Origin of the sequence: Paenibacillus sp. JJ-223 (assembly GCF_927798175.1) — a bacterium.
Classification (GTDB): Bacteria; Bacillota; Bacilli; order Paenibacillales; family Paenibacillaceae; genus Paenibacillus; species Paenibacillus hubeiensis.
In genome coordinates this window covers 1-57,671 of sequence record NZ_CAKMMP010000007.1, presented here as the reverse complement: position 1 = coordinate 57,671, position 57,671 = coordinate 1, and the positions used below count along the sequence as shown (strand labels likewise).

Below are 57,671 nucleotides of genomic sequence, written 5' to 3'. Positions count from 1 at the left end.
CCGATTTTCAGCAATGGCTGCCCAAAATCAGCGAAGTGCTGGCATTCGGCTTGGCGGATTTCATTATGGAAACCCAGGAACGATCCATCGCGGAACGCCTGATCTCCAAAGCCTGCTCGGTGATGGAACAAGACGAGATCGAAAAGGTTAAACGGATTTTCATGCCGCTCCTTGATCAACATGTGATGGGGCAGCAGGGAATGAGGGAACGGAGACGAAATACATTGGCCGGCGGTTTGCGAAAGGATCTGGAGGAGGTCCATTTTTTTTCGCTGGAAGGCATCATCCGTTTCCGTATAAAGCAGTATAGACAGGAGCTTCAGGAGCTGGTGGAATACGCCATTGATGAGTTCTGGATGGATCGCCAGTACGAGGAGTTTATGGGGCTGCTTAAATACTTTGTATTTTTCCAGGAAGCGAAGGTGCCGCTGGTACATCTTGTGCACAAAGGCTCGCATGAGTTCCGCGTGTTCGATGCCTCGTTCAATCCGCTGCCTGTTCAAAAAGACGAGCAGGTTGTCGTCGAAATGCCGGGACTGGAGCTGGAAATGGACATTGAGGACATGATTGTCAGCACCTTGATCTCCATCTCTCCCGAAAAAGTGCTGCTGCACACACGCACTCCGGATCTCCCTATTATTTCAACGATCCGCAACATTTTTGAGGACAAGGTTCAGATCTGCCACCAGTGCCCCGAGTGCGAGGTGCTCCGGACGGGGCTGATGACAGGTCTTGACGCAAGTGATCTTGGCAATTATAATAACTGTTGATTCATGAAGTCTTCACTTCATGGCCATACGATTCAATCTACAATAAAAGCGTTGACAAAGACATGGGCCATGCGCAAGGTTGGTGCAGAGAGGGGAAACAAGGCTGAAATTTCCTCCGAAAGCCACGTTTGGTTTACCCCTTTGTAGCTGCAGTTTTGAAAACGGCTAAGCCTGTGCATCTGACGACAGGCATTCGTCGTGAGTAAGGACTTGCCGGGTCATGCCCGTTATCGACATGCCAATGAGGGCTGCATGCCATAAGTTTTGTGAAAGGCAGCCGAATTAGGGTGGAACCACGAGTATGATCACACTCGTCCCTTGACCGGGACGGGTGTTTTTTGCGTTTTTGCCGAAATGGCGGGAACCGCATAGATTTCAGTCCGTCTCCGTGAGGACACAGCTCTAACATTCATAGGAGGAATGAGACCAATGACAGTAAACATTAAACTTCCGGACGGCTCCGTCCGCGAATATGCCGAAGGAAGCAACATTGAGGACGTAGCAGCTTCGATTAGCAGCGGATTGCGCAAAAATGCGGTAGCCGGCAAATTGGATGGCATCGTGGTAGACTTGTCCACACCGCTTCATGAAGGAGCTTTGGTCGAAATCGTGACCCAGGATACTCCCGAAGGACTTGAAGTGATGCGCCATAGTACCGCACACTTGCTCGCTCAAGCCGTTAAACGCTTGTACGGAAGCAAAGAGGTTCATCTCGGCGTGGGACCTGTTATCGAAGACGGATTTTATTACGACATGGATTTGGAACATCCGCTTAACCCGGAAGATTTGCAAAAGATCGAGAAGGAAATGGAACGCATTGTTGGCGAAAACCTGCCGATCGTTCGTAAAGAAGTTAGCCGCGAAGAAGCGATCCGCACCTTTGAAGAGGTGGGCGATCCGTACAAGCTGGAACTGATCCGTGACCTGCCCGAAGACAGCGTAATTACGATTTATGAGCAAGGCGAGTTCTTTGACCTTTGCCGTGGTCCGCACGTGCCTTCCACAGGCAAAATCAAAGTGTTTAAACTGATGAACGTTGCCGGGGCTTACTGGCGCGGAGACAGCAAAAACAAAATGCTGCAGCGTATCTACGGCACGGCTTTTGTGAAAAAGGCACAACTGGACGAGCACCTGCGCCTGCTGGAAGAAGCCCGCAAGCGGGATCACCGCAAGCTGGGCAAGGAACTGGAAATCTTCACCTTCTCCCAACTCGTGGGTCAAGGCTTGCCGATCTGGCTGCCGAACGGGGCGAAGCTTCGCCGTACACTGGAGCGTTACATCGTGGACCTGGAGGAAAGCCTGGGATACCAGCATGTCTACACACCGGTTCTGGGTAACGTGGAATTGTACAAAACGTCCGGTCACTGGGAGCATTATCAAGAGGACATGTTCCCGAAAATGGAAATGGATAACGAAGAGCTCGTGCTCCGCCCAATGAACTGTCCTCACCATATGATGGTGTACAAGTCCAGCATGCACAGCTATCGCGACCTTCCGATCCGCATTGCCGAACTGGGCATGATGCATCGTTACGAAATGTCCGGTGCACTGACAGGACTGCATCGCGTGCGTGCAATGACGCTGAACGATTCCCATATTTTCTGCCGTCCGGACCAGATCAAAGAAGAATTTGCACGCGTGATCGAACTGATTCAGACGGTTTATAAAGATTTCGGCATTGACGAGTACCGTTTCCGTCTCTCGTACCGCGATCCGCAGGATACGGAAAAGTATTTCCAAAACGACGAAATGTGGGAAATGTCCCAGCGTATGCTGCGTGAAGTCGTAGAAGAGCTTAACCTGCCGTTCTATGAAGCCGAAGGCGAAGCGGCATTCTACGGTCCGAAGCTGGACGTTCAGATCAAAACCGCTCTGGGCAAGGAAGAAACGCTGTCCACTGTACAGCTCGATTTCCTTCTCCCTGAACGCTTCGAACTGGAATATGTCGGAGATGATGGACAGAAACACCGCCCAGTCGTTATCCATCGCGGCGTAATCAGTACGATGGAGCGTTTCACGGCATTCCTGCTGGAGAACTTTGCGGGCGCACTGCCGCTCTGGCTCTCTCCGGTACAGGCTAAAGTTATTCCGGTATCCACCTATTTCGACGACTATGCCCGCGAAGTGGAGGCCAAGCTGAAACGTGCAGGCATTTCCGCCGAAGCCGATCTTCGCAACGAAAAGCTGGGTTATAAAATTCGCGAAGCCCAATTGGAGAAACTTCCATATATGTTCGTTGTCGGAGAGAACGAGCGCAATGCCGAAGGTGTATCCGTGCGTAAACGGGGCGAAGGCGATTTAGGCATGAAGCCTTTGGATGAAATCGTGGCTCAATTGAAAGAAGAGATTGCTTCAAAACGGGTGTGACGTGCTACACGTTCTACACTGAAATCTAAACTAACATCTAAACTAACTCGGGAAAGGCGATCGATGATAAGCAGCCCGTGATTGGAAGATCCGTCATTCAGTATGCGGTTATGGCCGCGTGCTGGGTGCGGGTCTTTTTTGATGGATATCGATTTTAGAGTTATTGGGATTGGTATAACAACAGGGCATTTTGGAAAACCTTTGCAGTAAGGGGGAGGTTATATCCATGTCCATGTTCAAAACAAGTTCAATCCGAACCGTACCATTTCTGTTTATGTGCAGTGTCATCTTTGTTGTACTGATGTTTATAGAGGGAAGACAGGCGTTAGCTTACACGTTCGAAGAGGATAATGGCGAACGATTTGTCGAGCATATGAACCCTCCGCATCTCGTTTCTGCAGGCATAAGCAGCCATTATGCACAACGACTCATCACCAATGACCATGTTCGGGTGACGACGATGGGAGTATTATCCTTGCTGTGGTCCTCGAATGTGAACGATTCCAATGCAGGGAAACTGGCCAAGAACGGCGATGAATCATCCATACCTGTGTTGGCTCCGCGATCCGAACAAATACTGGATACACATAAAGTAACGGCAACCGGTTATACGGCAGGCGTAGAATCCACGGGCAAAGGACCCAAACATCCGCAGTACGGGATAACGTATTCGGGAGTAAAGGTGCGGCGGGACAAGGAAACCGTATCCACGATCGCTGCAGATCCGAAATTGTTCCCCATGGGCTCCATTCTATACATTCCTGGGTATGGATACGGAATCGTTGCCGATACGGGTTCAGCCATCAAGGGCAACAAAATCGATCTTTATTTCCCGACCATCAAACAGGTATATAAGGAATGGGGCAAAAAAGACGTTGAAGTGCAGGTCATCAAACAAGGAAACGGAAAGTGTACCGAAAAAATGCTGGATGAGCTGACAAAAACAATTAATGTGTATCGAAGCATTCCGGATTCTTGGTTAGACAAGGCCATCTAGGGTGATTTGGACGATGAATAACGGCAAAGGACTCTACACATAATACTTCTGGGGACAAGAGCGTTTGTGCATATCGTGCTTGAATCCCAAATACTAAAAGTGAGGTGCATTCATCGTGCCAAAAAATTTCCAAACAGGTCAAACTCCTAACCAGAAGTTCAATGCAGAATTTGGTCAAGAAAACGTAAAAGGAAAAGTGCAAAAGGCTGCGCAAAACAAAGTGCAGGAAAACTACAAAACTCCGGATGAAAAATTTAACTCCGAGTTTGCCGTAGAAGACCAAGGCCTTAACGAAAAGTAATCAAGTAACGATCAACACCCTGGAGCTGATGTGCTCCAGGGTGTTGTTTTATTTATTTTTTTACATAAATACCCATTCGCATCGGTCTCGAGACGGAGTTGGGTTCCATCTGCCGCCGCTGTTCATGACTCCTTGTCTGCGTTAAACTGGTTACAGAATCAATGAAGAAGGAGAAATGAGCGATGAAACATTCTATGCGGGACCGTTGGTGGATTGGCATACCGTTGATCGCGGTCGGTCTGGTCATTCTGCTCAAACAAATGGGTTACGATATTGACATCGGATACGTGTTTAGAACATACTGGCCGGTATTTTTGATTTGGTGGGGATTCAAGGGCCTAACCGAAATCCGGCGAAACGGAGGTTACGCGGCGATCGGACCGGTCATCGTGCTTGCCATAGGCGGGTACTTCCTTGCGCGTAATCTGGATTGGATCGACTATTCCATGGGTGAGTTTATCCGGTACCTCATTCCCGTCATGCTGATTGGCGGAGGATTGTTTGTTTTGATCGGGCCACGCCGAAGAGACCGCAAGCATAAAGACCAAATGCAGTCCCCTCCGCCTGAGGCATCCGAAACCTACAAGCCGCTTACTCCGGAAGAATTGGAGATGCCTTCCACGTTTGACGAGCAATTCGAAAAAACGTTCGGCAAACCGAATGGCGGAGAAACAAGCGGAGTGCAGGGTAACGCCTCAACGCCACATGGTTCACACCATTCCGGGGAACAGCAATCCTGGAAACAATTCTCCCACGATTCCAAAGGTTACGAAGATGGCCAACATGGGAAACATGGGCAGCACGGCTACGGCTATGAAGATTACGGCGACGGCAGAAACATCAATAAATCCACGTTCATCGGGGACCTTCATCTCGGACAGGACGTCTTCCAATTGAAGCCGATGAATATCTCGACATTCATTGGAGACACGGTCATTGATCTTACCAAAGCCCAAATCCCTTACGGTGAAACCAAAATTAACATCTCTTCCTTTATTGGAGACGTCAAGGTGTTTGTGCCGGCCGACATGGACCTGGGGATCACGGTAACCACCAACTCGTTTATTGGCGACATGAGTTTGCTGAATCAGAAGCGGGGCGGATTTTTGAGCAGCGCACAGACAGAAACTCCGCATTACCGCGAAGCCGGCAAAAAAGTTCGCATCGTAGTCAGCGTATTTATTGGCGACGTCAAAGTAAACAAGGTGGGGTAAGATAAAATGCTTCGAACAATTCTAAAGGCGAATAAATGGGAGCTTATGATGTACTTTGTCCTGACCGGGCTGATTACGCTGGGGGGCTTCTATCTAATGTACGGCGATGTGCTGGCCGAGGCCGGCCGTCACCGTGCATGGACGTATGCCGCAATCGTCGTACTGGCTACGATGATTACCGGATACATCGCGGCACTGCGGCTGCAGCGCAAGATCGATCTGCTGGATCTCAACATGCTCAAAGTGTCCAAGGGGAATCTGGCCGTTCGCATGCCGGAGACGGAAGATTCTTCTTTTGGCCGCGTATATGAAGAATTCAACGTTATGATGGAGTCCATCGAGAAAAAGATGAGGCTGCTTCAACGTCTTGGAGAACACGAGGTGATCGAGAAGGAAAAGGCGTCCGAACACGCGGTTCTGGAAGAGCGCAGGCGGATGGCGAGAGATCTGCACGATACGGTCAGCCAGCAGTTGTTCGCGATCCACATGTCGGCTTCTTCCCTGCCTAAACTGCTGGAAATCAATCCGGAGCATGGCCGCAATGTGCTTGCCCAGCTTATCCAAATGTCGCATGTCGCCCAGCGTCAGATGCGGGGATTGATCGCCCAGCTCCGTCCGGTTGAACTGGAAGGACGTAATCTTGCCGAAGCGCTGGATAGCTGGTTTCCCGATTATTGCAGGCAAAATGGCCTTAGGGGCGTCAAAGAGCTGGAACTGGATGGCGGAGTGTCCGAGGCCATTGAGCACCAGCTATTTCTCATTATTCAGGAAGCTGTGGCCAACGTGGTAAAGCATGCCGAAGCTTGCATGGTCAGTCTTTCGATCAGGGAAAGCGAGCATCAGATCAGCGTCAGCGTCAGCGATGATGGGCAGGGTTTTTTGCAGCAAACCGACCGCCCTGGTTCTTATGGGCTGTCGACGATGCGGGAACGGGCCGAGAAACTGGGGGGACAGGTTCAGATTATTTCCAAACCGGGAGCGGGAACGACGGTGCGCGTGTTCATCCCGAGATTCCAGGACAAGTTTGAGGGGGAAACGGTATGAGCGGTAAAGTCAACATTATGATTGTGGACGATCATGACATGGTTCGCATGGGGCTCAAGACGTATTTGATGCTGGAGCCTGCCTTTCATGTCGTGGCTGAAGCGGGAAATGGCCAGGATGCGCTGGATCAGCTGCGTCGATTGGGCAAAGAGGAACTGCCTGATCTGATCCTGATGGATCTTATGATGCCGATTATGAATGGAGCAGAAGCTACGCAGGCGGTTATGTCCGAATTTCCGGGTATGAAAATCGTCATGTTAACGAGCTTTCTCGAAGATGATTTGGTCGTGCAGGCGATTGAGGCAGGCGCGGTAAGTTACGTACTCAAGACCGTATCGGCGGAGGAGCTGATTTATGCGCTTCAAGGCGCCCATCGCGGCATGCCTGTCATGACGGGAGATGTGTCCCAGGCGTTGACAAGGGGCATTCGGCAGCGCACGGCAAGGGAGAACGAATCCGGACTTACGGAACGGGAGAAAGAGGTCCTTTTGCTTATTGCCGAGGGAAAAAGCAACAAGGATATCGGTGAGGAACTACATATCAGCATCAAAACGGTCAAAACCCATGTGAGCAATCTGCTGATGAAATGCGAGATGGATGACCGCACCCAATTGGCCATTTATGCCTATCGACAAGGATGGGTAAAGCCGCCTCAATGACATAAACCGCGAAAAATGCAGTCGTGATGCGGTTTTATCTCCTTTTTAATTGTTTTTAAGGTACAGTTAAGGTTTAAAGTACAAAATAAGGACAGTTAAAGAATATCTCTTGCATACAGGAGATTGGGAGGTAGAATGGCATGGATGAACGTACTTACAGACCTAACCGCCAAGATGGACAAAACGAACCTAATCAGGCGGACAATCGCAATACATCCGGAACGGAAGACTCCTCATATTATTACTCTTATGGACCTTTCCAGTCCGTGAACCAAAATGATACATCGTCTTCGAATCATCGTGAAGAAGGAACGGTTGAGATTACAAGACCCGAGCCGGTGAAGGCTGTACCCGCATTCTACAGTGCAGGGCCATCCGAACCTCCTCGCAGCCAAGGGAACGGAGGCAACGACGGGAATGGCGGCAACGGCAATGGGAATTGGAATTTCAACAATAACGGAGGCAGCGGCAAACCTCGTCGTTCTTCGATCCGTTCGCTCTTGTTTTCCTTTATTGCCGGCATGCTCGTTATTACGGTGTTGATGTACACCGCAGATCGTACAAATATGTTTACGCCGCAAGAGGCGCTGACCAGCACGCAGAATGAAAGCACTAGCGAGACAACGCCAACGAATTCGGGAAACAGCAACAACGTGACGGCATCGCTGCTACCGACCGGCAAAACGGATGTATCCACCGTTGTCAGCAACACAAGTCCTGCCGTAGTCAAAATCGAAACGCTGGCCAAACAATCTACCCGCAGCAGTCAGGGCGGATCGACTTTGAGCGACCCGTTGTATCAATACTTCTTCGGGGGCCAAGGCGGTATGAATGGCGGCCAAAGCCAACAGCAGCAGCAGCAAAGCACCAACCAGCTGACTCCGCTCGGCATCGGTTCGGGATTTATTTTCGATAAAGCGGGCTATATCCTCACCAACCAACACGTGGTACAGGGCGCTGACGTCATTCAGGTAACGCTGGAGAACAACAGCAAGCCATATGAAGCAAAACTGCTCGGCAGCAGCTTCGATCTTGACCTTGCCGTGTTGAAAATCGAGAAAAATAGCGGGGACGACGATTTCCCTGTAGCTCCCCTTGGGGATTCCAACAGCACTCAAGTCGGCGAATGGCTGGTTGCCATCGGTAACCCGGAAGGCTTTGAACACACGGTTACTGCAGGTGTATTGAGTGCGAAAGAACGTACAATCAGCATTCCGGACGAAGATACGGGCAAAACGCGTGAATACAGCCACTTGCTGCAAACCGATGCTTCGATCAACCCTGGTAACTCCGGCGGCCCATTGCTTAACCTGAATGGGGAAGTCATCGGGATGAACGTTGCGGTCAGCGCAGATGCACAAGGGATCGGCTTTGCCATTCCGTCCAGCGTCATTTCGGAAGCCGTCAAATACCTGAAAGAAAACAAAGAGGTTCCAAAGGAGCCGGTTCCGTTCATCGGCGCTTCTCTTATGGCTTTGACTCCTGAAGTGGCAAAACAAATGGGCACGGACATTACCGAAGGTTCCGTCGTGGCCAGCACGATCTACCAATCCCCTGCTTATCAAGCGGACCTGCGTCCGTACGATATCATTACAGGTGCGAATGGCACAGCTTACAGCACGAGCCAAGATTTGATCGATTTCATCAAAACGCAAAAGATTGGCAGTGAAATCACATTAAATGTGGTGCGTGATGGCAAAAAAATGGACATCAAAGTGAAAGTCGGCAACAAAAACGATTACGATACAACACAAACGACCGAGCAACAATAACGGCAGCCTGAAGGAACGAAATGTTTGGATTCGAGGCTCGGGACGAACGGGAGGGCTTGAATGCCCTTCCGTTTTTTTGTCCGAACCAAAGGCAGCCGGGCATAAAGATGCAGACGGGGTGACAGCCTGCTACAATGGAAATACAACTATAAAAACGTCAAGATAAAGGGGAAAGACCATGCGATCAACGATACTGATTGTGGATGACGACGAAAAAATCGTGTCCATGCTCCGGCGGGGGCTGGCATTCGAAGGGTATGAAGTGCAGACGGCGTCCAATGGCGCCGAAGGGTTGAATAAATTGATGGATAAGGAACCGGACGTTGTCGTGCTGGACGTCATGATGCCGCAGATCGACGGATTTGAAGTATGTCGCAGGCTGCGTGCGGCAGGAAGCAAGGTACCCATTTTGATGCTGACGGCAAAAGATGAGGTGCAAAGCCGGGTGACCGGACTCGATACCGGCGCGGACGATTATCTCGTAAAACCATTCGCTTTGGAGGAACTGCTCGCGCGAGTACGCGCCTTGTTGCGTCGCAGATCGGATATCGCCGATGCAGCGGACAACCGGCTGACGTATGAAGATCTTATTCTGGACAATGATTCGCGTGAAGTGCTTCGCGACGGCAAACGGCTTGAGCTTACCGCCAAAGAGTTCGAATTGCTGAACCTGTTCATGCAAAATCCGAAAAGGGTGCTGTCGCGCGATCTGATCATGGATAAAATATGGGGCTACGACTACAGCGGCGAATCCAACGTGCTTGAGGTTTACATTGCCATGCTCAGGCAGAAAACGGAAGAACATGGAGGCAAACGTTTGATCCAAACGATCCGTGGAGCGGGTTATATTTTGCGAGGTGACTCCTGACATGTCCATCCGGTTAAAATTAACCGCTTGGTATTCAGGCATCCTGGCTGCGGTATTGATCTTCTGGGGAGTTGTCATCTATGCGTTCGTCTATTTCAATTCCTATCAGGAAGTGGAACAGCAATTAAAGGTAAAGAGTGCCCGAATTACGGAACAAATCGGCGTAAACCCGCTGTCCCAGTCGCTGGATCTGGATCAATTAACGGAAAATCAGCTTCAGGAAGCGCAAATATATATCCAGCTGGTGGATTATCAGAGCCGATCCGTGAAAATATCTGGCAATATGGAGAGGCTCGGCATCCAGTTTCCCGTGCTGAGCACAATAGAGATTTTGAAAGAACGCGGCATATCCAAAGTATACGTTAATGGAACGCCATTTCTGGTGAATCAACAGCCCTTGTCCCTTCAGGGAACCAATGAGATCAGAGGCGCACTGCAGGTTGGCGCCAACGTGAGCTCTCAGGAAAGATTGCTTGAGGCTTTGCTCAACATTCTTATTTTCGGCTGGCTTGTCGCGATGGCTCTGGCGATTACGTCCGGGCTGATCTTGGCGCGCAAGTCGATGCGCCCACTGGTCAACGTGATCGATGCCGCCAATCAGATTCAGTCGGGAGATGACCTGAGCGTCCGCATCCAGTATTCGGGACCGAAGGACGAGATCGGTCGCCTCATCGAGACGGTAAATAATATGCTGGAGCGCACGGAGCAGTCTTTCCGCGGACTGGAGGAGACGAATGCGGCACAGCGGCGGTTCGTATCGGACGCTTCGCATGAGCTGCGCACGCCGCTGACGACGATCAGGGGCAATGTGGATTTCCTTAAAAAGCTATGGGACGTGGAAAGCTTGGAGCGATCCAATCTCGACGAGGAAACGATCAAGCAAATGTCTTTGGAAGCCATTGATGACATGGCCGACGAAGGCAAGCGCATGAGCAGGCTGATCAGCGACATGTTGTCCCTGGCCAGGGCGGATACCGGCCAAAAAATCGAGCTGCAGCCGATTCCGCTGCAGATTCTGGTGCAGGAAGTGGCGCGCAGATCCCAATTCCTCGATAGGCAGGCAGAGTGGCATCCGGGGGACTTCTCCATCCTGAACGGCATCTACGTGAACGGCAACAAGGATTATTTGCAGCAAATGCTGTTTATTTTTATTGAAAATGCATTCAAGTATACACCGGACGGATCGGTGACGATGGATGCCATTTTGTACAAGGGGCAGGTGGGACTGCGAGTCAGCGATACGGGGATTGGCATGGAACGGGATGAAGTGCCTCACATCTTTGATCGCTTCTATCGCGCGGACGAGTCGCGCGGGGCAACGCCTGGCATCGGCCTCGGCCTGTCCATCGCGAAATGGATCATTGAGGAACACCATGGTTCTGTGGAAGTGGTGACGAGACGCGGCGAAGGAACGACCTTTATAATCTGGCTGCCGGTAGTCTTTGCTCCGCCTATTGAATAAAGGTATAATGGAGTAGACTGCAAAACCATTGGCAGCAATGCCAAAAAAGAAAGCGGGTGGCAACCAAGTGGAAGTATTGCGAATTTCGCCGCGGGGGTATTGCTACGGGGTTGTGGATGCGATGGTGTTGGCACGCCAGGCAGCGCGCAACCTTGATTTGCCCCGGCCTATATATATATTGGGCATGATCGTGCACAATCAACATGTAACGGATTCCTTTGAGGATGAAGGCATCATAACGCTGGACGGTCCGAATCGAATGGAAATCTTAAGCCAGGTGGAGAGCGGAACGGTTATATTTACGGCTCATGGCGTATCGCCTGAAGTACGCAAACTGGCGCGGGAGAAAGGTTTGACCACCGTTGACGCGACCTGTCCGGACGTGACGAAAACCCATGATCTTATTCGGGAAAAAACGGCCGAGGGATACGAGATCATTTACATCGGCAAAAAGAATCATCCTGAGCCTGAAGGAGCGATCGGCGTTGCGCCAGACAAGGTTCATCTGATCGAAAAGGAAGAAGAGATCGCCGAACTTGACGTGCCGGCAGGCAAAATATTGATTACCAATCAGACCACGATGAGCCAGTGGGACATTAAGCACATTATGAGCCGGCTTTTGGAGAAGTATCCGGGTGCCGAGATCCACAATGAAATCTGTCTCGCGACCCAGGTCCGTCAGGAAGCCGTGGCAGAGCAGGCCGGTCAGGCGGATTTGGTTATTGTGGTTGGCGACCCGCGCAGCAACAACTCCAATCGACTGGCACAGGTGTCGGAAGAGATTGCGGGCGTTCGCGCTTACCGCGTCGGCGACGTGACCGAAATCAAGCAGGAATGGCTGCAAGACGTGGCCAAAGTGGCGGTAACTTCCGGCGCGTCGACGCCGACGCCGATTACGAAAGAAGTCATCGCTTACCTTGAGCAGTACGAACATGACAAACCGGAAACGTGGGAAATCAAGCGGACGGTGAACATGAGCAAGCTGCTTCCCCCTGTGCGCGAGAAGGCGCGCAACCATTCATAATGGGGTAAATGCATTCGGTTGAATGAAGCCGGCTTTTCAGATCTGAGATCTGAGAGGCCGGCTTTTTTGAGGTTATAGACATACATTCCATATGAAGTATGATTGAAAAATGCAGTTAAAACGTTGAAGCGGCATGCAAGACATTTTCCAAGGGGGAAAGCAGAACATTAACAAAACTTTTCTACATATATATAGCGACATTGATAGGGTGATGTACCAGATGAAGAAAATATTAAATTGGAGCATGCTGCTTTGCACAGAAAGTCTGTATACCAGAACAGATGGATGTGTTTGTGGTACGAAAAGGTTTGACGATAAGGAAAAAACATGGTATATTCACTTTAACGGATAAAAGCTAAAAAGCTTAAAAGCGAACAAGCGTTTAAGTGGAAGAGAATTTGATCGTATAATGACATCGATACATCTCAAGCGAGCTCTCATATATGAAAGGATGGATAATCATGATCGTAATTGCAGGCAAGTCAGCCGCGGAGGAACAAATTCAGGAAATCGTGACCGTAATCGAAAAGGAAGGGCTTCAAGCTCATGTATCCCGAGGGGAAGATCGCACGATTATTGGTCTCATCGGCAAGGTGGAGCCAAAGATGGCCGAGCATTTGCGCCAAATGAAGGGCGTCGAAAATGTTGTGAAAATCTCGAAATCCTATAAACTGGCAAGCCGTGATTTCCACCCGTCCGACACGGTCATCAACATTAAAGGCGTCGAAATCGGCGGAAAAGAACTGGTTGTCATGGGCGGACCTTGTGCTGTTGAATCGGCTGCACAGATCGACGAAATTGCCGGATTGGTCAAAGCTGCTGGCGGACAGGTGCTTCGCGGCGGAGCGTTCAAACCGCGCACAGGTCCATACAGCTTCCAAGGAACAGGCGTGGAAGGCTTGATCATGATGGCCGAAGCGGGCAAGAAGCATGACCTGTTGACCATCACGGAAGTCATGACTCCCGAATACGTTGATATTTGTGCTGAATATGCGGACATTCTGCAGGTAGGCACACGTAACATGCAGAACTTTGACTTGCTGCGCAAATTGGGCGAGTGCGGGAAACCTGTTCTGCTAAAACGTGGATTCAGTGCGACATACGATGAATTCCTTAACGCTGCCGAGTACATTCTGGCGGGGGGGAATCCAAATGTTATGCTGTGTGAACGCGGCATTCGTACGTTTGAAACGTACACGCGCAACACGCTTGACCTGTCTGCAATCCCTGTTCTGCAGTCCCTGAGTCATTTGCCGGTCATTTCCGACCCTAGCCATGGCACGGGCCGCCGCGAGCTCGTAGAGCCGATGACGAAGGCCTCCGTGGCCGCTGGCGCGAACGGACTGATTATCGAGATGCATACCGACCCGGACAATTCCATGACGGGCGATGGCGTGCAATCCTTGTTCCCTGACCAATTTGCGGGCCTGCTGCAGGATCTGGAGAAGTTGGCTCCATTGGTGGGCAGAACGTTCAGCACGGCCAAACAGCCGGCAGATTTCTTCCCGGCCAGAGTGGGCGTTTAACGTTTAATTCAATGATGTTTCGATTTTGCGCATAGACATATGATGTTGGGTAGCTGCCTAGATTGCCAAGTATACTGGTGATCGGGGCAGGTGCCCTTTTTTTTAGATTAGAGATTAACTATCGTCTGGGTAAAGAGGAATGGAGCTGCCCCCATAAAATAGACCGCAAATTGTGGTAGAGCTCCGGGAAAAGTCCATATTTCGATGTCACATTTCACCTCCATTGAACGTATTTATTAATCAATACTGATAAGAAACATTTATATGGCAGGTAATATCCAATATTTAGGACAAGATAGTGCCTGCTTTACCGCATTAAACTGGTCAAATACTGCATTTGCACTTTGTTACGAGAATTCAGAGAATTTATAAAATGTGAGCATATCTTACATCTCCGCAAAAAATACCTTACATAAGTATTGACGGTGTAAAGTCTGAGATTTATAATGACGACAGAAAAAAATTCGAATATGAACATTTTCTTTAGCGGGGCTGTTTAATGTTCGGAAAATTTGGGAGGACGAATACATGTCGGTAGAAAACGTATTGAAATCAATTCAAGAGAACAACATCGAGTGGGTAGATTTTCGTTTCGTAGATTTGGCTGGTCGTGCGCATCACATTTCCTTGCCGGCTTCCGCCGTTGACGCAGACACCTTTGTGAATGGAGTTGCCTTTGACGGTTCCTCGATTGCAGGTTTCCGTGGAATTGAAGAGTCCGATATGGTTATGATGCCAGATCCTGAATCGACTTACGTCGATCCGTTCACTGCACATCCTACGCTGAATGTTATGTGTGACATTTTCACACCGGACGGAGAGCGCTATGAGCGTGACCCACGCAGCATCGCTGTAAAGGCTGAAGCTTACCTGCAAGAAACAGGCATCGGCACAGCTGCATTCTTCGCACCAGAATCCGAGTTCTTCATTTTCGACGACGTACGTTACGAGAGCGGCACGAACAGCTCTTCCTACTACGTTGATTCCGAAGAAGCTTCCTGGAACACCAACCGTAAAGAAGAAGGTGGAAACCTGGGCTTCAAGGTACGTACCAAAGGTGGTTATGTACCGGTAGCTCCAGTAGATACACAACAAGATATCCGCAGCGAAATGTGTCGCCTTCTTGAAGAAGCAGGCCTGTCCGTTGAACGTCATCACCATGAAGTGGCGACAGCAGGTCAAGCCGAAATCAACTTCCGTTTTGATACCTTGGTAAAAACAGCAGATAACCTGCTCGTATACAAATATATCGTTCACAACACAGCTCGCCAGTATGGCAAAACGGCAACGTTCATGCCTAAACCGCTGTTCGGCGACAATGGTAGCGGAATGCACGTTCACCAATCGATCTTCAACGGCGATATCCCATTGTTCTATGAAAAAGGCGGATATGCCAACCTGAGCGAAATGGCTTTGCACTACATCGGCGGTATTCTGTACCATGCGCCTGCGCTGATCGCTTTGACAAACCCAAGCACGAACTCGTTCAAACGTTTGGTTCCTGGTTACGAAGCACCGGTTAACCTGGTTTACTCCAAAGGTAACCGTTCTGCAGCGGTACGTATTCCGGTTGCAGCCGTGACACCTAAAGGTTGTCGTATCGAGTTCCGTACACCTGACTCCACAGCTAACCCATACTTGGCGTTCGCAGCCATGCTGATGGCCGGTCTGGACGGAATCAAACGCAAAATCAACCCGACGGAGCTGGGTTACGGACCGCTTGACAAAAACATCTACGACCTGTCCGATGCAGACAAAGAAAACATCCGCAGCGTACCTGCTTCCCTCGAAGAAGCATTGGATGCTTTGGCAGCAGACCATGAGTTCTTGACTGAAGGTAACGTATTTACAAAAGAATTCATCGATAACTACATCAACCTGAAACGTGATGAAGCAAAATCCGTTGCGATTCGTATTCATCCACACGAATACAGCCTCTACTTCGACTGCTAATCAGCCGACGAAGAATCGTGCTATTAATGAAGGAAAAACCTCCGGAACAACGTTTCCCGGAGGTTTTTTCCTGATAAGATGGGGCGGGAAGTGGAATGGAAATTCGAATGAAGCGCATTTCCGGATTTTGCAGAAGCTTCTATCCAATATAGGCTGTCTTTTCACTCGGCGTATAGTGGCAGAATTTTTTTATTTTGATGTGGCAGTGCATTAACTTTGCAGGGCGATAAAGGAATTTGATTGCCCGGATCGTCGGCTACGGTGCTTATTGCCCTTGAAGTGGACAGGGAATACTGATATCATAGCGATAATATTTACTTCATATGTCAGTTACGGATGGAAAGGGTGGGGGAAGTTTTGACAAAGAGAGCTTACAATTTTAATGCAGGACCAGCAGCATTGCCATTGGAGGTATTGGAAAGAGCCCAAGCCGAGTTCGTAGATTTCCGCAATACGGGCATGTCCATCATGGAGATGTCTCACCGTGGAGCCGTGTACGAATCTGTACATAACGAGGCGCAGGAACGTTTGCTGTCGCTGCTGGGCAACCCAAAAGGATACAAGGTATTGTTCCTTCAGGGCGGAGCGAGCACCCAATTCGCCATGCTGCCGCTGAATCTTCTTAGCGAAGGGAAGACTGCGAGCTACGTCATGACGGGCAGCTGGGCCAAAAAGGCGCTGGCTGAAGCGAAGCTGATCGGGGAGACACATATCGCCGCATCTTCCGAAGCCGACAAATACATGCGTTTGCCTGACGTTTCCAACCTGGATCTGCCTGCAAATGCGGCTTATGTGCACTTGACGTCCAATGAAACGATTGAAGGCACCCAGTTCAAAGCATTCCCGGACACAGGAGCCGTGCCGCTCATCGCAGACATGTCGAGTGACATTTTCTGCAAGCCTTTCGACTTGAATCAATTCGGCATGATTTATGCCGGTGCTCAGAAAAACCTGGGGCCGTCCGGAATTACGGTGGTCATCGCTCGTGAAGAGCTGCTGAGCAGCTCGCCAAAAACGATCCCGACGATGTTCCGTTACAGCACGCACCTGGACAACAATTCCCTCTACAACACACCGCCTTCCTTCTCGGTATACATGGTAAATGAAGTGTTGAAATGGATCGAGGAGCAGGGCGGACTGGCTGGCATCGAACAGAAAAACGTCAAAAAAGCAGAGCTTCTTTATAACGCCATCGATGCTTCCCAAGGCTTCTATCGCGGTTGCGTCGATGCTTCCGATCGCTCTCTGATGAACGTGACGTTCCGTCTTGCTACGGAGGAGCTGGAAAAACAATTCATCAAAGCGTCAGAACAAGAAGGGTTCGTCGGTCTGAAAGGACACCGCAGCGTAGGCGGTCTTCGTGCCTCCATTTACAATGCGGCACCTTATGAGAGCGTAAAAGCATTGACCGATTTCATGAACCATTTCCAACAAACGAACGGTTAACGAGCAGTATCGCAGCATTGGCTGGCGGCCATGGCTATGGACGCGCGGCATAATGTGATGCCAAGGCCTCCCACATTTGACGTGTGGGGGGCTTTTCTTTTAAGATAGCAGAAGCATGCGCATCGGAGCAGCGGACGCATTAGATGGCGAACAAGCAGCCGTTGAAGGGGAGTGCGCCGAATAAAAACGACTTGAAGCGTGTACATTACATTACATTTCATGAACACATAAAAGGAGATTGAACACATATGGCATTACACATCGTTCTGGTTGAACCTGAAATCCCGGCAAATACAGGCAATATTTCGCGGACTTGCGCAGCAACGGGTGCGCATCTTCATCTGGTGCGTCCGTTGGGCTTTCGAACGGATGACGCTACATTGAAACGTGCCGGATTGGATTATTGGCATGCTGTGCATATCGAATACCATGATTCGTTTGAAGAGGTACAGCAGAAATACCCGGAGGGGCGTTTTTTTTATGCGACAACCAAGGCGAAAAACCGGTATAGCGACTTCGAGTTCCGTGACGGGGACTTTTTTGTGTTTGGCAAAGAAACCAAAGGTTTGCCTCCCGAGCTGATTGCCGCCAATCCGGAAACGGCCATGAGAATGCCGATGACAGGGGATGTGAGATCTCTCAATTTATCCAATTCCGCGGCGATCATCGTATATGAAGCATTGCGTCAGCTCCAATTTCCGGGTCTGGACTAATCGTTGACACCAGAAAGAGCGCGGGTAAAATTCAGCAAAAAAACAATTTTCAAAAAAAAGGACAAAAAATGTTTATTTCCAGCAGGATTCGACAAATGCCCGGCGAATCTATAAACATAGTACAAATGTACCTAGAAATTTAGAGTTCGATAGGAGAGGTGTGCCTTAGCATGAAACCAGCAGGAGTTGTCCGCAAGGTTGACCAATTGGGTAGAATCGTATTGCCTAAATCTTTGCGCAAAAGGTATCAAATGAATGAAGGGGATCCAGTAGAGATTTTAGTCCAAGGGGACCATATCATTTTGGAGAGATATCGTCCGAAGTGCATTTTCTGTGGATCGATGGAAGAAGTGAACGAGTTCAAAGAGCGTTACATATGCGCACAGTGTTTGACGGACATGACCCAACTTCCGCAACTTGGGTAATTCAATAAAGCCATGGAGTCTCGTGCTCCATGGCTTTTTTAGGTTGCAGAGAACTCGTATATTTTCAGCCGGCCTGAAGGAAATTAATTCAAGAGCGGTAAAATGCTGTCCCAGATCGCGTTCAAAATGCCCTGCATGTTCTCTTCCTGACTATTGACGGCAACGACCGCCTGCTGCTTGGGCAGAACCACACAAAGCTGGCCATAAGCGCCATCCGCACGGTAAGCATCATGGGAACACATCCAGAATTGATAACCGTATCCTTCCCCCCAGTCTCCGTCGCCCGTTGTTTCGATTTGTTTGCGGGTTGACCTACGAATCCATTCGGCAGGCACCAGCTGCGAGCCTTTCCAGCTGCCTTCCTGCAGCAGAAATTGTCCGAAGCGGCTGAGTTCCTCGTTGCTGATCTGCAAACCGGCACATCCCAGCGTTATGCCAAGCGGAGACGTTTCCCACGCTACGTTATGAATGCCTAGCGGTTCGAACAAGCGCGGGGTCAGGTAATCCTTCACCGTCTGACCAGCGGCTGCCTGGAACAATGCCGAAATCATGAACGTATCGCCGCTGCTGTACGTGAAATGCTCGCCAGGCAAACGATCCAGCGCTAGGGACATATAATGTTTGACCCAATCGTTCTCCTTCAAAGCGGCCCGTTCATCTGCAAATAAAGGAGGAGTGTCATGTCCGGAAGACATCCGGAGCAAATCGATCAGGCGAAGCTCTCTTGAAGACAAGGCAGTTGGATGATTCTGGGGTAATACATCATAAGCAAAGTACTCCCCAAGCCGGGTATCCAGCCGCAACAGGCCTTCTTCAAGCGCAAGCCCGATCGCCATGCACGTAAAAGATTTGCTGATCGAATGCTGCACCCGGCGGCAGTCCTTGCTTCGATCCCAGGCCGAGATGAGTTCTCCATGCTGGAGGACACGAATGGAATATACATTCAAACCTTGTTCATCGATCGAACGAACAAACTGATTCGGCAGAGTAGACATCAGGTGCTCCTTTCCATGATCCAATCCGCGAGGGAAGGGAGGTGAAACGTTTTCTTAAATCCGTTTACAAAATTCGAATTTATGTTAGTACAATCCGCGAATGATGTCAATGAACAATGTACATTGGGTTAATAATCGGATGAAAATTAGTAATAAAAGGATGGAATCAAAGGTGATTTCCATTTAAATCGAGCCAATATCCATAAAATAACGCAAAAAAACAAAAAGGTTATTGACAGGATTTACTCATCGGGATTATGATTTACTCGAAACGATTCGAAGAAATCGCTTCCAAGTGAAAAGTGCTGTTTTTCAGTCTATGTAAATAAACGTCAACCTACTTTTGAAACGATTCGAGAAAATCGTTTCGAATCGTTAGCACATTTTGGGGGATTCACGAAGACTGCAACAGAAAAGGCTGCGAGAGAACAGTACACCAACAGCCAAACAAGAAAGGAGTTGCAAATGGCACATATCACGATTGAAACGGGATCGGCCACCTTGTGCATGAACACCAGCATTCATGTCGTGTCCTGTGACTCCGGAAATACTTCTGGAGGGACGATATACCTATTGCACGGGGCAGGCGATAATGCGAGCACTTGGCATCGCTTGACTACGATTGAGATGTATGCGCAAAAATACGGCTGTACCGTCATTATGCCGGAAGCAAACCGAAGCTATTACACCGACATGGAGTATGGCCTGAATTACTTTTATTACATCACGCAAGAATTGCCCGAACTATGCAGGCGCCAGTTAAACCTGAACCCTGATCCAGACAAAACCTACGTAGCTGGGTTGTCGATGGGTGGATACGGAGCGTTAAAATGCGCACTGACATATCCCGAACGTTACCGTAAGGTCGTTTCGCTTTCCGGCGTGACCGATCTTCAAACCCGGCTTCAAGACCCGCAAATGCCTCCGGGTATGATCAAAGAAATGAAAGCGGTTTTTGGAGAACGTTTGCAGGTCAAACCCGACCAGGATTTGTACGCGCTGTCCGCCAAGCTGCTGCAAGAGGGCCGAAGATTGCCGGAAATTCTTAACTGCTGCGGTGAAAGCGACCCGTTCGTGGACATGAACCGCCGCTTTGCGGAGTACATGCAAGGCACTGCATACGATTTTCGATATGTGGAATCCCCGGGAAGCCATGAGTGGACATTCTGGGAGCACCATCTGGAAACGATGTTTCATTTTTTGTTTGAAGATAAGACAACAGTAGAGTGAGGAGATGCAAAATTGAAACCTGCAGCCGAAGGACCTAGCAAAAAGCTGAAGGGAAGCCCTGGCGGCAATCCGCTCTGGAAAGAGATGTGGAAGCACAGAATGACCTATACCCTGCTTATACCGGGGCTCGCGTGGTTGATTCTGTTCGCTTACATGCCGATGGGCGGTCTGTCTCTGGCTTTCAAGGACTACAAGGCCAACCTTGGCATCTTGGGCAGTCCATGGGTTGGATTCGAGAATTTCAAATACGTGTTCCGTGACCCGACCTTTATCGATGCCGTATGGCGTACGTTGTACATTAATATCCTGAAACTGATCATCCAGTTCCCGTTCCCGATCATTCTGGCCTTGCTCTTGAACGAACTGAGAATGCGCAGAGGGAAAAAATGGTTCCAGACCATCCTGACGTTCCCGCATTTCCTGTCCTGGATCATCGTGTCCGGGGTCGTTATCAACGTTCTGGCTTATGACGGACTGGTCAACAGCACGCTGGCCTTGCTTGGATTGCCAACCATCAACTTCCTTGGTTCGGAATCCAACTTTGTACCGATGCTGCTGCTTACGGATATCTGGAAATCGACGGGATGGAGCGCAATCATCTTTATGGCCGCCATTTCGGGGATTGACCAGGATCAATACGAGTCCGCACAGATTGACGGTGCGTCCCGTTTGCAGCAAATGTTCCGCATCACATTGCCGAATATTATGCCAACGATCACAGTCATGTTTATCCTGTCCGTCGGCGGTCTGATGTCTTCCGGTTTCGACCAGATTTTCAACTTGGCCAACGCCGCAACCAAAAACGTATCGGAAGTGCTGGACGTTTACATCTACCGCATTACGTTCCAGTCTTCAACCGACTTCTCGTTCTCGACAGCAGTCAGCTTGTTCCGTTCCCTCGTGAACATGATCCTGTTGATTCTCGCTGACAGATTTGCCAAGATGCTTGGCGGAGACGGTTTGTTCCGATAAGAGAGGAGAAGAAAAGCCAAATGAGCAAGAAAAGATCCAAATCCAAAATCGGCACGGATAGAATGACCGCTCTCGATTATTTCATTTTTGCCGTTCTGCTTGTGCTTGCGCTCATGATTCTGATTCCGTTCTGGAATGTCATCATGATTTCGTTCGCAACACAAAAAGAATACGCGAGCAACCCGCTCTTGATGTTCCCGAAAGAATTCACGCTGGATTCATACCGAGCGCTGTTCGCGGATGGAAGTATCTTTACGGGATACAAAAATACGCTGATCCTGCTCGTCATCGGTCTGCCGCTCAGCATGTTCTTGACCACGAGCATGGCATATGGACTCAGCCGCAACAAGTTTCCTTTTAAAAGGTTCATCTTCTTTCTGGTTCTGTTCACCATGATCTTCAACGGAGGGATCGTGCCGCTGTACCTGATCATGAAAACACTTCATCTGACGGGAACGTTGTGGTCCGTCATCCTGGCAGGCAGCTTCAGTGCCTTCAACATGATCCTGATGATGAACTACTTCTATACCGTGCCTGAATCGCTGATGGAATCGGCGAGGCTGGACGGGGCGGGAGAATGGAGAATTTTGTTCTCTGTCGTGCTTCCGCTGGCAACGCCGATTATCGCAACCATTACGCTCTTCTATGGCGTCGCTTATTGGAACAGTTGGTACGACGCGATGATCTTCCTGAGAAAAGCGGACCAGCTTCCGCTGCAGAACGTATTGCGCTCCATCATCGTTCAATCGCAAACGAACGCGTCCAACGCATCAAGCCTCGATGCCGTCAAAGCCAGCAACTTCTCGATGGGCATGAAGATGGCTGCCGTATTCGTAACGATGGTACCGATTATGTGTTTCTTCCCGATGCTGCAAAAGCACTTTGCCAAAGGGGTATTAACAGGGGCTATCAAGACCTGATTATACAATAGGATTTATAACCCGACTTCTACCAAAATCAAATGGGGGTAAAAGCATGAAAACGAACAAAAAGTTGTCCGTAAAATCCATCTTTGCCATCACGCTCTGTATGCTGATGCTGGTGGTATCCGCTTGTTCCAACAATAGCGCGCAAGGCGGCAACGAAAAGGATGCGGATGGGAATTACAAAGACAATCTGACCATCTCCGTAGCCAATCTGACCGAAGTGAAGGACGGGAATCTGGATAACGATTTCCACAAATTCTGGACAGACAAGTTCAACGTGACATGGGATTACAACTACGTGGATTGGGATTCCTGGGGTGAGAAACTTCGCTTGTGGATCAACTCCGGCGACCTGCCGGACGTCGCCGTATGGAACTACGTGCATGGCGATGCCATGAATTATATCGACCAAGGTTTGCTCTACAAATTCCCGGATGACTGGAAAGAGCGCTGGCCAAACGTGGCTGCAGCCTACGCGCTGACAGGCCTCGGAGACAAGCTGGAAGAATTGACGGGCGGTACTTACATTTTGCCTAGACCAATCTACTATGAAAACAAACCAGCAGATCCGCTGACGAACCAGATCGGCGTTATTGCCCTTCGCAAAGACTGGGCTGAAGCGGTAGGTTTTGAGTTGAAGGATGCGTATACCACATCCGAATTGAACGAATATGCAAGACTGGTGAAAGAGAAGGATCCGGGCAAAGTGGGCAACAAACTTGTACCACTGTCCTACAATGCCGCTGACGCGATGACAAACATCATCATGCCAAACAGCGTACATGCCATCACGGATGCACCGTTCTATAAAGGCGAAGACGGCCAATTCCATTGGGGACCGGCAGAACCTGAAACATTGGAAGCATTGAAAATCATGCAAGACGCGTATAAAGAAGGTTTGTTGAATCCGGAGTTTTACACATGGAAAAACAATGAGGGCCAGAATAACTTTAAAGTGACGGGAACAGCCGCTGTAACCAGCTTGGGCGGTCTTGCTTCTTACAGACAAGGCCTGGATACAGATATCAAGAAAAACCTGGGCGTAGATAGCGATGATCTGGTACACACTGCCATCGTATTGGGCGAGGACGGTAAATACCGCAACCTGGAGCAAGCCAACTTCTGGTCTGCCCTGATCTTCAATCCAAACATCAGTGACGAGAAATTCGAACGGATCATGGATCTGCTGGATTACTCCACAAGCAAAGAAGGCCAAATGCTCATTAACATGGGCTTTGAAGGAACAGATTGGAAATACGACGAAAACAACGAATTGGTTAGCTTGCTGCCTGAAGGCACAACGCTGGAAGACAAATACCCAGCACGTTTTGAAGGACTGTACCTGCTCGGAGACGACTTCAGCGTAATCAACCCGGCAATCAAAAAAGATTATCGCGACAGAGCGGTGAAATTGTTCCAAGAAAAAGCCGAGCTGGGATCGAAATCGAACTCGCTTGCCGCGTATGATTGGGATGTACAGCTCTACGATTCCAAAGCGAAAAACCAAGCTACATTCGATTATTCGAGCGAATACGCCAACCTGATCCTGAAAAGCGGCGATCTCGAAGCCAACTGGAAGGAATGGGTAGCCAGCAAACAATCTCTGGTTCAACCTTACTTGGATGAACTGAACGAAAAATTCAAGTAATGCTTCAGCTACACAATGATGGGATGTGACAGCAGGTCTGTCGGTCCGATCATCCGGACCCGGCGCGTAGTTTCACTGCAGCCGGGTCTTTTTAAAATAACGAATGGCATGATTTCCGGTAATAACGGTTTGTAACGCATTTATTTTTGACTTCAACGACTTGCGGAGGATGGAACGGATGGATAATCAGCAACTAAAAGACCTGGTCAGCCAAATGACCCTGGAAGAAAAAACGGCCCAGCTTCTTCAGCTTACGGCCAACTTCTACGAAGGCACGGACGTCGAGGGGCAAATCACGGGCCCGATGGAGGAAATGGGCATCACCGAACAGTCGGTGAACGCCAGCGGTTCGATTTTGGGATTGTCGGGAGCACAGGCAATCATCGATGTACAGCAAGCTTATTTGAAGAAAAGCCGTTTGGGCATTCCATTGCTATTTATGGCAGACGTGGTGCACGGGTATAAAACCATTTTCCCGATTCCGCTGGCCATCGGCTGCTCGTGGGATGTCGAGCTGGCGGAGAAAAGCGCGGAGATCGCCGCGCGTGAATCGGCCGTATCGGGTCTCCACGTTACCTTTGCACCCATGGTTGATCTGGTTCGCGACCCGCGTTGGGGCCGGGTCATGGAGACCACGGGTGAAGACCCGTATCTCAACAGTCTGTTTGCCGCTGCATTTGTGCGCGGTTACCAGGGAGACAGCTTGAAGGATGAACTGGACCGCCTGGCGGCCTGCGTGAAACACTTTGCTGCTTATGGCGCGGCGGAAGGCGGCCGGGATTATAACACGGTGGACATGTCGGAACGGCAGCTGCGCGAGTATTATTTGCCTGCATACAAGGCGGCGCTCGACGCAGGGTGCGAGATGGTCATGGCCTCGTTCAATACGGTGGACGGCATTCCGGCCAGCGGCAACGAAAAACTGATGAGAGGCATTTTGCGCGAGGAATGGGGATTTGACGGCGTACTGATCTCGGACTGGGCATCTGTCCGGGAAATGATCGCGCATGGCGCTGCCGAAGATGATCGCGAGGCAGCTTATCGTGCGATCCGTGCAGGTCTGGACATGGAAATGATGACACCATGTTATGTTCGCCATTTGCCGGAGCTGGTCGAGAACGGTGAAGTGGATGTGAAACTTATCGATGAAGCGGTACTCCGCGTGCTGCAATTGAAAAACAAGCTGGGTCTGTTCGAAAACCCGCTGCGTGCCGCCGATCCGGAACGTGAACGCGAAATCGTGTTTTCGCAGCAACATCGCCAGGTATCGCATGAGCTGGCTGCCAAATCGGCTGTGCTGCTCAAAAACGACAATGGCGTTCTGCCGATCAGGCCGGAAGCGAGCGTGGCATTGATCGGACCGTTCGCTCAAAGCGAGGACATTCTGGGCTGGTGGTCATGCGAAGGCGTCAAGGCGGATGCAACGAAATTGGGCACGGCGCTGGAAGCGCGCCTGCCATCGGGGAAATTGCATATCGCCGCAGGCAGCGGAGTTCACACCATTACACCGGAACAAATCGCCGAGGCGCTTGAAGCCGCGAGCCAAGCGGATACCGTCATCCTTGCTTTGGGCGAGGATTCGGAAATGAGCGGCGAAGGCGGATCCCGTACCAATATCCGGCTGCCGGAAGCGCAGCTGGAACTGGTCAGACAGATCAAGCAAGCAGGCAAACCGATAGCGACCGTGCTCTTCAACGGACGTCCGCTGGATTTGCAAGGGGTGTTCGAGGAGTCTGACGCCGTGCTCGAAGCCTGGTTCCCGGGCAGCGAGGGTGGTGCGGCCATCGCCGATGTGCTCACGGGCGCGGTGAATCCGTCTGCACGGCTTACCATGTCTTTCCCGCGATCGGCAGGCCAGATTCCGGTATACTACAACCATTTCAACACCGGACGTCCGCTGGATCCGCAGAAAACCGAAGAACGTTATGTATCGAAGTACATCGACAGCCCGAACGAACCGCTGCTTCCCTTTGGTTACGGCTTGTCATATACAACCTTCGAGTATGGGGAACTGCAAATATCCGGTGCGGAAATGAGTGCCGGCCAGCCCCTGACCATTCAGGTTTCGGTGACAAACACAGGCGATCGTGCCGGCGTAGAGACCGTTCAACTATATGTTCGGGACGTAAGCGGTGAAGTGGTTCGTCCGATGCGTGAATTGAAGGGGTACGTGAAATTGCATCTGGATGCCGGAGAGAGCGGAACAGCTGCATTCACGTTGAAAGAGGAGCAGCTCCGTTACCATCACTCCGATCTGTCTTACCGCAGCGACAAGGGCGCTTTCCGTGTCTTCGTTGGTCCGAATAGCCGCGATGTGCAAGAAGGCAGCTTCAGACTGGTTTAGTTTAACAGGGCTATGATCATGGGAGGAAATAAATAGACATATGAAAACAATAACGAAATCACAGATCAACGTGCGCTCCGGAGAGCTTGACTTTACTTTTTGGGAGAGCGGCGACCTGTACCAGGCCAAGAGCGGGCAGACGATGATTAACCAATGGCTGTCCAGTCCGGTGGACGGCTCCATGAATAATGTATACTTGCGGTTCCATGATGATGGAACGATCAGCTACGTGCCGCTGCTTGGCATTCATGCCAATAGCGCAGTCCGTTCGGACGGAAGCGGCATCGTGTGGACAGGCCGCGCCAAAGGCGTTGCGTATGAGGTTGTATTTGCACCGACCGGGCACGGCGTGTGGTTCTGGGACGTCACGCTTCGGGGCGAAGGACAGCGCGTCGATGTCGTGTACGGGCAGGATGTCGGTCTCGCTGATCCCGGTGCCGTGCGCAGCAACGAGGCGTATCTGTCCCAGTATATCGACCATGCCGTCTTCGAGCACGAAGACTATGGTTACATTGTGGCTTCCCGGCAGAATCAGCCGCAGGGCGGCGCGTTTCCTTATATGCAGCAGGGTTCATTGACAGGCGCGGCAGCATATTCGACGGACGGATTTCAATTTTTCGGGCTGAGCTACAAAGAAACAAACGTACCCGTCAGCCTGACCCAATCTTCGTTGGCTAACGAAATCTATCAGTATGAGTTTGCGTACACAGCGTTACAGTCGCGCAAAACGACATTGAACGGCGAAGCGCGTTTTGTATTTTACGGGTTGTTCCAGGCGGATCATCCCGAGGCGGTCAAGGCGTTGGAGTATCAAGACGTCGTGCAGCAAGCATGGCAGGAATACGAGGGCAAACGCCACCGGATCTTGAAAGGCCTTCGCGCTGCCGCTGCACTGCCAGCAGTGTCTTTGAGTCCTGCATTGGGCGAGCCGCTGCGCACGCTGCCGATGACAGAGGAAGAACTGGGCGCATTGTTCCCGGAAGCAAACAGACGCCAGGTGGAGCAATCCGCTGGCCGATTGCTGGCATTCTTCACCGATACGCATGAACATGTCGTATTGAAAGAAAAAGAACTTCGCGTGGAACGTCCGCACGGGCATATTTTGATGAGCGGCAACAACGTGAAGTTGGGACAGCAAGTCATAACGACCACATCGTACATGTATGGTATCTTCAATTCGCACGTCGTCGTGGGCAATACCAATTTCAATAAAATGATGAGCAATGCCCGCAGCGCACTCAACATTCCGAAGTCGTCCGGCCAGCGTTTGTACGTCGAGATGGATGGCGTGTTCCGCTTGCTGACGATGCCTTCGCTGTTCGAAATGGGCTTCAACTATGCCCGCTGGTACTACAAAACAGAACAGGATACGCTGGTTGTGACCAACTACACCACATTGGATACGCCGGAAATCCGCATGCATGTGAAATCGGTGCAGGGCCGCGAATATCGTTATCTGGTGACCAACCAGATTACGATGAACGTGAATGAATACGAAACACCTGCCCGGATCAGCGAGCGGGATGGCGTGCTGGTGATCCAGGCCCACACGTCTGCCCCAAGCGCGGAAAAATATCCGAATCTCGAGTACCGCATGCGCGTGGACGGAGCGGCAGTGAAGATCGGGGATGAGACACGTCTTGCCAGCGGGGTTCATCCGGGAGACGGTTCGCTGATTACGCTGCAGCTGGGGACGGCCGCAGAATGGACGCTCACTATGGAAGGAGTGTTGGAAGGCGAAGCCGTCCTGCCTTCTATGCGAAGCTTTGAGGTAGAAAAGGAAGCGTATCGCGCGTTTTATGCCGAAGTCATGAACGGGTTCCGTCTCTCCTTGCCAAATGAAGCCATCGGTGAAGACCTGTTCAAGGTAAACGCGCTTGCCTGGTGGTACACGCATAACATGCTGGTACATTATTCGGTGCCGCATGGGCTTGAACAATATGGCGGCGCGGCTTGGGGGACACGCGACGTCTGCCAGGGGCCGGTCGAATACTTCATGGCTACTCACAAATTCGAACAGGTGCGAGACATTCTCAAAATGGTGTATTCCCACCAATATGAAGACGACGGCAACTGGCCGCAGTGGTTCATGTTTGACCGTTACTTCAACATTCAGCAGGAAGAGAGCCACGGCGACATCATTGTCTGGCCGCTCAAAGTGCTAAGCGATTATTTGATAGCAACGAGGGATTACGCCATCCTTGACGAAGAAGTACCGTTTACGGTCAAACACGGGTTCCATTTCACCGAAGGTAAGGCGACGATTCTGGCGCACGCATTGAAAGAGCTGGAATATATCCGAAGCCACTTCCTGCATGACACGTTCCTGTCTTCTTATGGCGACGGGGATTGGGATGATACGCTGCAGCCTGCCAATGCCCAGCTTAAACGCTACATGGTCAGCAGCTGGACCGTGGCACTGACGTATCAAACGCTGACGCAGCTGTCCAAAGCGCTGGGGACGGTCAAGCCGGAGCTTGCCGAGGAATTGGCCAATATGGCAGCCGGCGTGAAGAGAGACTTCACCAAATATATGCTGAGCACGGATGTCATTCCGGGCTTCATCTATCTGGAGGATCCGGAGCAGGCCAAACGTATGCTTCATCCGGACGACCGTGAGACAGGCATCCAGTATCGCCTGCTGCCGATGACGCGCAGCATGATTGCCGGGCTGTTGGAACCCGAGCAGGCGGATGCCCATTATCGTCTCATCAAGAAGGAATTGTTCTGTCCGGATGGGGTAAGGCTCATGAATCGTCCTGCACAATATGATGGCGGAGTCAGCACGCATTTTAAACGGGCAGAGCAGGCCTCCAATTTTGGACGTGAGGTAGGCTTGCAGTATGTGCACGCGCATATCCGTTATGTGGAGGCAATGGCGAAGCTGGGACATGCGGAAGAAGTATGGAACGGACTGGGCATCATTAATCCGGTCGGCATCCAGGAAGTCGTTCCCAACGCGGAACTTCGTCAGAGCAATGCTTATTTCAGCAGCTCTGACGGCAAATTCAACAGCCGTTATGACGCACAGGAGCAATTTGGCAAGCTCCGTTCCGGTGAAGTTCAAGTCAAAGGTGGTTGGAGAATCTATTCCAGCGGTCCTGGGATTTATATGAATCAGCTCATTTCGAACGCGCTGGGCATTCGCCAGGCTGAGGAAGACCTGATTATCGACCCGGTATTGCCTGCCCACCTGGACGGATTGCGCTTTGACTTCGAATTTGCGGGCAAACCAGTAACGTTTGTCTACCATCTGAGCGGTTCTCGCGCCAAACGCGCGGTGCTGCACGGACAGAAGCTTGAGGCGGAAACGATTGACCAGCCATACCGAGCAGGCGGATTGCGCATTTCGCGCGAATTGCTTGAGCAGCGCTTGGGGGACCACAACGTGATCGAAATCTATAGTTGATCCGGCATACGGTTGCAAAAAACAAGGTTTGAGGGAATGGAGACATTCCTTCAAACCTTTTTGGCGTGAGGTTTACCAGGGGCATTGGTGAGAATAACGAGGATCATCCGAAAATGAAAAAAGCCTCTCGGAGAGAGGCTTGGCCAATCAAAGGCCTTTTGTTTTGTCATTGTTGTAGGCTGCAGTGAGAATGCCTGTCATGTACAAAGCGAGCACGATTGCAATAATCCAGAACGTCAATGAAAACGACATGCCTGCCACCTCCCTGAACCATGTTCATTTACCTCTATTATAACCGTAAAGGAGAGAAAAGAAATGCTTTTCAGGGATCATTTGTAAAATAAAAAATGGGTAGGCACGGGTCTCAGTGAACCATCTGACGGATGGTTGACGACCCGATTGTTCAAAATAAGGGAGGACGAGCCGCCTCCATCCAAATTGTAGGCATCCATGACGCCCAGCTTGTACAATCTTGCCTGGAGCTCCTCCAGTGTCGCTCCGGAACTGCCGCTTTCGTTGTAGCCGTCGACGACGACGACGAGCAGCTGGTCATCCTTGTAGTTGCCGATGACCGTTCGGGGCGCACGTTTCGGAGATACCTTCCATTTCTCGGGGATGGCAGTTTTCTTTCCGTCCTGAAGCAGCACGGGAACAAATGTGGCCCCAAACTGAGGCTTCAGGCGATCGAGTGCACTTTTGTCGAAAAATTTGCCGCCGATCAGCTTGCCTGCATCATTCAATCCGACGAAGAACAGGTCCTTGAAGCTGGGCTGGAAGCCGGTAACGTATTTACCGTCCATGACCGTGGTGCTGAGCGGATAACGTTTGCCGCCGCTATCGGCAAAGCCGCCTGCGTTAATGCCGGCCACGGCACCGCTGCGTTTGACGGCCTGCATGGTGGTTTCGGCTTTTCCCAGCTCGCTGTTCAGAGCCATTTGCATGGCGGAAGGGTCCTTCAGCTTAATTTTCATGGCATAACCTTTATAGGTCCCGGGATTAACCCTGTACAGCTCGATCGTCAACCGATCGCTGTTGACCCGTTCGATGGGCGTCCCCAGTTTGGATGAAATGCGCTGATTATAGATCGACTCCGGGCGCGCTGCCTGGTTGGTCGCGGTTTGTACGATGGAGGACATGGCGCTTGTTGTCTGATTGTAAAGCTGGGTCGTCTTTTTAATGGAAGAAGAAGTTTGAACGGCCGTATCCTTGGCACCCTCAAGCTCTTCGCGAATCGCCTGAGTCTGAAGGGTAATGTTCTCTTTGACCCAGGCATCTTCCAACACGTCTCCCGGATCGACCGCAGGCCGAAACAAGAAAAGACATAAAACAAGTCCAATAAAGGGAGCGAGTGCAAGCATAAAAAAACGATTTACCTGTTTAACGTGGGTAATCATTTGAGCAGATCCATCTTTTTCTGGAGGGTCTCCAGTTGTTTTTTGACTTCGCTCAGTTGGGTGTACAGCTTGTTGCTGTTATCCGTCTTATTGCTTGCATTATCCTTGGTAAAGGTCAACAGCTCATTAAAGGCTTGGACCTGCTCTTGCAGGCTGGATACTTCCTTTGAGATCGTTGTTAGCTGCTTCTCATAGTCTGCTTTTAACGCCGCGATCTGCTGTTGATTATGTGTCTGCAACTGCGCAATCATCTGTTTCTGAAGGTGGTTGCTGTAAAAATAGGTCCCTAGGACTCCGATGATAATAAATATAATCCACAACGCCAGAAACAGTTTAACAGAAGCTCGGCCTTTACCTTTGGCGCTCCGGGTGTGATGGATGTCATCAGGCTCCACTACGGGGTTCATGTCATCACTCCTGGTCATCTGAAGATAAAGGAAAATTTCCAATCTTCATTCTAACATGCGCCTGTCGATTACGCAAAAATGAAGTTCTTTAACGTTGAGCGCAAAAAGAGATTGCATCGGAAGGAAGTCCTAGGATACAATTTCTTATAGATGCAATAAGTAGGAAGTTTGGGCAGGTTTTTCGACTTTTTTAGCTAGAAATGCAGGATATTTATACTATATTAGAATGGTTTGGAAAGGAAAAGAAATGTGGACAAAAAAAGAAGGTCGTTATTTGTCGGGGAAGAAAAAGGGGAATGGAAAGATAGATTGTATTCGATGATTTTTTCATTCGACATATTTCGACTTTTGTCCAATACATAATCAGGGGGAAGAAGGAAAATGGAAAAAGTATGGCAGGTGGTCATTGTCGATATCCACCCCACCAGCATGCTGGGCAGCAAATTAATTTTGGAAGAACAACAGGACTTAATCGTTCGCGGAATGACTTCTTCAGGAACTGAAGGCTTGGAATTGGTAAGCCGGCATCAGCCGGATATCGTTCTGATGGATTACAGGCTGCCGGAGGGACAGGCCGATCCGTTTATTACCCAGATGAAAGCGCGTTCGGCTCATAGTCACATCATTATTCTGACGGATGAAGACAATGTGAAGTTATTTCTCCATCTGATGGGACTAGGCGCAAGCGGGATGCTGTCCAAGCAGGCTTCCCCTGGCCAGCTGATCCATCTCATCGCAGGGTTGAGGGAAGGCTGCGTATCCATTCCGCTGACGTGGCTGGCCAGCACGGATTGGGTCAAGCCGATCGAAGGCGAGGGAAAAGAATTTGCAGCCTCATTGACGGAAACGGAAACTTTTATTATGGAAAGAATTGTACAGGGTGTAACTTATGATAAAATAGCCAGTGAAATTAATGTCAGCCGGCGCTCGATTGACAATTACTTGCGAAAAATCTATGTTAAGCTGGATGTAAGCAGCAGAGCCCAAGCGATAGAGCGTTACGCCCTGTATGCAAGGCAGATCAAAACGATCTCCTGATGATCCGGCACGGTCTGGTCGTCATATTGAACATGATCCAGGAATACCTTGTAGGGGCTGCGGACTGCGAGCATAGTTCGGAATAGGATGAAAGGGGACAGGATTGATGAAATATTTCTTCGCCTCCCGTACGAACAGACTGTTGTCATCCCCGCTTCGGGATATTCGCAAAATGTCTGATCGGGATCATTTCATTTCTTTGGCTGAAGAGCTGCCGGCAGAGGAATTATTTCCATTCAAGCTGCTGGAGGAGGCAGCCGTCTCTGTTTTTAGCTCCGGGCCATCTGCACTCCAGTATGGCGAACCGGCTGGCTACAGGCCGCTCCGTGAATGGCTGGATCAAGATTGGAACAGCCGTAAAGGCATCCGTACGGTCCCTGAGCAAATTTTGCTCACAACGGGAACACAGCAGGCGATCGACCTGATTATGAGGCTTCTGCTCGAGCCGGGAGATTCCGTGTTGGTGGAACATCCAACGTCTCCCGGCTGTCTTGAGGTTCTGGAAATGCAAGGAGCCACCATCATTCCGGTCACCGGGGATGAAAACGGAATATTGCCCGACCTTCTTGAGCACCACATGCAGCAGGCGCAACCCAAGCTGCTTTTTGCCGCGCCCAGCTTTTCCAATCCGACGGGGGCGTTATGGAGCATGGAGCGTCGTGAGGCGGTATTGGAGCTATGCTCCCGTTATGGCGTATTGTTGGTGGAAGATGACTCTTACGGTGAGCTTCATTTCGATGGACGGTCCAACTCGGACTTCTATCGTCATTACCCTTCCCTGTTTGCCATGGATACAGCCGATCAGGGTGGACATGTTCTATATATCGGGTCGTTCAGCAAAACCGTCGCTCCTGCCCTGCGTACCGGTTGGGCTGCCGGCCATCCAGCTTTGATTGAAGCCATGGCTTCCGTGAAGCGGATTGCGGATGGACAATCCAGTCCCATGAACCAGCGGTTATTGCATCGGCTGCTGGACCAATCTCCTTTTAAATGGAACGATCATTTGTCCCTGCTCAATCGGGAGTACAAAACCAGGCTGAAGTTGATGCTTGAGTTATTGAAAAGACCCGGTTGGAGGGGGACGCATTATGCGGTTCCAAAAGGAGGAATGTATCTCTGGGTACGATTGCCCGATGGTCTGGACAGCGTCGCCTTGCTCAAAGCCGCCTTGCCCAAGGGCGTATCTTTTTTGCCGGGTTCGCTGTGTTCGACGGGGGATGCCGATCGGGGTTACATTCGTTTAAACTTTAGCCATCCGGGACGTGATGCGCTTCTGCTCGGCATGAATTTGATCAGCGAAGCGATCGGAGAATTCACGGCACGGAACTGATCAGGCATGCTTTGCTTCTTCAGATGGGTTCTGCCTCTCCGTGAACGTGTGGACGTTTTATGCGGTTGATATGGATAGTAATTACGTTATTGCATCCACTAACATTTTTATATATAATGTGTATTAATAAGTTGTGGCTTTGTTCATCATGCTGCAGTTTAGACCGGTGCACCCATTGGCACTGAATTATTTTATATAACGGAGGAACGAACATGTCTAATATTCTTTTTATCAAAGCCAATGACCGTCCTGCAGATCAGGCAGTCAGCGTTAAATTGTACGATGCATTCTTGAGCGCATACAAAGAAACACATCCAGGTGACACCGTTACCGAGCTGGACTTGTACAGCGCGAATTTCCCATACTACGGCAATGATGTTCTCGCTGGCGGCTTCAAAGCGGCTAACGGCATCGAAGCTACGGAAGCTGAGAAAAAAGCGGCTGCACTGGCAGCTGAACTGCAAGATCAATTCCTGGCTGCAGACAAAGTTGTGTTTGCATTCCCGCTCTGGAACTTCACTGTTCCTGCACCGCTGGTAAACTACATCTCTTACCTGAGCCAAGCTGGCAAAATGTTTAAATATACAGCTGAAGGTCCGGTAGGTCTGGTTGGCGACAAAAAAGTAGCGATCCTGAACGCTCGTGGCGGCGTGTATTCCGTTGAGCCTATGGCTTCTGCTGAAATGTCCGTTAAATACGTAACCAACGTATTGAACTTCTGGGGCATCAAACACCCTGAAGTGGTGATCGTTGAAGGACACAATGCATCCCCTGACCGTGCAGAAGAAATCGTGGGTGCTGGCGTGAAACTGGCTGCTGAAACTGCAGCAAAATTCTAATTGCAGCCCGTTATCGACCATATTCAAAAGCCGTCGTTCCCGTAAGGGAGCGACGGCTTTTGAAGTTTGTGGAACTGACGGGTCAGCTCCCGTGCTTGAAGGTCAAGGACGGGGGATATAGGTTTGCACAAGCTCGGCAATGCGTTCAAGTTTCTCCACGTCCTCCTGTCCTTCCCGCTCGAACAGCAGTTCCACGGCGTCGCGATCGGGCATGCTTGACTCCGGATCCGATGAAGAGAGTGGTTCCAGCATGAACGCATGCTCCGTCAATGCTTGAATGCCTTTAATGGTAAGTCCATACTTACCGCGCCGTATTCGCTCAAACCAGCCGTAATAGTTTTTTTGCAAAATGGATGCGGCAGAAGCCACGTTTGCCAATTGGGCCAACGCTGCCGGAGAAGCTTCACCTTCTATCCGCAGCGCCGACGCCACGCGCAGCGCCTTTTCCCTGTATGCGGTCACGAGCGGTTTGCCTGTGCTGCCTCCGACGTTGAAGTCCCCGCTGCGTCCATCGAATTCCCGCATCAGCCGCTGTCTTCGGATGCCGCCCTTGCGGCTGGACAAAGGCGCGGCCCCTGTTGAACTTCCTTCCGGCCGACGCGCGGGCTCGCACAATACATCAATAAGCGGAGCTTTGGTTTTGTAAAAGGTCACGGTCATCAGACCGAGCCCAAGCTGGCTGCAGAGTGCCGTCAATTCCCCCCAACGCTGATTCACCGCGCCGCGTTTGTTCCGGTTTCGTTCCACAGCCAGATATACGATGGGGCTTAGCTTCAATCGCTGCATCCCTTGCAGCAGCAGGGACAGATTAAACGTTTTTTTCATTTCCACGATCAGCGGTTCATCCAAGTCTGATCTAATGCCAACCAGGTCACAGTGCCTAACCTCGGCTTTGACCACGAATCCGCGTTGTTCAAAATATGCCTTGATCGGCGAATACAGATCCGTTTCATATTTCACTGCCATGATCAACGTACTCCTTCCGCCATCTCCCGTTTGAAAATGTCTGGCTCTGTTCCACGCAGAACCCGGAAAGCGAATTGCTCCGTATCGCTGGTTTCCAGGAACAAAGGACATCCTGCTTTAACTACATATACCTCTGATAGTATCATAAACCGGATTTTTTTTCGGCACTGCCGCCGCGGACTTGGTGCATCGGGCGTGAAGTTTCGCGGTTCAAGATTAAAAAAAGTGGTCAACTTATCCGGTTTGCCGCATAGGTATGTAATACACTTTTTACAGCAAGAAGACGCCGCACAGATGCAGCGGGACCGAGGTCAGGACCGCGAATTTGGATATTCAAGCAAGAGTTGCAATTCTATGGATTTATTCATACCATTCGGGATGGTTGTCAATCACACTAAAGGAGCCATGGGAGGTACCAAGCATGAATATTTTTGAACGCGTTGCGGAGCATCGGGCAGAGAATGACCGTCTGTCATGGAACGGAACATTCGAAGACTACATCGAACTGCTAAAAAAAGACCCAACCCCGGCAATGACGGCTCACGCCCGAGTATATCAAATGATCGAATCGTATGGCGTGGAAGAGGTGGATGGACATAAACGATACAAATTTTTCGAACAGGAAATTTTCGGATTGGACCGTTCCATCGAAAAGCTGGTGGAAGAATACTTCCATTCTGCCGCACGCAGACTGGATGTACGCAAACGCATCCTGTTGCTGATGGGACCGGTAAGCGGTGGTAAATCCACGCTGGTTACGCTGCTGAAACGGGGATTGGAACAGTTTTCGCGGACGGAGAAAGGGGCGGTGTATGCCATAGAAGGCTGCCCGATGCATGAAGAGCCGCTGCATCTAATCCCGCTTGAGCTCCGGGCAGAGGTGGAAAAAGAGATCGGCGTGCGCATCGAGGGCAATCTGTGCCCCTCCTGCCAAATGCGTCTTCGTACCGAATATGACAATGACATCAGTAAAGTGCGGGTAGAACGGGTGCTTATTTCCGAAGATAACCGCGTGGGAATCGGAACGTTCAGCCCATCCGATCCGAAATCGCAGGACATTGCGGATCTGACGGGAAGCATCGACTTCTCCACCATTACTGAATATGGTTCGGAGTCGGATCCGCGGGCGTACCGGTTCGATGGGGAGTTGAACAAAGCAAATCGTGGTTTGATGGAGTTTCAGGAAATGCTGAAATGCGACGAAAAATTTCTATGGAACTTGCTTTCCCTGACCCAGGAGGGCAATTTCAAGGCAGGGCGCTTTGCTTTGATCAGCGCGGACGAGATGATTGTGGCGCATACGAACGAATCCGAATACAAATCGTTCATTGCCAACAAAAAAAATGAAGCGCTGCAATCCAGGATGATTGTGATGCCGATTCCATATAACCTGAAGGTTTCGGAGGAAGAAAAGATTTATGCCAAGCTCATTCAGCAAAGCGACATGAAGCATGTCCATATCGCGCCGCATGCCTTGCGGACCGCGGCCATTTTTTCCATACTTACCCGTTTGAAGGAAACGAAAAAGCAAGGCATGGACTTGGTCAAAAAAATGCGCATGTACGACGGCGAAGAGGTGGAAGGCTACAAAGAGGCCGACCTGCGCGAGATGCAAAGCGAATATCTGGACGAAGGCATGTCCGGCATTGATCCGCGCTATGTCATCAACCGGATTTCCAGTGCTTTGATTAAACAAAATCTTCAGTGCATTAACGCGCTGGACATCTTGCGGGCCATCAAGGACGGTTTGGATCAGCATGCTTCCATCACGAAGGAAGAGCGGGAGCGTTACCTGAATTACATCGCGCTGGCACGGAAGGAATATGACGAACTGGCGAAGAAAGAAGTGCAGAAGGCCTTCGTTTATTCTTTCGAGGAGTCGGCCAAGACGCTGTTCGAAAATTACTTGGACAATATCGAGGCCTTTTGCAACTGGACCAAAATTCGAGACCCGCTTACCGATGAGGAACTCGACCCGGATGAGCGCTTGATGCGTTCGATCGAGGAACAGATCGGCATTTCCGAAAATGCAAAAAAAGCGTTCAGGGAAGAAATTTTGATCCGCATTTCGGCGTATTCCCGCAAAAAACGCAAATTCGAGTATAACAGCCATGACCGGTTGCGCGAAGCCATCGAGAAAAAACTGTTTGCCGACCTTAAAGATATCGTCAAAATCACGACTTCGACCAAAACACCGGATGCGACTCAACTGAAGCGCATGAATGAGGTGATTAGCCGCCTCATTGATGAACACGGATATACGGCGGCCAGCGCCAACGATCTGCTTCGCTATGTGGGCAGTCTGTTGAATCGGTAAGATGATTGTAAAATAACCATTCCGAATAAGGTTCCTGTGGTTAGCTGTGATGCTCCTTCACAGCGTCAACAGGGACCTTTTTACTATTAATGCCGCTTTTTTTGACTGTGTTTTCGGGAAAATCGAGAAAAATATACGTAAACTTTGTGTAAATGGTTCTAAAGGTTTATGTAAACTTAGGGCGATTCGTCTATAATTAATACAGTTATTTACATTTGAAGTGAAGTTTTATACGTCGAAGCTAATATTCACATAGCAGCGGAGTAGCAGGAAGACCGTCGAAGTGGATTGACAGGTGGATTCGTTCGACGATACAGAAGCAATAAGGAGCTGACGGAATTGGTTATGAGTGCAAGTGCAGCAAGACAGAAACAACTAGATTACATCGGACTGACCGCAGGCGACCTTCAAGTGCTTGCCGGGCATCGTCCCGTCTTTGAGAAAGTGGTTGAAGAGGTGGTGGACCATTTCTATTGCCATCTGGGGAAATATCCGAATCTGATGGAACTGATGGAACGGTTTTCTTCCGTGGAACGACTGAAGCAGACCCAACGGATGTACTGGCTTTCCATGGCTGACGGCGTCGTAGACGATGCTTACATCGACCAACGGATTGCCATTGGGCAAGTGCATTCCCGCATTGGCTTGTCTACCGACTATTATCTGGGTACATACATGGTTTATCTCGATATTGCCACAAGCATTTTTCAGCAGGTCATTCCCGATATGTGGCATCGCGTCATTCAGGCCCTTAGCAAAATGTTCAATTTGGATGCACAGCTCGTGCTCGAAGCTTACGAGATCCGGGAAAAGGACAGGCTGCGCCGGCTTGCCGACGACCAGAAGCACACCTTGCAGGCGATTACGCAAATTACGCAGCAGCTGACAGGTATGATCAGCGAGCTGAACGAGAACGCACAGGCCATTTCCGACGTGGCCAAAGATACCGCCGCTTCCCAGAGACAGGCGCATGGGTTGTTGGAAGACCTTACCGCCGAGATCCATCAGATCGGAAAAATGGGTGAGCTGATCCGTGAAATCTCTGACCAGAGTCACTTGGTGGGCCTGAACGCGGCCATCGAAGCCGCGCATGCGGGAGAATTCGGGCGGGGCTTTGAAGTGGTGGCGGCCGAAGTGCGCAAACTTGCAGCCAGCTCGCGGGAAGCCCAGAGCCAAATTCAGGCCAATCTGGAGCAGATCATGAAAAAGCTGGTCCGTGTACGCGAAGAGTCGGAACAAACGGCTCAGGGTGCCAGCAGCCAAGCTTTCCGTTCGCAGGAACTTGCCGTATTTGCAACCACGATGGAGAATTTGGCAGCGGATTTGCGTGAGTTGCAGCATCAGGAGTAGATTCGGGAACCGGCTTGGAGCCGGTTATACCGTTTCTCCGGAATTTGAGCTATAATAGGAAAACAAACCTGCCGTTGTAACAGTGAATGCAGCTTGAGACAGGGGATTTGAAAGAGGTTGAGGTGATCAGGTGGCTTCTATCCATGATGTGGCCAAAGAAGCGGGCGTATCTGTTGCAACCGTTTCCAAAGTGCTGAATGATTATCCCGATGTAAGTGACAAAACGCGCAAAAAAGTCAATATGGCGATCGAATTGTTAAAATACCAACCCAATGTAGTTGCGCGTGGACTGGTGAAGCGCCGCTCTTGGACGGTAGGGGTTTTGTTGACGGTTCCGTTTACGAACCCTTTTGTGTCGGAGCTGCTGGAAGGCATCAAAACCGCCTTGGAGAACAGCGGCTACGACCTGGTCCGGTTGTCCACGCGTTTTGAGGACCCTGCGTATTCGTTTATCAAACATTGCCGCAGCCGGAACGTGGACGGCGTTGTTGTATTCGGGGAAGGCAGGGAGAACAAGAGCATTGAAGAATTGATTCATGCGGAGATTCCGACGATGTTCATTGACACCGACCTGTTCGGCAAGCGGGCCGGGTACATTACGACCGACAATGCCAATGCCATTGCGATGAGCGTCAAACATCTGTACGAATTAGGCCACCGGAAAATTGCGTATATTTCGGGTACGCTGGGACCGGCCGTCGCCAATCTGCGCCTGGAGGGATACCGCGAAGGTTTGCGGCAATGCGGACTGCCGTACTCCACCGTGCACATGGAAGTATGCGATTATTCCTTCGATGGTGGAAGCAAGGCGGCCCGGCGTTTGCTTGCGCAGAGGGACCAACCGACAGGCATTGTATGTGCTTCGGACATGTCCGCTTTTGGGGCGATCCACGAAATCGAGAAGCATGGGCTGCGTGTTCCCGAGGATATTTCGGTCGTCGGTTTTGACAATACGTATTATGCGCATGTGTTCAAACCCGGACTCACAACCATTAACCAAAACATATATTCCATCGGAATCAAATCGATCGAATACTTGATCGCGATGATCGAGAACCCGGATTATACGCCTCCGGTTGTTACGGAGCCGTCCCATCTCGTTATTCGCCAGACGACGGCACCCGTTCAGGGGTGACACACTTCGCAAGGGGCACGGCCGAGAGGCTGTGCCTTTTGTCTTGAAGTTCACGAAACGTCAGGTATCAGCGACACAATTCAACACGAAATGCTGGGGAAAAGTGTTGATTTTCGACCCTGTGACGTTTAGACTATACTCATTATGATAAACGGGTCTTCTATGTATGGCTTTCGTTTGAGTTTGCTGGCAAATACCATGATGTTGTTGCGAAGGGAGTGCCTGTCGCCTGACAGTGCACTCGCTTCTTTTTTAAGATTCGCTTCATTAGCTATGAAAAGCATGAAACATACATACAAGATTGATCCCGGTTGAAAGGAAAGACGGAGTGGAGCACCTACACGGAACGTACAACATTGAACTGGTCGTTTTGTCTTACATTATTGCCGTTTTGTCTTCTTACGTCGCGCTTGACTTGGCTGGCCGCGTTAGTCTGGCCCGAGGAACCTCCCGAAAGGTTTGGCTTGGCTGCGGGGCCATGGCGATGGGGCTTGGCATATGGTCGATGCATTTTGTCGGCATGCTGGCCTTTGTGCTCCCCAGTCACGTTTCTTATTCGTTGGGTAAGGTTGTGTTGTCCGTTCTCTTTGCTGTCGTGGCCTCCGGAGTCGCCCTGCACATTGCAGGCCGAAAGGGCGGGCATGTGAAGCAGATTGCCATTGCAGGTTTGTCGATGACGATCGGCATTAGCTGCATGCATTACGTCGGCATGGCGGCGATGTCCGTTCCAGTGAGCTATGAACCCGCCAAGGTCTGGTTATCCATCCTGATTGCAGCCGCCGCCTCGTTCACGGCGTTGTGGCTCATGTTCATTTTTCGCCAACGCCATTCCAAGCGGCTGTGGATGTATAAACTCGGTAGTGGATTGATCATGGGTTTGGGCATTACGGGCATGCACTATACGGGTATGTCGGCAGCTCACTTTCACGTTTCGGAGGGAGGCGTGGGGGTGCCGGGCTTGCGAATCGAACCGTTGTTTCTTGGATACACGATTGCGATCGGCACGTTCATTACCCTGGGTTTGGCATTAAGCGGCATTATCATTAACCAGCGTTTTTCCCAGAAAGACCGCCGTTTGCAAGAAAACGAGCAATGGTACCAGGCTTTGTACGACAATCATGCCGATGCCATTATTTCCGTAGATTGCGAAGGGTACATCAAAGGAATCAATTCTGCGGTCACTCGCATTACGGGATATTTGGAGAAGGATGTCATCCATTGCTCCATAGACGAGATCGTAGAGCGTATCGACATCCACTGGACGTCCGACCCGGCGGACATTTCTTGGGAAGACGGCACTCGCAGCCAGGAGTATTATACGGCTACGATGAAGGGGCTTCACGGTCAGTTGATCGATCTGCACATCACCGTAGTTCCGGTCCTGATTGAGGGGAGTCATGTGGGCAGCCATATCCTGATCAAAGACGTCACCAAGGAAAAGCAGGCCCAGGAACATATTCGCCATCAGGCCTTGCATGATCCGCTTACTGGCTTGCCGAACCGGCGCAAGCTGGACGAAGTGCTGGAGGAAGCCATCGCCACCCACAAGGCCGCGGGCGAAACGTTTGCGGTGATGGTTATGGACATTGACCGTTTCAAAATGATCAACGACTCCCTTGGACATTCCATCGGGGATATTTTTCTGAAGGACGTAAGTGCAAGGATTGTTGGCGCGATTCAGGCTTTCGATTCCGATGCGATGGAGAACGTCATGCTTGCGCGCATGGGCGGGGACGAATTTACGTTAGTCGTCAAAAATGAACAGGGCCATGCGGATCGTGTTCAAGAACTCGCGAAACGAATCGTGCGGGCGATCCAACTGCCCTACCGGCTTAAGGACAATGACTTCTATGTGACTACAAGTATCGGCATCGCCATGTTCCCCGAGCACGGGACAGAAGCGGACATGCTGCTCAAGCATGCTGATACAAGCATGTACGAGGTCAAAAAAAACGGCAAAAACGGCTACAAATTCTATTCGGCCGAGCTGGATTCGGCGTTGTATGAACGAATCGAACTTGAGGGATATTTGCGCAAAGCGCTGGAACGCGATGAAATGGTGCTGTATTACCAGCCTCAGATTCGTACTTCGGACCGTCGCATGATCGGCGTGGAGGCGTTGATCCGCTGGAAGCATCCGCAGAAAGGAATACTGACGCCCGACGTCTTCATTCCGATCGCGGAAGAGACCGGCATGATCTATGACATCGGCAATTGGACGCTGCGTGAAGCATGCAAGCAGATGAAGCGCTGGCACGCGAGCGGGGGGCCGCTCATTCCGGTCTCGGTCAATTTGTCTTCGCAGCAGTTCCATCAGGCCAATCTGCTCGAGCTGGTCAAAAATGCGCTGGAGGATTCCGGGTTGGAGGCTCGTTACCTCGAACTCGAAATTACGGAAAGCATGATGATGGATGCATCCGTATCGACCAGCATTCTGAACGAATTGTCGGCGCTCGGCGTCAAGATCAGCTTGGACGATTTCGGCACGGGTTACAGCTCGCTTAGTTACCTGAAGCAATATCCCATCAATAAACTGAAGATCGACCGTTCTTTCGTGACGGACATTACGGAGAATGTGAGCGATCAAGCCATTGTGGCCACTATCATATCGATGGCGCAGCATTTGAATATGGAAGTGATTGCGGAAGGCATCGAAACCAAAGGACAGCTGGATTTCCTGATGCAGAACGATTGCCGGGAAATTCAGGGCTATTATTTCAGCCGGCCGCTGCCGGCAAGCGAAGTAGAAAATGATTTCTTCATGCCGCTGCGCCAACATTTCAGCAAAGCGTAACATGGCGTGGTTGGCAAACGACAGGCGTTGATCCAGTGACAAAAGGCTGCCCCCTGTAGGGCAGCCTTTTGTCACTGGATCAACCAGGTTCTGCTTCGCAGCCGGTTCGTCGGCGATTACATAAACTTGCGATGATGCTTTTTCCCGTCATAGGAAAACCAGATCGGTTTATCTTCCACCTTGGTTTCCAGATGAACGGTACGTCCCCATAACCGGTACACGTAAGGGAGGGTACGCTCCATGTATTTGAGGTCAAGCTCAATCCCTTCATAACGGTGCTTGAGCACAAGCTCGCCTGTGCGCAAGTAGTCGGCATCCTGGACGACAAGATAAGGGGAACCGCCGTTAATGCGCGAAAATACAAGCTGATCCCGAATGTTCTCCCACGATTTGTCCGTGATTTTCCATTCAGGCCCCTTTTTTTCGAACACATACAAGTCCAGATCTTCGGTGAGCTGTTTGGTCATGTAGTTGCGAATGAAGGACGTATCGGAATCGAGCTCGCGGACCTCGAATATTTTAGCGCGTCCTTGGTCCGGCAAACGTCCGAACCGTTCGCGTTCCTCGCGGCTGGGATGATCCCACCGGCGTTCGATATCCTCGAAAATTTTCAACCCCAAATAATAAGGGTTCAGGCTTTGGGTGGATGGCTGCACGACCGAGGAATTCAGCTTGGCGAATTCGATCGTCTCCTCGCTGGTCAAGTCCATTTCGCGGATGATGCGCTGATGCCAATAGGACGCCCAGCCTTCATTCATAATTTTGGTTTCCATCTGCGGCCAGAAATACAGCATTTCTTCCCGCATCATGCTCATGATATCCCGCTGCCAATCGGTCAGCACCTCGGAAAATTCCTGAATGAACCACATGATGTCCTTCTCGGGTTCAGGCGGAAAGTGGTGAACTTGGATCTGGGATTCCGGAGCGGGCACCTCCGCTTTGGATTCGTCGAGGGCCCACAAATCATCGTATGGACCTTCGGGTTTGGGCGGTTTCTCTCCGCGCTGCTCTTTCAGCTTCAATTCCATATAACGCTGTTTATCCAGATGCCTTGGCTTGATCAATTGTGGATCGACATGCTCTTGGATGGCCAATACGGCATCGATGAACGATTCAACGGCTTCTGTACCGTATTCCATCTCATAATTGCTGATTCGGTCTGCCGTCGCGGCCATGCTTTCGACCATATTGCGGTTGGACATGGAGAAGCGGGCATTGTTTTTGAAAAAATCACAGTGGGCCAGCACGTGCGCAACGATCAGCTTATTCTGAATCAGGCTGTTGCCATCCAGCAGGAACGCATAACAAGGGTTGGAATTGATGACGAGTTCATATATTTTACTGAGCCCGAAGTCGTACTGCATTTTCATTTTATGAAACGTTTTTCCAAAGCTCCAGTGACTAAAACGGGTAGGCATGCCATAAGCTCCAAAGGTATAGATGATGTCGGCAGGGCATATTTCGTAACGCATCGGGTAGAAATCCAAACCAAAGCCTGCGGCAATTTCGGTAATTTCGGCAATGGAGCGCTCAAGCGCGGTAATATCGTCCTGCTTCATGGGTTACCTCCTCGGATTGCATTTTCGGCCGAATGCAGCACACGGGCTGCACGCCTGGGAATCAAGGTTGTCATCATCATATGAACAAGCCGTACAGGATATGCTTAGCGAAAAAGTGACCCTTCACGGGTCACTTGATTAACGGCCGGATATTGCCGTGCATACAATAGTTGTTGGGGCGTGATTGGGATTGGCCGTTCGGCCTTGAAAATCAATGGCCAGCATCCGAATGCTCCGCTCTGCTTGTTTACGTGGCGACTCCGTTTTCCTGTCTATGAAAGAAGCTGCGCAAAGCCTTATACACTTCGCCTTTTTCTTTGATGACGTAGTACATGAAATGATCGAGTTTGATATGGCGGTAGGCCGACATCAACGTGCTGCTGCGGTTATATTGATTGACTTCGCCGTAACCGAACATGTTGCTGCGCTTCAGAAGCTCGCCAATCAGTTTCACGCATCGTTCGTTATCGGAGGTCAGATTGTCTCCATCGGAGAAATGGAACGGATAGATGTTGTAGCTTGAAGGCGGGTAACGGGAATCGATGATATCGAGTGCTTTCATATATACGGAGGAGCAGATCGTTCCTCCGCTTTCCCCGCGCGTGAAAAATTCCTCTTCCGTCACTTCTTTTGCTTCCGTATGGTGGGCGAGGAACACGATCTCTACTTTTTCATACTGACGCCGCAGAAACCGGGTCATCCAGAAGAAAAAGCTGCGGGCGCAGTACTTTTCGAATGAACCCATGGAACCTGACGTGTCCATCATCGCGATAATGACGGCATTCGATTGCGGGATGACTTTGTCTTCCCACGTTTTGTAGCGCAAGTCGTCCGGACTGATGTGATGAATGCCCGGATTGCCGCTGGTGGCGTTGCGGCGAAGGTTTTCAAGAATGGTGCGTTTTTTGTCAATGTTGGACTGCATGCCTTTTTTGCGGATATCGTTGAAAACGACCGTGTGCGTTTCGATTTGGTCTTTGTCCTTTTGTTTCAGGTTGGGCAGCTCCAGCTCGGAAAAAAGAATATCCTCCAGCTCTTCGATGCTGACCTCGGCCTCGACGATGTCGTAACCCGCCTGGTCACCTGCCTTTTCGCCTTTGCCAGGCTTTTGCGCAGCCGGATCGCGTCCGATCACATCGCCGACTTGGGTGTCGCCGTCCCCTTGGCCTACATGCTTTTGTTTTTGAAAGTTATACACGAAACGGTACTCATCCAGACTGCGGATCGGTACCTTGATGATTTGTTGTCCATCGGACATGATGATGTTTTCTTCGGTGATCAGATCAGGCAGATTTTGTTTGATGACGTCTTTCACTTTTTGCTGGTGTCGCTGCTGGTCCTGGTACCCTTTGCGGTGAAGCGACCAATCCTCCCGGGAAACAACGAACGAGTATGGCTGGCGTGAATTTGACATGTAGGCACCCCCCAATAATTACGTGGCACAGTTTGACCTGTCGGTAATTAAGTATATTCACGGACAGGGACGATATGTGATGAGCGGGAAGATAAAATGAAACCATTTGTAGCAAAAACGATGCATAGTCCCATCGGAAGCAACATTTTCGAAATAATCCGATGGCTATGTTTTTACAAATCCGGTGAACAAACGAAATGCACATCCTGTACAATGGAAGGAGTTACCCGATTGGAAACAATTGGAGGATGTATGTAAAGGAAGGATTTCCATTGGACAAACGTGCGGTTAGAGCTTGGATCACCTATGATTGGGCTAATTCGGCATATGCAACGACGGTATTGGCAGCAGTACTGCCCGTCTTCTATGCTTCGGTTGCGGCAGCTTCTCTCGATGCGGACACGGCCGCATCCTACCTGGCATATACCCATTCCGTCGGGATGCTGTGCGTGGCGTTGCTGACTCCGCTGCTGGGGGCGCTTTCGGACCTGTCCGGCAGAAAAGGAGACTTTTTGCGCGTATTTACGCTGATCGGTATTTTTTCTACGTTGGGCTTCAGCCTTGTCGGTGAGGGAGACTGGCTGTTCGCTTCCATTCTGCTCGTTGTATCTACGATCGGTTTTGCGGGAGGAAACACCTTTTACGATGCCATGCTGCCCGACCTTGTTCCCATCAGGGAAAGAGAAATGGTATCTTCCAAAGGGTATGCCTACGGCTACATTGGCGGCGGCATTTTGCTGGCGATCAATCTGTTGATGATTCAACAGCCCGGCTGGTTTGGACTGGAAAATACGCTGGCCGGGACAAGACTCGCCTTCATTTCGGTGGCAGCATGGTGGCTGCTGTTTTCCATTCCTATCTTCCGGCATGCTCCCCGCAGGCCTGCAAGCACGGGTCGCCCCTCTTCCTGGATGGGGTATGCCAATATGGGCGTATCGAGGCTGCGAGGGACATTCAGTCAAATGCGAAAATTTCCACAGCTGATTCGCATGCTGGTCGCCTTCTGGTTCTTTAATGATGGCATTAACACGATTATCCTGATGGCGACCATCTATGGAACGAGCATCGGCATCGGCACGACCGATCTGATGCTGGCCTTGCTGCTGACGCAATTTGTCGGTTTTCCGTGCACGCTGCTGCTAGGTGCATGGGCGAGGCGGTGGGGGGCCAAGCAGGTACTGATGATCAGTTTGTCGGTGTATGTATGCATCGTGATTCTCGGTTACTTTATGAAGGAGGCGTCCCATTTTTACATGCTAGCCGGATTGGTCGGCGTAGTGCAGGGAATCAGCCAGTCAACGGCCAGATCTTTGTTCAGCAACCTGATGCCTGCAGGTAGAACCGGGGAGTATTTTGGATTCGTTAATATTACGGGCAAATTTGCCTCCATTTTCGGTCCGTTCGTTTTTGGCTGGGTTGGCCAAATCACCGGCTCTGCGCGCTGGGGAATTCTTTCCTTGCTCTTCTTTTTTATCGCAGGCATGGCGGTACTGATGACCGTGAAAGTGCAGAAGGGCGTGGAGGATGCGCTGAACGCCGATCGCGAAGATGGGCCCGGCTGGCCGGGGCACGGTTTGCCGCAGTCGCCGGAACCTCGTTCCGTTACATGATTTCGCTTGGCATGTTGTGTAATGTCCAAACCTCTAGAAACTCCGGAGCCTGTTCGCTGTAGAGCAGGTGTCCGGGGTTTCTTTCGTTGGAAGGTGTCATAAATCACGGGTTGAGAGGAATAAAGATATATGGGCATGGGGAGGAAGGTCAAAAAATGCAGGATAAACAGAGAAAATATGAAAAAGAGAAAATAAAAGATTGACATGATACAAATCGTATCATAGAGTGTAGATATAGACAGTTTGTATCATGAAAACTTCATTAATGATACACCTCATTATTTACGTTCCCCTTAGCTTTGCCACTACATAACTTCGTTTTAACGGAACGAGGAGAGGAGTAGGGCCATTGGTAGACTCTCTAGGAAACGGACTTATATTTTTGCTCTGCGTCCCTCGAAGCGGAAGCTCGCTTTCAACCGTGATGCTGCAAAATCACAGTCGCATCTTTGCTACGCAGGAGATGTGGTTCCTGATGAGCCTGGTTGATCTTCCAACAAACGAGCCGCGAGCATACGGCGGTCATTCGATCATTCGGCAATTTTATAACGCCATGGTATCCGAAGAAGTATTCGAGCGAGCGTGTCGCAGTTTCGCCATGGAAATATACAACGGGTTCTTGGAAGGAAATTCAGCGGAACTCGTCGTTGACAAATCCCCGCGTTACTACTGCATGCTTGAATGGCTCGATCGGCTTTTTCCGCAAGCCAGCCGCATTCACCTCCAACGCAATCCACTTTCCATTGCAGCATCCTATAAAAAAGTGAATCGCAGGACAGGCGAAGGCTTCGATCTGATCGGCAGTCTGAACAGCTCCAAGTTGAATATGAAGGCCGTGGATCTGACATTGGGCATCATGCGGTTAAATGATTATTTCGCGGAAGAACATGCCGGAGCCTACGAAATTCAATATGAGCAGCTGGTCGTCGACCCGCAGGGAGAACTTGAAAAAATGTGCGATTTCCTTGGCGTGGACTATGAACAGGGGATGGAGCAATACGGACGTTTCCTGGACAGTGCCAAGTCCGATATGTTCTACAGCATGGGTGTGGGAGATCCTTATCTCTCCGGGCATCAGGAAGCTCATAAAAATTCTGTTAACAACTGGAATGAAATATTAACCAAACAAGAAACGGAAACGTACTGCCGTGCTCTCGGTGCAGGGCTTTTTCATCGAATGGGATATGCGGAACAGCTGGAAGCAGCTGAACGATGGACGGGCGTGCATTATGAACAGCATCCGGATGAAGAACTCGTGCAGCGCTTGACGAACCAATTCCGCAAAGCTACAAACTGGGACTTGCAGCGAGGATATCGTATGCAAACTGGAAGCCGAAGCGCCGAGGCCACCAATTCAATACGTTCGTCCGTAACGGATGAAAAAGAGGATTCCGGGCTGGAGGCACTGGCTACGATCAGGCAGCTGCAAGCCGCTCTTCGTGCAGCCGACCTGAGGCTGGAACAGGGATACCGGGAACGGGATCGGTTGAGATCCCAACTCGCTTCGGCGAACGGCAAAATACAGCGCATCAAGGCATGGGTGCCGTTTGGACAACAGATCAGCGCTTGGGCTTCCCAGCGCAGAGGCATGCGGGGTGAAAAGCCATGAGTGCCATTGCGGGCATTGTTCATCCGGGAGGCAGAGAGGCGTGTTGGGAGGATACTTGGCGCCTGTACGAGGGCCTTGGACACATCCCGGTGGATACCACCGGAATGTGGAAGGGAGATGAAGCTTATTTCAGCTGTCACGCGCAATGGATCACGCCGGAGTCGGTTCTTGAAAAGCTTCCTTTCTATGAAGAAGAGAGCGGATTATGCATAACGGCAGATGCGATCCTCGATAACCGTGAACAGCTTGCGGACCAGCTTCAACTATCGCGTGCGGATCTCGACAGGTTATCCGACAGCGAGTTGATCCTTCGTGCATACCGTCGCTGGGGTGAAGACGTGGCCAGCAAACTGCTGGGGGATTTTACGTTTGCCATCTGGGACGAACGCAAGCGCAAGCTGTTTGCCGCGAGGGACATCATGGGCATGCGGACGTTGTATTATCGACTGGATGGGCCGCGCTTGTCTTTCTGTACGTTGATGGGACCGCTGCTTGGATTGCATGGGGTGCGCAAACAGCTGAACGAAACCTGGTTGTCCGAATTTCTCGCGATCCCCGAGATGTTCGACTCGGCAGATATCGGATCTACCGTATACCAGGGAGTGCAGCAGATTCCTCCGGCACACACGTTGACGTTTCATGAGGGAAAGTTGAGCTTAAAGCAGTATCACCGCTGGGATGAAGTCGAACCGCTGCGACTCAAATCCGATGGCGAATATGTTGAAGCTTTTCGTGAGGTGTTTGCCCAAGCCGTCGATTCCCGTCTGCGAACCCATCGGCAAGTGGCGGCAGCATTAAGCGGAGGGCTTGATTCCGGCGCCGTCGTCGGGTTTGCTTCAGGCACGCTCCGCAAACAGGGCAAGCAGCTGAATGCTTATAGTTATGTGCCCGTGTCCGACTTTAAGGACTACACGTCCAGGACACTGCTGGCCGACGAACGGCCATACATTCGTTCTACCGTGGACCATGTCGGAAACATTGCGGAGAACTATTTGGATTTTGAGGGCAGAAGCCCGCTCAGCGAAGTGGATCCATGGCTTGAAATGATGGAAATGCCATATAAATATTTCGAGAATTCGTTCTGGATTCGCGGTTTTTACGAGAAGGCCAGCCTGCAGAATGCGGGTGTCCTATTGACAGGTGCCAGAGGTAACTTCACCATTTCGTGGGGGCCTGCCCTGGATTACTATGCCAGGCTGCTGAAAAACGGCCGATGGCTCCGTTGGATCCGGGAAATGCAGCAATACAGCGCTCATACGGGCATGCCGTTTACCCGTATCGCGAAAATTACGGGACGCAAAGCGTACCCGAGCTGGTTTCAGAAGACGTCAGCAGGCGAGGCACCTGCCCATCCGCAAATGATTCACCCGGACTTTGCGCAAAAAACGGGAGTGCTTGAACGGCTCAACACGTTGATCGTGCTTCAGGGCGGGGCACGTGCCGACGCGATCAAGGTAAGGGCGCAGAAGTTCAACAATTTGGCGATTGCCAACAAAAACGGTGCCGTAGCTACCAAATGCTCGCTTCGATATCGGGCATGGGAGCGCGATCCCACCAGCGATGCACGGGTGGTCCGCTTTTGCTTGTCTGTCCCGATCGAGCAGTATGTAAGGAATGGCACGGACCGGGCTCTGGTTCGCCGGGCGACTTCGCCGGAACTGCCGGACAAGGTCAGGCTGAATCAGCGTGTGCGAGGGGTACAGCCTGCCGACTGGCTGCACCGCATGATCCCGGATTGGAAGGCATTCATCGCCGAGATGCATGATCTATGCACAGACAGCAGGGTGGCGGGCATTCTGAATACGGAACGCATCCGGACCGCGATGGCGAACATCGGGGAACCACGGCCTGAGCTGGCCTCCCATCCGGATCTGAGGCTGATGATGCACAGCCTGATTGTATACCGCTTTATGCGCCAGTTCTGAACCAACGTGAATTCTTTAAAGGAGGTGATGACGATGAACGCTGAGAAAAAAGAATGGCAAGCGCCAGCTCTTGAAGTATTGGAAGTCAATCAGACGATGGCTGGGATTGGTTGGAGACAAATCGACTGGATCTCTGATCACGATGCTGACCTGTACAATCCGGTTTCCTAATAATTACATGTGATTCATGTCTGATCATACTTAAAGGGCGAAAAGACGGAACATCGATCTTTTCGCCCAGCCCTTCTATTTTTGCGAATAAATATAAGGGCTTTTTTCATATATGTGGTGCAAAGGAGGGCCTGAGCTTGTTGCCTGTACAATACGATGCGTATGGATTGCGCTGGAGCAGCTATATTTCGATGCCCGAACTTCAGGTTGCAAGAAACCAAACCGAACCGGGTCACGCCGATGTACATATTGAAACAGCCGAGCTGCACGACTTGTGGGCCGAGTGGAATGTAGGGAATGGCAATTTTGTAGCAAGAGACGGATGCTTTCTTTTTCGGATTGACCATGTCGGCATGTTTTGCATGGAACGGGGGCGGCGCATCTTGATCAGCCCCGAGCCTGATGCCGATGAGAAAAAAACGAGGCTTTACATTCTGGGCACATGCATGGCCGTCATTATGATGCAGCGCGGGGTTCTTCCCCTCCATGGAAGCGCAGTCGTCATCGATGGATGGGCATATGCGTTTGTGGGACATTCCGGGGCAGGCAAGTCGACCCTGTCGGCAGCCTTGGCCTCACGGGGATATCCTTTGTTGACCGATGATATCGTTGCATTGACTTGGGATGCAGGAGGAAGAGCGATCGTATCTCCGGGGTATCCCCAACAGAAGCTGTGGCAGGCCAGTCTGGACGGCTTTGGCATGGAATCGCAGCATTATGCTACGGTGCATGCGGAGATCACCAAATACGCTATTCCCGTTCAGCACTATTTTCATGACAGTCCGGTACCTCTGGGAGGCATATTCGAACTTGCTCCTAAGCCGGATGCGGCGCCAGGCCCGATTCAACTGCATGAAGTAGAGGGGCTTGAAAGGCTGCATCTGCTGTGCACGCATACGTTTCGCAGCAGCCTGATTGCCCGCCAGGGGTTGGCGCAGTGGCTGTTTGAGACGGTGTCACGGCTCTCGGCAGGTGTGGAAGTATCCAGAATTACGAGGTCTGGTACCGAATTCACCGCATTCGAGATGGTGGACCGGATTACGAATCACATAAGCAAAGGAGTGTATACCGCACAATGACGGCAATCAAACCATTGGAAGAGCAAGACCGGATTACGCGCAAAGAGGGCAATCTCGTTAGCGATATGGGTGGAGAGAAAGTGATGATGAGCATCCAGAGCGGAAAGTATTACAATTTGGGGACCACCGGCGGCCGGATTTGGGAACTGTTGTCCGAAGAGCGAACGGTGTCCGGAATCGTTGATGTGCTGTCTTCCGAATACGAGGTCGATCCTCAGGTGTGCTTGAGCAGCGTGACTGCATTTTTGGAGCATCTGTCCCGCGAAGGATTAATCGACGTGCTCCCTGGAGAATAGGACGATGCTGCTCCGCAAACTCAGGACGTATCGTTCTTTGCCGAGCGAGATGCGTTCGTTGATCTGGGAAGCGTATTTCGGACTCGGCTGGGCCAGAATTCTCAAAGCGATGCCGTTTGTCAAAATAGCACCGGGCCTTGGAACACCTATGGTAGAGACGTCTTCGGACGGATTAAATCGCGCCGATGTCTTAACCGTACGCAACATTTCCAAAGCAATCCTCATGGCGAGCAAGTTCGCCTGGTGGGAGAGCCGCTGCCTGGTGATGGCCATCGCCGCGATGAAAATGCTGGAACGGCGCGGCATCGACAGCACGCTGTATATGGGCACTGCGCGTGACAAACAGGGGCGGATGGCTGCCCATGCCTGGCTGCGCAGCGGCAAACTCATCGTGACCGGTGCCGATACGATGGAACAGTATACGGTGGTAGGCGTGTTTGGCAAACATTGTTCGAAGAAGGAGTCTGGGGAGATTGTTTATGACACATGAATTTGAACGCTGCACTGCCGGTTTTCCACAGGAGCTCAAGCTCATGCTAAGCATGTTGAACGGAGATTTTCGGAAGCTCTCGTCCGAAGAGGGGAGGGAACGGCTGCAAGGCGTGGATTGGAATCTCTTTTTGCAGCTTGCGATGCACCATAGATTGTACGCCGTCCTTTATCTGAACATCACCGCGATGCATGACGTGCCATTTCCTCCGGCTGTTGTGGAAAGCCTGAAGCAGGAATATACGGCAAATACGTTTCGCATGCTGCATTTGACGGCAGAGATGGAACGGGTATGCGGAAGACTGACGCAAGCCGGGATCCGCAATATTACGATGAAGGGTCCTGCCTTGGCCCATGACCTGTATGGAGATGTTTCCCTGCGCACCTCCAAAGACCTGGATCTGTTAATCCCGTTTGACGATGTGGAACAGGCGGAAGCCGTGCTGCTGGATCTCGGTTACATATGCAAGGACGATAAAGGAAGACGAAGCGTAAGCAGCTGGAAGTGGCGCGAGCATCATATCTGTTACAAGCATCCGGTTCGAAAAACGCAGGTGGAGATTCATTGGCGACTAAATCCGGACACGGGCCGGGAAGCCGGTTTCGAAACGTTGTGGCAGAGGAGCAGGATCAGCGCATATACCTCGACTCCGGTTCGCATGCTGGAGCGCGAGGATTTGTTTGCGTACTTGGTCACTCATGGGGCAAGGCACGGCTGGTTCCGGCTGCGCTGGCTGTATGACATTGACCGTATGCTGCGAACGATGCCCCTTGACCTGGATGCTGCTTCCCGGCGAATGAAGCTTGAAGGACGCTTGCCGATTGCCGGACAGGCGCTCATTCTCTCCGCAGCGTTGTTCAATACCCCTTTGCAGCGTTGTCAGGGGGAGCTGCAATCAAGTATGGAGGGAAAAGGAGAGCGGCTTGCCCGACAGGCGTTGTTGTTTATGCAAGGCATGCTGGCTGCGCCCGACGATCTCAAGATCTATCGCTCCTATCTGTTCGCTCTCCGAAGCCCTGGCCAGAAGCTGCTCTTTTTCAAAGAACGCTTGTATCCCAGCACCTGGGACGTCGCCCAACTTCCGCTGCCCAAGTCCCTGCATTTTCTATATTTTCCGTTACGTCCGTTTCTGTGGTGTTGGCGCCGCATGAAACGCAGTACGATGACGGAAAGGGGGTAAGTCATGATTTCCGAGCTGCGATTTTATATGCGTAAACTGCATGAAATTACCGGACCGATTCTGTACTGGAACCTGATCGGCATGATATGCATCAGCCTGATGGAGGGTATCGGCATTTACATGCTTGTACCCATGCTCGGGTTGATCGGCGTTTTCGATCCTGGCAGCGCAGGCATTCAATTGCCGTGGGCTTCGGAATGGCTCGGCCGTTTCCCCGAACATACACGCCTGATTCTCGTGCTGCTTGCTTTTGTGCTGATCGTAGCCGGGCAGGCATGGTTGCAAAGACTCCAGACGGTGCGGAACACCCGCATACAGCAGCAATTCGTGCGGACGCTGCGTCTCGATACCTATCGTGCGTTGATCATGGCCAATTGGCCATTTTTTCTTCGGAAACGAAAAGCCGATTTCAGCCATGTGCTGACGACAGAGCTTGCCCGCGTAAGCCAGGGAACCGGCATTGTGCTGCAGATGGCAGCATCGATCATTTTTACGGCCATCCAGATCGGTCTGGCCTTCCTGTTATCGGTAAAGTTGACCTTGCTGGTGATTGTCTGCGGGCTGCTGCTGTTCGTTGCCCTGAAAAGGTTTGTCAAGCAGGCCAAACAAATCGGGGACCAGACGACGGAATATTCGCAGCATTATTACAACGGGATTACGGAGCATTTCAACGGCATCAAGGATATCAAAAGCAACATGCTGGAATCGTCCCATATCAGCTGGTTCGAGCTGATGTGCAAACGGATTGAACAGAACGTGGTCCAGTTCATTCGTTTGAACAGCAGAACGCAGTTGATTCACCGGGTGTCTGCAGCCGTGATGATTGCTGCCTTTATTTATATTTCGCTGCGCGTTCTTGTCGTTCCGCCTACCAGCCTTTTGCTGATTATTTTGATTTTCTCCAGATTGTGGCCGCGATTTACGTCGATTCAGTCCAATCTGGAATACATCAGCTCCATGCTGCCTGCATTCCGGATCGTTCGCGAGCTGCAGGTGGAGACGGAGAACAGCCGGGAAATCAGCGATGGCATCACCGAAGGCACCTTGCAGAAGGAAGCTGGTGAGCGGGAGTCAACCATCCCTGGACCGCGGAAAAGCAGAGGCAAAGCGGACATGGCTTTCCAAAGCCATACAGCAACGGGCATGACATTTGACCAGGTACAGCCTCTGGAGTTGACGAGAAGCATCGAATGCCGCAATGTCAGTTACCGGTATGCAGGCAGTCCTTCGTACGCGCTGCATCAAGCAAACATTTCGATTCCGGCCAAAGGCATGACGGCGATCGTAGGCAAATCCGGAGCGGGGAAAAGCACGCTGATCGACCTGATCATGGGGCTGGTACGTCCCGAAGAGGGACAAATCGTGATCGACGACCTTCCGTTGTCGGAGGACCGATTGCTGAAATGGCGGAGCTCGATTGGTTATGTGTCCCAGGACCCGTTCCTGTTTCACTCAAGCATTCGCGAAAATTTGCAGTTGGTCGATCCCCATGCAAGCGAGGAGCAGATGTGGCGGGCATTGCAATTTTCGTCTGCCGGAGCATTCGTCCGCAAGCTTCCTCAGGGCCTGGATACCGTCATAGGCGATCGCGGTGTTCGGTTGTCGGGCGGCGAGCGCCAACGGCTTGTTTTGGCCAGGGCGATGCTGCGCAATCCGTCCGTACTGGTGCTGGATGAAGCAACGAGTGCTCTTGATAGTGAAAATGAACAGCATATTCATGCCGCGTTGGAACAATTGCGAGGACGCATAACCATTATCGTCATTGCGCATCGTTTGTCCACGATTCGTACGGCGGACCGGGTCATCGTTTTGGAGGAGGGCAAGGTCATTCAGCAGGGTGGCTACCAACAGCTCTCGGCGGATCCCGTTGGGACCTTCAGCAAACTGCTTAGCATGCAGACAGGCATGGCAGGACAAGGATAAGGATAAGGATAAGGATAAGGTGCCATAGGATTACGTTAAAAGCAGGCATGCAAAAGGCGCAGACTACAGCTGCGCCTTTGCATTTTGCGGAAATAAGTTCATGATGTTGTGCCGCTGACCGATGAGAGTGGCAAAGAAAGGGCCTGAATATGCTCCAAATGCTGCATGATTTGGTCCACGGCGTCCTCCAGCGGCAATAATTCCGTGTCAATGATGAGAGAAGGGTTAGAGGGAATGTCATAAGGGGCTGAAATGCCTGTAAAATGAGGGATTTCACCGTTGCGTGCCTTTTTGTACAGTCCTTTGGGATCGCGTCGTTCACATTCCTCGATCGAACAACGGACATAGATTTCAACAAAATCTCCGGGTTCAAACAGTTGCCTAACCATCTCCCGGTCCTCTGCGTTAGGCGAGATAAATGCGGACAGTACCACCAACCCGGCATCCACCATGAGCTTCGAAACCTCGCCGATCCGTCTCAGATTTTCTTGCCGATCCTCGGCATTGAAACCCAGATCCTTGTTCAACCCATGCCGGACGTTATCTCCGTCCAATACGTAACAACGCAGGCCCTGCTGATGCATTCTTCGTTCCAGGGCAAAGGCCAGAGAAGACTTTCCCGCGCCGGACAACCCGGTAAACCATAAGGTGAGGCTGCGATGTCCATTACCGAGTTCCCGTTCCGTTCGACTTAAGCTTGAATGCTGCCAGGTAAGGTTGCGTTCTTGTGCTGACATTGGTATCCCCCTTGTTCCCACTCTGAATATATTATATTTTAAC

General features: G+C 50.8%; 45 protein-coding genes (1 of these 45 running past the window's edge). 38 read left to right on the top strand and 7 right to left on the bottom strand.

Going from position 1 to position 57,671, the window contains the following annotated elements; translation table 11 throughout:
• From L6H98_RS13955 to L6H98_RS13880, 16 genes are all read left to right on the top strand, one after another.
• On the top strand, positions 1-770 hold the 3' portion of the coding sequence (locus L6H98_RS13955) for a putative sporulation protein YtxC (RefSeq protein ID WP_236415903.1). It extends 175 nt beyond the left edge of the window; 770 of the gene's 945 nt are visible here — the last part of the coding sequence; its start codon lies beyond the left edge, outside the window; the stop codon is at positions 768-770.
• Positions 771-1,199: 429 nt separating this feature from the next.
• Positions 1,200-3,137, top strand: a complete 1,938-nt coding sequence (gene thrS, locus L6H98_RS13950) for a threonine--tRNA ligase (RefSeq protein WP_236415901.1) — start codon at positions 1,200-1,202, stop codon at positions 3,135-3,137.
• Positions 3,138-3,597: 460 nt separating this feature from the next.
• Positions 3,598-4,134, top strand: a complete 537-nt coding sequence (locus tag L6H98_RS13945) for a 3D domain-containing protein (protein ID WP_236416314.1) — start codon at positions 3,598-3,600, stop codon at positions 4,132-4,134.
• 115 nt (positions 4,135-4,249) lie between these two features.
• A complete protein-coding gene (locus tag L6H98_RS13940) occupies positions 4,250-4,435 on the top strand; it encodes a hypothetical protein (protein WP_236415900.1) in 186 nt (61 codons plus the stop codon).
• A 182-nt stretch (positions 4,436-4,617) separates the two neighbouring features.
• Entirely contained in the window at positions 4,618-5,649 is a 1,032-nt protein-coding gene (gene liaF / locus L6H98_RS13935; protein ID WP_236415898.1) for a cell wall-active antibiotics response protein LiaF, read from the top strand.
• Positions 5,650-5,655: 6 nt separating this feature from the next.
• Positions 5,656-6,693, top strand: coding sequence for a sensor histidine kinase (locus L6H98_RS13930; RefSeq protein ID WP_236415897.1), 1,038 nt, complete (start codon positions 5,656-5,658; stop codon positions 6,691-6,693).
• Positions 6,690-7,352, top strand: coding sequence for a response regulator transcription factor (locus L6H98_RS13925; RefSeq protein ID WP_236415896.1), 663 nt, complete (start codon positions 6,690-6,692; stop codon positions 7,350-7,352). The genes L6H98_RS13930 and L6H98_RS13925 overlap by 4 nt, the downstream gene beginning before the upstream one ends.
• 140 nt (positions 7,353-7,492) lie before the next feature.
• Positions 7,493-9,124, top strand: a complete 1,632-nt coding sequence (locus L6H98_RS13920) for a trypsin-like peptidase domain-containing protein (protein ID WP_236415895.1) — start codon at positions 7,493-7,495, stop codon at positions 9,122-9,124.
• A 178-nt stretch (positions 9,125-9,302) separates the two neighbouring features.
• Complete coding sequence (locus L6H98_RS13915; protein WP_236415894.1) at positions 9,303-9,992, top strand: response regulator transcription factor; 690 nt, start codon at positions 9,303-9,305, stop codon at positions 9,990-9,992.
• Between the two features lies 1 nt (position 9,993).
• Positions 9,994-11,454 (top strand): HAMP domain-containing sensor histidine kinase, encoded by a 1,461-nt coding sequence (locus L6H98_RS13910; protein ID WP_236415893.1) that lies wholly within the window; start codon positions 9,994-9,996, stop codon positions 11,452-11,454.
• Between the two features lie 67 nt (positions 11,455-11,521).
• Entirely contained in the window at positions 11,522-12,478 is a 957-nt protein-coding gene (locus L6H98_RS13905; protein WP_236415891.1) for a 4-hydroxy-3-methylbut-2-enyl diphosphate reductase, read from the top strand.
• Positions 12,479-12,939: 461 nt separating this feature from the next.
• The gene (gene aroF, locus L6H98_RS13900) at positions 12,940-14,004 is read left to right on the top strand and encodes a 3-deoxy-7-phosphoheptulonate synthase (RefSeq protein ID WP_236415888.1); all 1,065 of its coding nucleotides are present in this window, start codon (positions 12,940-12,942) and stop codon (positions 14,002-14,004) included.
• A 528-nt stretch (positions 14,005-14,532) separates the two neighbouring features.
• The gene (gene glnA / locus L6H98_RS13895; RefSeq protein ID WP_236415886.1) at positions 14,533-15,957 is read left to right on the top strand and encodes a type I glutamate--ammonia ligase; all 1,425 of its coding nucleotides are present in this window, start codon (positions 14,533-14,535) and stop codon (positions 15,955-15,957) included.
• 336 nt (positions 15,958-16,293) lie between these two features.
• The gene (serC, locus tag L6H98_RS13890; protein WP_236415884.1) at positions 16,294-17,403 is read left to right on the top strand and encodes a 3-phosphoserine/phosphohydroxythreonine transaminase; all 1,110 of its coding nucleotides are present in this window, start codon (positions 16,294-16,296) and stop codon (positions 17,401-17,403) included.
• Positions 17,404-17,651: 248 nt separating this feature from the next.
• Complete coding sequence (gene trmL / locus L6H98_RS13885; RefSeq protein WP_236415882.1) at positions 17,652-18,116, top strand: tRNA (uridine(34)/cytosine(34)/5-carboxymethylaminomethyluridine(34)-2'-O)-methyltransferase TrmL; 465 nt, start codon at positions 17,652-17,654, stop codon at positions 18,114-18,116.
• 170 nt (positions 18,117-18,286) lie between these two features.
• Positions 18,287-18,541 (top strand): AbrB/MazE/SpoVT family DNA-binding domain-containing protein, encoded by a 255-nt coding sequence (locus L6H98_RS13880; protein ID WP_236415880.1) that lies wholly within the window; start codon positions 18,287-18,289, stop codon positions 18,539-18,541.
• Between the two features lie 83 nt (positions 18,542-18,624).
• Here L6H98_RS13880 and L6H98_RS13875 read toward each other — a convergent pair whose 3' ends face one another.
• Positions 18,625-19,536, bottom strand: coding sequence for a serine hydrolase (locus L6H98_RS13875; RefSeq protein ID WP_236415879.1), 912 nt, complete (start codon positions 19,534-19,536; stop codon positions 18,625-18,627).
• A gap of 465 nt (positions 19,537-20,001) precedes the next feature.
• On the opposite strand from L6H98_RS13875, the gene L6H98_RS13870 reads away from it, so the two are divergent.
• The 6 genes from L6H98_RS13870 to L6H98_RS13845 all read left to right on the top strand — a co-directional run bounded on the left by L6H98_RS13870 (position 20,002) and on the right by L6H98_RS13845 (position 30,065).
• The gene (locus L6H98_RS13870) at positions 20,002-20,766 is read left to right on the top strand and encodes an alpha/beta hydrolase family protein (protein ID WP_236415878.1); all 765 of its coding nucleotides are present in this window, start codon (positions 20,002-20,004) and stop codon (positions 20,764-20,766) included.
• Between the two features lie 12 nt (positions 20,767-20,778).
• Positions 20,779-21,738: an ABC transporter permease subunit gene (locus tag L6H98_RS13865; protein WP_236415877.1), complete on the top strand. Its 960-nt coding sequence runs from the start codon at positions 20,779-20,781 to the stop codon at positions 21,736-21,738.
• Between the two features lie 20 nt (positions 21,739-21,758).
• Positions 21,759-22,658, top strand: a complete 900-nt coding sequence (locus tag L6H98_RS13860) for a carbohydrate ABC transporter permease (RefSeq protein WP_236415876.1) — start codon at positions 21,759-21,761, stop codon at positions 22,656-22,658.
• Between the two features lie 55 nt (positions 22,659-22,713).
• Positions 22,714-24,312 (top strand): extracellular solute-binding protein, encoded by a 1,599-nt coding sequence (locus tag L6H98_RS13855; RefSeq protein WP_236415875.1) that lies wholly within the window; start codon positions 22,714-22,716, stop codon positions 24,310-24,312.
• Between the two features lie 178 nt (positions 24,313-24,490).
• The gene (locus tag L6H98_RS13850; RefSeq protein WP_236415874.1) at positions 24,491-26,656 is read left to right on the top strand and encodes a glycoside hydrolase family 3 N-terminal domain-containing protein; all 2,166 of its coding nucleotides are present in this window, start codon (positions 24,491-24,493) and stop codon (positions 26,654-26,656) included.
• Between the two features lie 40 nt (positions 26,657-26,696).
• The gene (locus tag L6H98_RS13845; protein WP_236415873.1) at positions 26,697-30,065 is read left to right on the top strand and encodes a cellobiose phosphorylase; all 3,369 of its coding nucleotides are present in this window, start codon (positions 26,697-26,699) and stop codon (positions 30,063-30,065) included.
• A 329-nt stretch (positions 30,066-30,394) separates the two neighbouring features.
• On the opposite strand, the gene L6H98_RS13840 is transcribed toward L6H98_RS13845, so the two are convergent.
• Entirely contained in the window at positions 30,395-31,459 is a 1,065-nt protein-coding gene (locus L6H98_RS13840; protein WP_236415872.1) for a phosphodiester glycosidase family protein, read from the bottom strand.
• Complete coding sequence (locus tag L6H98_RS13835; RefSeq protein WP_236415871.1) at positions 31,456-31,866, bottom strand: hypothetical protein; 411 nt, start codon at positions 31,864-31,866, stop codon at positions 31,456-31,458. The genes L6H98_RS13840 and L6H98_RS13835 overlap by 4 nt, the downstream gene beginning before the upstream one ends.
• A gap of 381 nt (positions 31,867-32,247) precedes the next feature.
• On the opposite strand from L6H98_RS13835, the gene L6H98_RS13830 reads away from it, so the two are divergent.
• From L6H98_RS13830 to L6H98_RS13820, 3 genes are all read left to right on the top strand, one after another.
• The gene (locus L6H98_RS13830; protein ID WP_236415870.1) at positions 32,248-32,904 is read left to right on the top strand and encodes a response regulator transcription factor; all 657 of its coding nucleotides are present in this window, start codon (positions 32,248-32,250) and stop codon (positions 32,902-32,904) included.
• A gap of 106 nt (positions 32,905-33,010) precedes the next feature.
• Positions 33,011-34,234 carry a PLP-dependent aminotransferase family protein gene (locus tag L6H98_RS13825; RefSeq protein ID WP_236415869.1) on the top strand — a complete coding sequence of 408 codons (1,224 nt, stop codon included), beginning with the start codon at positions 33,011-33,013 and terminating at the stop codon, positions 34,232-34,234.
• 212 nt (positions 34,235-34,446) lie between these two features.
• Positions 34,447-35,073 carry an FMN-dependent NADH-azoreductase gene (locus tag L6H98_RS13820; RefSeq protein ID WP_236415868.1) on the top strand — a complete coding sequence of 209 codons (627 nt, stop codon included), beginning with the start codon at positions 34,447-34,449 and terminating at the stop codon, positions 35,071-35,073.
• A gap of 102 nt (positions 35,074-35,175) precedes the next feature.
• On the opposite strand, the gene L6H98_RS13815 is transcribed toward L6H98_RS13820, so the two are convergent.
• Entirely contained in the window at positions 35,176-36,039 is an 864-nt protein-coding gene (locus tag L6H98_RS13815; protein ID WP_236415867.1) for a DUF2161 family putative PD-(D/E)XK-type phosphodiesterase, read from the bottom strand.
• 421 nt (positions 36,040-36,460) lie between these two features.
• Between L6H98_RS13815 and L6H98_RS13810 the strand changes: the two genes are divergently transcribed.
• From L6H98_RS13810 to L6H98_RS13795, 4 genes are all read left to right on the top strand, one after another.
• Positions 36,461-38,356 carry a PrkA family serine protein kinase gene (locus tag L6H98_RS13810; RefSeq protein WP_236415866.1) on the top strand — a complete coding sequence of 632 codons (1,896 nt, stop codon included), beginning with the start codon at positions 36,461-36,463 and terminating at the stop codon, positions 38,354-38,356.
• Positions 38,357-38,701: 345 nt separating this feature from the next.
• Positions 38,702-39,706, top strand: a complete 1,005-nt coding sequence (locus L6H98_RS13805; protein ID WP_236415865.1) for a globin-coupled sensor protein — start codon at positions 38,702-38,704, stop codon at positions 39,704-39,706.
• Positions 39,707-39,836: 130 nt separating this feature from the next.
• Positions 39,837-40,841 (top strand): LacI family DNA-binding transcriptional regulator, encoded by a 1,005-nt coding sequence (locus tag L6H98_RS13800; protein WP_236415863.1) that lies wholly within the window; start codon positions 39,837-39,839, stop codon positions 40,839-40,841.
• 328 nt (positions 40,842-41,169) lie between these two features.
• Positions 41,170-43,635 (top strand): EAL domain-containing protein, encoded by a 2,466-nt coding sequence (locus L6H98_RS13795; RefSeq protein ID WP_236415861.1) that lies wholly within the window; start codon positions 41,170-41,172, stop codon positions 43,633-43,635.
• Positions 43,636-43,751: 116 nt separating this feature from the next.
• Here the strand turns inward: L6H98_RS13795 and L6H98_RS13790 are convergent, their stop codons facing one another.
• Together L6H98_RS13790 and yhbH are read right to left on the bottom strand one after the other, a co-directional pair.
• On the bottom strand, positions 43,752-45,194 hold the full coding sequence (locus L6H98_RS13790) for a SpoVR family protein (RefSeq protein WP_236415860.1): 1,443 nt from the start codon (positions 45,192-45,194) through the stop codon (positions 43,752-43,754).
• A gap of 247 nt (positions 45,195-45,441) precedes the next feature.
• Positions 45,442-46,608 carry a sporulation protein YhbH gene (gene yhbH, locus L6H98_RS13785; protein ID WP_236415859.1) on the bottom strand — a complete coding sequence of 389 codons (1,167 nt, stop codon included), beginning with the start codon at positions 46,606-46,608 and terminating at the stop codon, positions 45,442-45,444.
• A 272-nt stretch (positions 46,609-46,880) separates the two neighbouring features.
• Between yhbH and L6H98_RS13780 the strand changes: the two genes are divergently transcribed.
• The 9 genes from L6H98_RS13780 to L6H98_RS13740 all read left to right on the top strand — a co-directional run bounded on the left by L6H98_RS13780 (position 46,881) and on the right by L6H98_RS13740 (position 56,891).
• Positions 46,881-48,218, top strand: coding sequence for an MFS transporter (locus L6H98_RS13780; RefSeq protein ID WP_236415858.1), 1,338 nt, complete (start codon positions 46,881-46,883; stop codon positions 48,216-48,218).
• 349 nt (positions 48,219-48,567) lie between these two features.
• On the top strand, positions 48,568-49,827 hold the full coding sequence (locus L6H98_RS13775) for a sulfotransferase (RefSeq protein ID WP_356722947.1): 1,260 nt from the start codon (positions 48,568-48,570) through the stop codon (positions 49,825-49,827).
• Positions 49,824-51,752, top strand: coding sequence for an asparagine synthase-related protein (locus tag L6H98_RS13770; RefSeq protein ID WP_236415857.1), 1,929 nt, complete (start codon positions 49,824-49,826; stop codon positions 51,750-51,752). The genes L6H98_RS13775 and L6H98_RS13770 overlap by 4 nt, the downstream gene beginning before the upstream one ends.
• Positions 51,753-51,785: 33 nt before the next feature.
• The gene (locus tag L6H98_RS13765; RefSeq protein ID WP_236415856.1) at positions 51,786-51,923 is read left to right on the top strand and encodes a paeninodin family lasso peptide; all 138 of its coding nucleotides are present in this window, start codon (positions 51,786-51,788) and stop codon (positions 51,921-51,923) included.
• Between the two features lie 137 nt (positions 51,924-52,060).
• Positions 52,061-53,002: an aldolase gene (locus tag L6H98_RS13760; RefSeq protein ID WP_236415855.1), complete on the top strand. Its 942-nt coding sequence runs from the start codon at positions 52,061-52,063 to the stop codon at positions 53,000-53,002.
• Positions 52,999-53,298, top strand: a complete 300-nt coding sequence (locus L6H98_RS13755; protein WP_236415854.1) for a lasso peptide biosynthesis PqqD family chaperone — start codon at positions 52,999-53,001, stop codon at positions 53,296-53,298. Before L6H98_RS13760 ends, L6H98_RS13755 begins: the two co-directional genes overlap by 4 nt.
• A gap of 4 nt (positions 53,299-53,302) precedes the next feature.
• Positions 53,303-53,788: a lasso peptide biosynthesis B2 protein gene (locus L6H98_RS13750; protein WP_236415853.1), complete on the top strand. Its 486-nt coding sequence runs from the start codon at positions 53,303-53,305 to the stop codon at positions 53,786-53,788.
• Positions 53,778-54,968 carry a nucleotidyltransferase family protein gene (locus tag L6H98_RS13745; RefSeq protein WP_236415851.1) on the top strand — a complete coding sequence of 397 codons (1,191 nt, stop codon included), beginning with the start codon at positions 53,778-53,780 and terminating at the stop codon, positions 54,966-54,968. The genes L6H98_RS13750 and L6H98_RS13745 overlap by 11 nt, the downstream gene beginning before the upstream one ends.
• A gap of 3 nt (positions 54,969-54,971) precedes the next feature.
• Entirely contained in the window at positions 54,972-56,891 is a 1,920-nt protein-coding gene (locus L6H98_RS13740) for an ABC transporter ATP-binding protein (protein ID WP_236415849.1), read from the top strand.
• 98 nt (positions 56,892-56,989) lie between these two features.
• Here L6H98_RS13740 and cysC read toward each other — a convergent pair whose 3' ends face one another.
• Entirely contained in the window at positions 56,990-57,628 is a 639-nt protein-coding gene (gene cysC, locus L6H98_RS13735) for an adenylyl-sulfate kinase (RefSeq protein ID WP_236415848.1), read from the bottom strand.
• Positions 57,629-57,671 lie beyond the last annotated feature (43 nt).

What these genes read in the sequence shown, in the direction of transcription:
- L6H98_RS13855 (WP_236415875.1), top strand. Translation starts at nt 22,714, where the DNA reads ATGAAAACGAACAAAAAGTTGTCCGTAAAATCCATCTTTGCCATCACG.
- yhbH (WP_236415859.1), bottom strand. Translation starts at nt 46,608, where the DNA reads ATGTCAAATTCACGCCAGCCATACTCGTTCGTTGTTTCCCGGGAGGAT.
- L6H98_RS13820 (WP_236415868.1), top strand. Translation starts at nt 34,447, where the DNA reads ATGTCTAATATTCTTTTTATCAAAGCCAATGACCGTCCTGCAGATCAG.
- L6H98_RS13830 (WP_236415870.1), top strand. Translation starts at nt 32,248, where the DNA reads ATGGAAAAAGTATGGCAGGTGGTCATTGTCGATATCCACCCCACCAGC.
- L6H98_RS13920 (WP_236415895.1), top strand. Translation starts at nt 7,493, where the DNA reads ATGGATGAACGTACTTACAGACCTAACCGCCAAGATGGACAAAACGAA.
- trmL (WP_236415882.1), top strand. Translation starts at nt 17,652, where the DNA reads ATGGCATTACACATCGTTCTGGTTGAACCTGAAATCCCGGCAAATACA.
- L6H98_RS13840 (WP_236415872.1), bottom strand. Translation starts at nt 31,459, where the DNA reads ATGATTACCCACGTTAAACAGGTAAATCGTTTTTTTATGCTTGCACTC.
- L6H98_RS13825 (WP_236415869.1), top strand. Translation starts at nt 33,011, where the DNA reads ATGAAATATTTCTTCGCCTCCCGTACGAACAGACTGTTGTCATCCCCG.
- L6H98_RS13875 (WP_236415879.1), bottom strand. Translation starts at nt 19,536, where the DNA reads ATGTCTACTCTGCCGAATCAGTTTGTTCGTTCGATCGATGAACAAGGT.
- L6H98_RS13915 (WP_236415894.1), top strand. Translation starts at nt 9,303, where the DNA reads ATGCGATCAACGATACTGATTGTGGATGACGACGAAAAAATCGTGTCC.
- L6H98_RS13740 (WP_236415849.1), top strand. Translation starts at nt 54,972, where the DNA reads ATGATTTCCGAGCTGCGATTTTATATGCGTAAACTGCATGAAATTACC.
- L6H98_RS13925 (WP_236415896.1), top strand. Translation starts at nt 6,690, where the DNA reads ATGAGCGGTAAAGTCAACATTATGATTGTGGACGATCATGACATGGTT.
- thrS (WP_236415901.1), top strand. Translation starts at nt 1,200, where the DNA reads ATGACAGTAAACATTAAACTTCCGGACGGCTCCGTCCGCGAATATGCC.
- L6H98_RS13845 (WP_236415873.1), top strand. Translation starts at nt 26,697, where the DNA reads ATGAAAACAATAACGAAATCACAGATCAACGTGCGCTCCGGAGAGCTT.
- L6H98_RS13860 (WP_236415876.1), top strand. Translation starts at nt 21,759, where the DNA reads ATGAGCAAGAAAAGATCCAAATCCAAAATCGGCACGGATAGAATGACC.
- L6H98_RS13765 (WP_236415856.1), top strand. Translation starts at nt 51,786, where the DNA reads ATGAACGCTGAGAAAAAAGAATGGCAAGCGCCAGCTCTTGAAGTATTG.
- L6H98_RS13850 (WP_236415874.1), top strand. Translation starts at nt 24,491, where the DNA reads ATGGATAATCAGCAACTAAAAGACCTGGTCAGCCAAATGACCCTGGAA.
- L6H98_RS13835 (WP_236415871.1), bottom strand. Translation starts at nt 31,866, where the DNA reads ATGAACCCCGTAGTGGAGCCTGATGACATCCATCACACCCGGAGCGCC.
- aroF (WP_236415888.1), top strand. Translation starts at nt 12,940, where the DNA reads ATGATCGTAATTGCAGGCAAGTCAGCCGCGGAGGAACAAATTCAGGAA.
- L6H98_RS13880 (WP_236415880.1), top strand. Translation starts at nt 18,287, where the DNA reads ATGAAACCAGCAGGAGTTGTCCGCAAGGTTGACCAATTGGGTAGAATC.
- liaF (WP_236415898.1), top strand. Translation starts at nt 4,618, where the DNA reads ATGAAACATTCTATGCGGGACCGTTGGTGGATTGGCATACCGTTGATC.
- L6H98_RS13750 (WP_236415853.1), top strand. Translation starts at nt 53,303, where the DNA reads ATGCTGCTCCGCAAACTCAGGACGTATCGTTCTTTGCCGAGCGAGATG.
- L6H98_RS13810 (WP_236415866.1), top strand. Translation starts at nt 36,461, where the DNA reads ATGAATATTTTTGAACGCGTTGCGGAGCATCGGGCAGAGAATGACCGT.
- L6H98_RS13815 (WP_236415867.1), bottom strand. Translation starts at nt 36,039, where the DNA reads ATGGCAGTGAAATATGAAACGGATCTGTATTCGCCGATCAAGGCATAT.
- L6H98_RS13770 (WP_236415857.1), top strand. Translation starts at nt 49,824, where the DNA reads ATGAGTGCCATTGCGGGCATTGTTCATCCGGGAGGCAGAGAGGCGTGT.
- glnA (WP_236415886.1), top strand. Translation starts at nt 14,533, where the DNA reads ATGTCGGTAGAAAACGTATTGAAATCAATTCAAGAGAACAACATCGAG.
- cysC (WP_236415848.1), bottom strand. Translation starts at nt 57,628, where the DNA reads ATGTCAGCACAAGAACGCAACCTTACCTGGCAGCATTCAAGCTTAAGT.
- L6H98_RS13945 (WP_236416314.1), top strand. Translation starts at nt 3,598, where the DNA reads ATGGGAGTATTATCCTTGCTGTGGTCCTCGAATGTGAACGATTCCAAT.
- L6H98_RS13790 (WP_236415860.1), bottom strand. Translation starts at nt 45,194, where the DNA reads ATGAAGCAGGACGATATTACCGCGCTTGAGCGCTCCATTGCCGAAATT.
- L6H98_RS13755 (WP_236415854.1), top strand. Translation starts at nt 52,999, where the DNA reads ATGACGGCAATCAAACCATTGGAAGAGCAAGACCGGATTACGCGCAAA.
- serC (WP_236415884.1), top strand. Translation starts at nt 16,294, where the DNA reads ATGGAAAGGGTGGGGGAAGTTTTGACAAAGAGAGCTTACAATTTTAAT.
- L6H98_RS13910 (WP_236415893.1), top strand. Translation starts at nt 9,994, where the DNA reads ATGTCCATCCGGTTAAAATTAACCGCTTGGTATTCAGGCATCCTGGCT.
- L6H98_RS13745 (WP_236415851.1), top strand. Translation starts at nt 53,778, where the DNA reads ATGACACATGAATTTGAACGCTGCACTGCCGGTTTTCCACAGGAGCTC.
- L6H98_RS13870 (WP_236415878.1), top strand. Translation starts at nt 20,002, where the DNA reads ATGGCACATATCACGATTGAAACGGGATCGGCCACCTTGTGCATGAAC.
- L6H98_RS13805 (WP_236415865.1), top strand. Translation starts at nt 38,702, where the DNA reads ATGAGTGCAAGTGCAGCAAGACAGAAACAACTAGATTACATCGGACTG.
- L6H98_RS13930 (WP_236415897.1), top strand. Translation starts at nt 5,656, where the DNA reads ATGCTTCGAACAATTCTAAAGGCGAATAAATGGGAGCTTATGATGTAC.